This is a genomic window from Streptomyces sp. RLA012 (genome assembly GCF_056270325.1).
This window is the reverse complement of sequence record NZ_JBWDPA010000002.1, coordinates 10762566-10819315: the sequence shown is the minus strand read 5'-3', so window position 1 is coordinate 10819315 and position 56750 is coordinate 10762566. Positions and strand designations below refer to the sequence as shown.

Below are 56750 nucleotides of genomic sequence, written 5' to 3'. Positions count from 1 at the left end.
CACCGGCCTCGACGAGCCCTCCGACGCCGAATCACCGGGCGCCCGCGCTCCTTCGCTGTCCGCGCTGCGGCCCCGTGCCGATCACCCCGAGTGGGACACCGCGGTCTGGCTGGACGTCCTGACCCTGCCGGGCACGCCCGACGCGCCGGCGTTCTACCGGGAGTTGGAGCGATTCCTGCTCACGACCTACGACGGCGGGTACGCCCTCGCCCGCGTCGAATGGTCCAAGGGCTGGGCCTACACGGACGAGGCCGCGTGGTCCGATCAGGAGGTGCTCGGCACCGCCGTGCCGGCCTCCTTCGACGACGGCGAAGGCCCGGGCTGGGAGCAGACCACGGAGGTGCTGGACCGACTCGATCCGCACCGGGTCTTCGTCAACGCGTTCCTCAGACGGTTGTTCCCGTGACTCCTGGCGCCTGCTGGTCGGGCCTCTTCGGACTCCGGAGCAGCAGGCGCGCGGGAACCGCCAGGAGCCACCAGTACTTGGCGGCCCCGGGCGAGGCGAAGGCCACCGGAATCGAGGTGGCGAAGACGCCCAGCAGCAACAGGCCGCGCCTGAGGGCATCCTCGACACGCCCCGGCTCCGCGTCCGTCGCAACGAGGGACGGCCGCGCCAGCATGCGGGCGGACATCGCGGCGAGCAGCGCGATGGCCAGGGCGATCGTCGCGGCGTAGAACACGGTCGCCACGGTGGTTTCGCCGTACTCGCTGATGAGCCGCGTGGGGAACGGAAGCACGGCGACCACGGCGAGCAGTGCGAGATAGAGGTTGAGCAACCAGCGGTCCAGCGTCGCGACCAGGCGGAACACCGCGTGCTGGGCCAGCCAGAGCGAGCCGATCACGGCAAAGCTCAGCAGGTACGCGCCCATCTTGGGCACGGCGTCCCGCAGCGCCGCACCGACCTCGGAGCCGGCGAGCCCCTCGGGAACGGTGACGTCAAGGGCCAGCAGCGTGATGGCGATCGCGAACACCGCGTCACCGAAGAAGAGCAGGCGTTCCGTGCCGATCACGGTTTCGCGGCTTGGGAATCGGAGCGTGCGGTTGTTCATGGGCAGCACCACTGAGAGTCGTCGGCGAATGGTTGAGCAGACACGAGCGGGAAGGTATCGAACGGGAGCGCAAGGTGAGCTCGGTGAGGCCATGAGGTATCACGGGCGGCTGTGAATCGTTCAATTCCTTGCGCAAGTACTCCTATTCAAGGCCTCTCTCACTTCACATCTTGACGTGTCTGGTTCAGACCTTTAGGTTCACCGATCACCAGCGCTCCATGAACTCACCCAAAGTTCACAGACATGAACACGCGTGATTCCGTGTGCCCCCCACCAGCCACCTGTGAAGGGTTGTGATCCCTCTGATGGCCAGACATTCCCTCGCGCGCTCCACCGCACTGCGCGGCACGCTCACCACCGCGGTGCTCGCTCTCTCGGCCACTGCCCTCAGCATGTCGCCCGCCACGGCCGCCACCGGCACGATCACCGGACTCGGCGGCAAGTGCCTCGACATCGCCGGTGCCAGCTCCGCGAACGGCACGGCCGTACAGCTCTACGACTGCAACGGCACCGCCGCCCAGCAGTGGACGGTCGGCTCCGACGGAACGATACGAGCCCTCGGCAAGTGTCTTGACGTCACCGGCAATTCGACCGCCGACGGGGCCAAGCTCCAGCTGTGGGACTGTGCGGGCGGCGCAAATCAGAAGTGGACCGTCTCCTCGGCCCGCGACCTCGTCAATCCGCAGGCCAACAAGTGCGCCGACGTCACGGGCAACACCTCGGCCAACGGCACCCGGATACAGATCTGGACCTGCAGCGGCACGGCCAACCAGAAGTGGACCGCGCCCGCCGCCGACGGCGGCACGACCCCCTCCGCGCCGATGGCCGTCGCCCCGTACATCTACAACGGCTGGGGCAGCCCGCCGAGCCCCACCACCGTCATGAACGCCACCGGCGTGAAGTGGTTCACGCTGGCCTTCGTGCTCAGCAACGGCTACTGCAATCCTCAGTGGGACGGCAGCCGCGCACTGACCGGCGGCGTCGACCAGCAGACGGTCAACACCGTGCGGGCGAACGGCGGTGACATCATCCCGTCGTTCGGCGGGTACAGCGGCAACAAGCTGGAGAGCTCCTGCTCAAGCGCCGGTGAACTGGCGGCCGCGTACCAGAAGGTGATCAACGCCTACGGGCTCAAGGCGATCGACATCGACATCGAGGCCGACGCCTACAGCAACCCGACCGTGCAGCAGCGCACCGTGGACGCGCTCAAGACGGTCAAGGCCAACAACCCGGGCATCAAGGTGTACGTCACCATAGGCACCGGGCAGAGCGGCCCCGACACGAGCCTGATCAACCGGGCCGCGGCGTCCGGGCTGACCGTGGACAGCTGGACGATCATGCCGTTCGACTTCGGCGGGGCCGGCCAGAACATGGGGACGCTCACCCAGCGGGCGGCGGAGGGCCTGAAGACGGCGCTCAAGAACGCGTACGGCTACAGCGACGACCAGGCGTACCGGGACATGGGCATCTCCTCCATGAACGGGATCACCGACCAGAACGAGACGGTCACCGTCGCCGACTTCCAGACCATCCTCGGCTACGCGCAGCAGCACCACCTGGCGCGGCTGACGTTCTGGTCGGTCAACCGCGACCGGCCGTGCACGAGCGGTGTCGCCGACAGCTGCTCCGGAGTGAGCCAGCAGGACTGGGACTACACGCGCGTCCTCGCCAAGTACACCGGCTGACGGACGCGCTCCGCCCTTTCACCCCCACCCCCCACCGCAACAGGAGACATCCGTGTTCAGACGGAAACTGTCCGGCCGCCATCGGATACCGAGAGCGCTCACGGCGGTCGCGCTCGTGGCGACCACCGTGACCGGCATCGAGTTCGCCGCGCAGGGCTCGGCGAGTGCGCAGAGCGCGGCGGCCGCCGCGATACCGACCGGCTACACCACCGTGGTCAACAAGGGCAGCGGCAAGTGCGTCGACGCCCGTTCGGCCGCGAGTGCCGACGGCACCGCCGTCCAGCAGTACGCGTGCAACGGAAGCACCGCCCAGAACTGGCAGCTGGTGGCCACCAGCGACGGCTACTACCGCGTGAACAGCAACCTGGACGCCACAAAGGCATGGGACGTCACCGGCGTCTCCACCGCCGACTCCGCGCTCATCCAGCTGTGGACGTACTCCAGCGGCAACAACCAGCAGTGGCTGCCGTTCGCCGAAGCCGACGGCGCCTACCACTTCGTCAACCGCAACAGCGGGAAGTGCCTGGACGTCCCCAGCGCCTCCACCGCGGACAGCGTGCAACTGGCGCAGTACACCTGCAACGGCACCGCCGCGCAGTCCTTCACCCTGGGCGGCGGCACGACGAACCCGCCCGGCACCCCGGACTTCGGCCCCAACGTGACGGTGTTCGACCCGTCGATGTCCGCGTCCAGCATCCAGTCCAAGCTGGACTCGGTCTTCTCCCAGCAGCAGACCAACCAGTTCGGCTCGGCTCGCCAGGCCCTGCTGTTCAAGCCCGGTACCTACAGCGCCAACGCCAACGTCGGCTTCTACACGCAGGTCGCCGGCCTGGGCTTCTCGCCGGACGACGTGACCATCAACGGTTCCGTGCACGCGGAGGCCGACTGGTTCCAGGGCAACGCCACCCAGAACTTCTGGCGCGACGCCGAGAACCTGTCGGTCAACCCGACCGGTGGCACCGACCGTTGGGCCGTCTCGCAGGCCGCTCCGTACCGGCGCATGCACGTGCGCGGCAACCTCGCGCTGGACGACGGCGGCTGGTCCAGCGGCGGTTTCATCTCCGACACCAAGGTCGACGGGCAGATCCAGTCCGGCTCCCAGCAGCAGTTCCTCACCCGTAACTCGCAGATGGGCAGTTGGTCCGGCTCCAACTGGAACATGGTCTTCGTCGGCGACCAGGGCGCACCCGCCCAGTCCTTCCCGACGTACACCACCGTCGCCAGCTCGCCGACCATCCGCGAGAAGCCCTTCCTGTACGTCGACAGTGCGGGCGCCTACCAGGTGTTCGTGCCCGGGCTGCAGTCCAACGCCGTCGGCACCACGTGGAGCGGGAAGACCCCGGCGGGCAAGTCCCTGCCGATCGACCAGTTCTACATCGTCAAGCCCGGCGCCACCGCGGCCGACATGAACTCGGCGCTCGCGGCGGGCAAGAATCTGTTGGTCACCCCGGGCGTCTACCACCTCAACCAGACGCTCAACATCACGCGCCCCGACACGGTGGTGCTGGGCATGGGCCTGGCCACCTTCGTCCCGGACGGCGGGATCACCGCGATCAGCACCGCCGACGTGGACGGCATCGAGCTGGCGGGCCTGCTGATCGACGCGGGCACCACCAACTCCGCGACGCTGGTGCAGATCGGCCCGGCCGGTTCGTCTGCGACCCACGCCACCGACCCGACGCAGCTGTCCGACTTCTTCGTCCGGATCGGCGGCGCCACCGTCGGCAAGGCGACCAACTCGCTGGTGATCAACAGCGCCAACACGATCATCGACCACACCTGGATATGGCGGGCCGACCACGGCAACTCCGGCACGGTCGGCTGGACCACCAACACGGCGGACACCGGGCTGATCGTCAACGGCGCCAACGTGACGGCGTACGGCCTGTTCGTCGAGCACTTCCAGAAGACCCAGGTCATCTGGAACGGCAACGGCGGCAGAACGTACTTCTTCCAGAACGAGATGCCCTACGACCCGCCGAACCAGGCCTCCTGGATGAACGGCACCGGAAAGGGCTATCCCGCCTACAAGGTCGCCGCCTCCGTAACCAGCCACGAGGCATGGGGACTTGGCAGCTACTGCTACTTCAGCGCCAACTCGAGCGTGGTCGCCGATCGCGCCTTCGAGGTGCCGAGCGTGTCCGGGGTCAAGTTCCACGACATGGTGACCGTCTCGCTGGGCGGTGTCGGCACCATCAGCCACATCATCAACAGCACGGGAGGACCGTCCAACTCCAGTACCAACGTCGCCTACCTCACCAACTACCCGTAGACCGCACAGAAAGGATCGATCAGCAGATGCACACCATCAGATCCGGTTCCGTCCGCGCGGCCCTACGGATCCTCCTGCTCCTGGCAGCGCTGCTCGGCCTGGCGGCACCGCCCGCCGCGCAGGCGAGCACGGCGGCAACGCCGTTCAAGGTGCTGGCGCTCTACAGCGGCACCTACGACGCGGCGCACATCGACTTCGACAAGGAGGCCAACGTCTGGTTCCCGCAGCAGGCCGCGGCGAACGGCTTCACCTACACGGCCAGCACCAACTGGGACCTGCTCGCCAACGGCGGGGTCAACGCCTACCAAGTCGTGCTGTTCCTCGACGACTTGCCGCAAACGGCCGCCCAACGCACGGGTTTCGAGGCGTACATGCGGGGCGGCGGCGCCTGGATGGGCTTCCATGTCTCCGCCTTCACGACCGATGCCGCGAGCTGGTCCTGGTACCACAACCAGTTCCTCGGCTCCGGGAACTTCCAGTCGAACACCTGGGGTCCGACATCGGTGACCCTGAAGGTCGAGGACCGGACGCACGCGGCCACCAAGAACCTGCCGGCCACGTTCACCTCGTCGGTCAGCGAGTGGTACAGCTGGTCCAACGATCTGCGGCAGAACCCGAACATCAAGATCCTGGCCTCGATCGACCCCAGCAGCTTCCCGGTGGGAACTGATCCCAACCAGTCCTGGTACAGCGGCTATTACCCGATCCTGTGGACCAACACGCAGTACAAGATGCTGTACGCGAACTTCGGCCACAACGCGATGAACTACACGACCAACACGCGTCTGTCGTCGACGTTCGCGAGCGCGACACAGAATCAGTTCCTGCTGGACGGTCTGAAGTGGCTGGGAGGGGCCGACACCGGCACGCCCCCGGCCGACTCCCCCTCCGAGACCGCCTGGTACTCGCTGACGAATTCCGGTAACGGCACCTGTGTGGACGCCCGTTCGGCCGCCACGGCGAACGGGACCGCGATCCAGCAGTACGCCTGCAACGGCACTCAGGCACAGCAGTTCCAGTTCCGCTCGACCGACAGCGGTTACCGGCAGGCTGCCATCCGTGTCAATCCCCAGCAGGTCATCGACGTGACCGGCGTCTCGACGGCCGACAACGCGCCGCTGCAGCTGTGGAGTTACTCGGGCGGGCAGAACCAGCAGTGGCTGCCGGTGAAGGAGAGCACCGGCCGCTACCACTTCACGGCCCGGCACAGCGATAAGTGCCTGACCGCGGCCGGCGCATCGACGAACAGCGTCCAGCTCACCCAGCGCACCTGTGACGGCTCCTCGGCACAGAGCTTCACTCTCACCGCACAGCCCTGACCGATCAGCTCCAAGGGTGCCCCCGTCGCCGGCCGGCGACGGGGGCACCCGGCTGTCGTCGTCAGGAGCCGGCCAGGCGGGCGAGTTCGGTGCCGCCGAGCAGGAAGGCGCCGACGCCGAAGTTCGCGGTGCTGTCGTAGGTGACGGGCTGGCTGGACTCGGGGCGGTCGCCGACGTTCTGGACGTATCCGAGGAAGCCGTCGGGGTGTACGGCCGTGCTGACGAGGCCGTTCCAGGCGCGGGCCGCCACCGGGAGGCAGGCGGACCGGTCGACCAGTCCGGCGCGGATCGCGTAGGACGTGCCGTACAGGAAGAAGGACGTGCCGCTGGTCTCGGGGCCGGGCAGATGCGTGGCATCGGCGAGGTTCACATTCCAGAAGCCGTCCGTGCGCTGCACGCCGGCGACCGCCGTCACCAGGCGTATCAGGGTGTCGCGGTATTCGGCCGTGTGCCGCTCGGCGGACGGCAGCGCCTTGAGTGTCTTGGCGTGTCCGCCGGCGACCCATCCGTTGCCGCGCGACCACACCACGGGCCTGCCCGCGGGCGAGATGATCCCTCCGGGCAGGAAACGCTTGTCCCGGTACCAGAGACCCGTGGCCACGTCGTACAGACCGGGGCCGCCCTCGATGCGCTTGGTGTGGTGGTAGAGGGCGTACAGCTTCTCCCAGTACTGCGGGTCCCCGCGGAGGGCGCCGAGACGGGCGAAGGGAGGCATGGCCATGTGCAGGGCGTCGTCCCACCACCAGTCGTCGTTCTTGTCCGGCTGGTCGGTGTAGACCATGCGGTGCAAGGACGTCTCGATCGCGCTGAGCTTCTGTTCCTCGGGCTCGATCTCGTACAGATCGAGGTAGGCCTGACCGGCGCAGTGGTTGTCGGCATGGCGCGTGGTCACCCCGCCGTTGAGACCGTAGGCGTACTTCTCCGCCCAGCTCCGGGCGTACGCGAGGTAGCGGGGGCTGCCGGTCAGGCGCTGGAGGGCGAGCAGTCCGCTGAAGAAGGTGGCGTTGGCCCAGCCGTTGTCGCCGGGGTCGGTGTGTGCGGCGATCCACTGGTCGGCCACGCGCCGCAGAACGGCGACGATCGCGCTGCTCGACGGCAGCCGCCCCGCGAGCGGAGGGGCCGATGTCGCGGAGGTGGCTTGCGCGGTTCCCGTCAGCGCGGGCTGGAGCGAGGCGGCGGCCGCGAGGGCGGCTCCACCGGCGAGCAGGCGTCGTCTATACATATGAACAACTCCTACGGATGGGGACTCCCATCCTCAACGCCCGCCTCGGGCGCTGTCCATGGCTTGTCGTCAACTTGTCGTGAACCAGAGCGAGTTCAGAGTCTCGTACGATCCTCACGTGATAGAACCCCGGCCGGACGGTTCCCGGCCGCACCGGGCGATCTCGCCCACCGGATCCCGACTTCACGGTGCACATCCGCCGAGCTACCGTGTGTGGTCGTCCACCCCTGGGTCAGCACGGTCCGTGAGCTATGTTGAATCCTTGTGGGACATGAAGGAGGCGCATCGGTGCCATCGCCGCAGCAGGCACGCGCACAGGCGTCCGCGATCACCTCGGGGAAGGCGGCTCCGGAGGCGGGCGCTGCGCCCACGTCCCGGCTCAGGGAGTTGTTCGACGGTCCCCGGCTCTCTCCGGGGCAGCGCCGTATCGCCCAGTACCTGATCGAGCACATCACCGAGGCGGCGTTCCTGTCGATCACCGATCTCGCCGAGCGCGTCGGAGTGAGCCAGCCGTCAGTGACCCGCTTCGCCGCGGCGGTCGGCTTCAGCGGCTACCCCGCGCTACGGGAGAAGCTCCAGGCCATCGCCCTGAGTACGCTCGCCGGCACCCCGGGCGCACCCCCGGAGGAGAGCGGCAACGAGCTGCAGGCGGCGGTGGACGCCGAGATCGAGAACCTGGAGAACCTACGCCGCGACTTCGCCGATCCGGAGCGGGTGATCACCATCGGCCGCACGCTGTCGCAGTCCACTCCGCTGACCGTCCTCGGGCTGCGCATCTCCGTGTCGCTGGCCGAGTACTTCGCGTACGCCGCCCGCCGCATCCACCCCGACGTGCGGCTGGTGACACGCGGCGGCAGCGTCGCCTACGACGCCCTGCTCCAGTCGCGCGAGGCGGGCGGCACCTGGCTGCTGGCCTTCGGGATGCCGCGGCACGCCCAGGAGACACTGACCGCGGTGCGGGTCGCGCGCAGCGCGGGTCTGAAGGTGGCGCTGATCACCGATCTGACCCTCGGACCGCTGGCCGACGAGGCGGACGCCACCTTCACCGTCGGCACCGGGGCGCGCCTGGTCTTCGACTCCTACGCCGCGCCGGTCATGATGTCGGCGGCGCTGCTCCAGGCCATGTCCGACGCCGATCCGGAGCGGACACAGGCCCGCCTGGAGGAGTACGAGCAGATCGCCGAACAGCACCAGTTCTTCCTCAAGGACTGAGCCCGCAGCGGGCTCGGGACCTGCTTCCCACCACTCTCTGACCCCCTCCCCCGTACCGCCTGTCACCGCGGCATCACGGGATCATTCACCCCATATCGCGCATGAATTTTTTCATGTTCTTGCGTAACCGGCGGTATATATAAATACTTCTCGCGGATCGTGACCGGGAGCCTCCGGGCCACGTCCTGCGACCACCCTGGGCCGTCCGCTCCTACCCACATCGGGCCCCGGGTGTTCGGACGGGTCCCGCGCGAGCGGAGCCCGTGGTGGCGGCCCCGGTCAATCCCCTAGACCGGGGCCGCCCCCAGACCCGCTGACCACCCTGGCCGCCGACGTAACCCGGAAGCGATGAACATGGCCCTGACGACGTACTCACCGATCACCTCGGACTGGCCGTGCCAGGTCAAGACCCCCGGCAGCTTCGACTGGGAACGATCGGCGGCCAAGTGGCTGCGCGAACTGGTGCCGGCCCGCTACGCGAGCTACCCGACGCTGCTCAAGCACCCGGTGCTGCTCGCCCGCCACGCCCAGATCCAGGTGCAGCACGAGATACGGGTCGCGCGGACCGCCCTGCAGACCGCCCGGGCCGAGCTGCCCGCCCTCGGCCTGCACGAGTCGGTCATCGAGCACACCATCAAGATGTACGCCGCCGAGGTGCTGCAGCTCCATCACATCGCCCGGAGCATCCGCGCGGTCACCCAGGCGCTCGTCGACAGCAACGCCGCGAGAAACTGAGGTCCCGGGTCCAACTGGTGGTCCCGGCGGGACCATCACCGGGAGACACCGTGGACACGCACAGCGCGAGGGCCGTGGACGCCGACGGCGCGGCGGGACCCGCGAGCGCACCGCCGCTGGCCGTGCGGTGGATCCACGGATCACCGTCGGCCAAGCACAACACGGATCCCGACATCCAGATCCACTCGTACGACGCGCACACCGCGATCCTGCGGCAGAACAAGGCGATCGACTACGAGGCGCCCTTCCTCTACCTGCTGTTCGGCGAGGCCCGCGCCGTACTGATCGACACCGGTGCCACCGCCTCGGCCGCGTACTTCCCGCTGCGGCGCGTGGTGGACGAGCTGATCGCGAGCCGGCTCGCCGCCCGTCCCCGGGAGGGGTACGAACTGTTGGTGCTGCACACCCACCCCCATGGCGACCACATCGCGGGGGACGGGCAGTTCACCGACCGCCCCGGCACCCGGGTCGTGAACGCGGCCCGCGACAGCGCCTGGAGGTTCTTCGGCTTCGACGAGGCTCCCGACGGCGTCGCGCGCGTCGACCTCGGCGGCCGGGTCCTGGAATGCCTGGCCACTCCTGGCCACCACGAGGCGGCGGTGACGTACTTCGACCCCTGGACCGGCTTCCTCCTCACCGGCGACACGGTCTACCCCGGCCGTCTGTACATCGAGGACTGGGCCGCCTTCACCCGTACCGTCGACCGCCTGCTCGACTTCTGTGCCACCCGACCGGTCACCCATGTGCTGGGCTGCCACATCGAGATGACCCGACAGCCGGGCCAGGACTATCCCGTGCGCACCACCTACCAGCCCGACGAGCCGCCGCTGGAGATGACGACGGCCCAGCTGCGCGACATCCGCACGGCCATCGACGCGGTCGGCGACCGCCCGGGACGGCATGTCTTCGACGACTTCGTCATCTGCCACCGTGACGAGACCGAGGGCTCCTAGCCAGGATCTGACCGCCCGTCCAGAACCGATGGCACCTCCGAACGGGTGAGGGAGGAACGTTTTTCGCCCGTCGGTCGGGCGGCTCGGCGAATGCGGTGCGCGGCGTGGGGGCAGCGTCGTGGCGCAGCCCGCACCCGATGCCAAAGGAACAGCGTCCATGCGCCTTCGTCACACCGTCGCCGCCGCCCTCGGTGTCCTCATCCTCGTCATCGCGATGCCCACTTCGGCGCATGCCGCCACGGGCACGTTCACCTACATCTCGCCGGAGTCCGGCGAACTCGACATCCAAAATCCTCCGAACGGGGAGTGCCGCCTGCTGCTCCAAGGGGCGACGAGCGCGGTCAACGGCACGAACGCCACGGCCGACCTCTTCACGGACCGGGGGTGCGAGGAGGCGCAGCCCGGTTTGGCCCCCGGCGAGAGGCGGGCCTTCGGCGAACCCATTCCGCACAGCGTGAGGTTCCGGTAGAACCGCCTCGGGCAACGTGTGCCCCCTGGCGGCATGCCGCGCCGCACCCGGCCTGAGGCCGGGCCCGTCCAGGCCGGCCCCGTGCGGGCCGGCCTGGACGTCGTGATCAGATGAGGTCGAACCGGTCCAGGTTCATGACCTTGTCCCACGCGGCGACGAAGTCCGTCACGAACTTCGCCTTCGCGTCATCGCTCGCGTAGACCTCCGCGAGCGCACGCAGCTCGGAGTTCGAGCCAAAGACGAGGTCGGCACGGGTGCCGGTCCACTTGACCTCGCCGGTGGCCGCGTCGCGGCCCTCGAACGTGTTCTGGTCCTCGGACGTCGCCTTCCACGTCGTACCCAGGTCGAGCAGGTTGACGAAGAAGTCGTTGGTCAGGGACCCCGGGCTCGTTGTGAGGACGCCGTGCGAGGTGTCCTGGTGGTTCGCGCCCAGGACGCGGAGGCCACCGACGAGGACCGTCAGCTCGGGGGCGCTCAGGTTGAGCAGGTTCGCCCGGTCGATCAGCAGGTACTCGGCCGGCAGCCGGTTGCCCTTGCCGAGGTAGTTGCGGAAACCGTCGGCGGTCGGCTCCAGCGCGGCGAAGGACTCCACGTCGGTCTGCTCCTGCGACGCGTCCACGCGGCCCGGCGTGAAGGGGACCTCGACGTCGACGCCGCCGTCCTTGGCGGCCTGCTCGACGGCGGCAACGCCGGCGAGCACGATCAGGTCGGCGAGCGAGATCCGCTTGCCGCCGGCCTGCGCGGAGTTGAAGGACTCCTGGATGCCTTCCAGGGTGCGCAGCACCGTCGCCAGCTGGTCGGGGTCGTTGACCTCCCATCCGCTCTGCGGCTGGAGGCGCACGCGGGCGCCGTTGGCGCCGCCGCGCTTGTCGCTGCCGCGGAAGGACGAGGCCGACGCCCACGCGGCGGACACGAGCTGGGACACCGACAGGTCCGAGGCGAGGACCTGGCTCTTGAGGGAGGCGACGTCACCGGCGTCGACCAGCTCGTGCGTCACCGCGGGGAGCGGGTCCTGCCACAGCAGCACCTCGGACGGGACCTCGGAACCGAGGTAGCGCACGATCGGGCCCATGTCGCGGTGGGTCAGCTTGTACCAGGCGCGGGCGAAGGCGTCCGCGAACTCGGCCGGGTTCTCGAAGAAGCGGCGCGAGATCTGCTCGTAGGCCGGGTCGAACCGGAGCGAGAGGTCGGTCGTCAGCATGGTCGGGGCCAGGCTCTTCGACGCGTCGTGGGCGTGCGGGATGGTGCCCGCGCCTGCGCCGTCCTTCGCCACCCACTGGTGGGCGCCGGCGGGGCTGGTCGTCAGCTCCCACTCGTAGCCGAACAGGTTCTGGAAGAAGCCGTTGCTCCACTGGGTCGGCGTGCTGGTCCAGGTGACCTCGAGGCCGCTGGTGATCGCGTCGGCGCCCTTGCCGGTGCCGAAGGAGTTCTTCCAGCCCAGGCCCTGCTCCTCCAGCGGGGCGGCCTCGGGGTCGGCGCCGACGTTGTCCGCCGGGCCCGCGCCGTGGGTCTTGCCGAAGGTGTGACCGCCCGCGATGAGGGCGACGGTCTCCTCGTCGTTCATCGCCATCCGGCGGAAGGTCTCACGGATGTCGCGGGCCGCGGCCAGCGGGTCCGGGTTGCCGTTGGGGCCCTCCGGGTTGACGTAGATGAGGCCCATCTGGACCGCGCCGAGGGGGTTCTCCAGCTCACGGTCGCCGGTGTAGCGCTCGTCGCCGAGCCAGGTGGTCTCGGGACCCCAGTAGACGTCCTCGTCGGGCTCCCAGACGTCCGCGCGACCGCCGGCGAAGCCGAAGGTCTCGAAGCCCATCTGCTCCAGGGCGACGTTGCCGGTGAGGATCATGAGGTCGGCCCAGGAGAGGCTCTGGCCGTACTTCTTCTTGACCGGCCACAGCAGACGGCGGGCCTTGTCGAGGTTGCCGTTGTCCGGCCAGCTGTTCAGGGGGGCGAAGCGCTGCTGGCCGGCCCCGGCGCCGCCGCGGCCGTCGCTGATGCGGTAGGTGCCCGCGCTGTGCCACGCCATCCGGATCATGAACGGGCCGTAGTTGCCGAAGTCGGCCGGCCACCAGTCCTGCGAGGTCGTCAGCACCTCCGCGATGTCCTGCTTCACGGCCGCGAGGTCGAGGGTCTTGAACGCCTCGGCGTAGTCGAACTCCTCGCCGAGCGGGTTGGCGACGGCGGGGTTCTTGGCGAGGATCTTCAGGTTGAGCCGGTCCGGCCACCACTGGCGGTTTCCGCCGCCCTGGGTCGGGTGCGGGGCGCGCCCGTGCGCGACCGGGCAGCCACCTCCGCCCTCCGTTTTCGCGTCTGTGACGATCGCATCGTGGTTCTCAGACATGGGAATCCTTCCGGACTGGGCGGATCAAGGTGCTCAGGAACTGCAGGCGGTGGAACAGCCGGGGCACAGGCCGACGGCAGGTGACCTCGGCCTCGTCGGTCGAGAAGTCGTACGACCGGCACCCGACAAGACGGTGGTGGCAGACGGGTCCCTCGAACCGGGTCGGGCGGTCGTCCGGTTCGACGCGGTGCGCGAGTCCTGCCGCGGTGAGCGCGTGGAGGGCCTCGTACGCGGGCTGACGGGAGATACGGCCCGCGTGATGGCGCACCCGAAGGCGATCACCTCGACGCCGAGGCGGTCCCGTCACGTCTCTGTCTCCCTGCCGTACTGGAGTCTTCCTGTCCCTTGGCTATTGCCGGAACTGATCCTACGATGGACAGAGTCCAAGTCAATAAGCGCGCCAAACCCATATCCAATCGGGACCCGGATGTCCACCGGTAAACTTGGGGTATCCCACCGAACCTGAATAGGTGAACCGATATGAGTGACCTGCTGGAGCGACTGCGAGGGCGTGGCTGGCGGATGACCTCCCAGCGACGTGTCGTTGCGGAGGTCCTCGACGGCGAACACATGCATCTCACGGCCGACGAGGTGCACGCCCGCGCGGCACAGCGGCTGCCCGAGATCTCCCGGGCGACCGTCTACAACGCGCTGGGCGAGCTGGTCTCCCTGGGGGAGGTCATAGAGGTCTCCACCGACGGCCGTGCCAAGCGCTACGACCCGAACGCGCACCACCCGCACCAGCACCTGGTGTGTTCCCACTGCGGCACCATCCGCGATGTCCACCCGACCGGCAATCCGCTGGCCGACCTCCCGGCGGAGGAACGATTCGGCTTCACGGTGTCCGACGTCGAGGTCACCTACCGCGGACTGTGCCCGTCCTGCGCCTAGATCCATTTTCGACACACGCCCCGGGCAGCTTCCCCGCGTCCGGGACATGACCCGGGGCGGACGGGTTCGGGCTTCCTCTCCTCATCCGAGCGGGTGGGGGAGGGAACGATTCCGCTTGCTGCATCCGAGTGATCGCGGTACCGCCGTGCGCCGCGCGCGGGAGACGGTTGACAGGTCCGAACGCCACTTCGGGGAAACGGATCTCGCCCATGCGCCTTCGCCATTCCGTCGCCGCCGCCCTCGGCGCGCTCCCGCTCGCTGTCACCCTGCCCGCCTCGGCCCATGCCGCGACCGGCGCGTTCTCGTACCAGTACGTCGGACTGGACGGCCGGCCGCAGTCGGCCACGCTGCACGACCCGCCGAGCGGCGAGTGCGTCACGCTCGCCGAGGTCGCGGACCCGGGTGCCTCCGAGCCCGCCTTCGCCCCGCACAACGACACCGACGAATGGGCGCTGGTGTTCACCGAACCCGACTGCACGGGCGACTCCTGGCCCCTGCGCCCGCACGGCCGCCCGGCCTCCGAGCGCCTCGAACTCCGCTCGGTGCACTTCTCCCGCTGATCCCGTGCGAGGACCCCGGCACCGGCCCGCACGGGCCCTGCCGGGGTCTCGTCATGACGCCGTGGAGCAGTGCCCCGCACTTGGCGGAACCCGGGGCGGTACGAAGCCCGTGGGCGGGCACACGAAGGGGAGGAACTGGCCGACGAGAGACCTGGGCGGGCTCATGGATTCCACGGCATGGACGGTGGTCGTCATCGTCGCGATCCTGGGTGCTCTCGCGCTCGGGGTGGCGATCGCGCTCCTGGTGCGCCTCGTGCGTACGCGACGCGATCTGCGGCATGCCGGGCTCCCGACCGGATCCCGCTGGGTGTTCTGGGGGGCCGTCGCCTATCTCCTGCTGCCGACCGACCTGCTGCCCGACCCGATCTATCTGGACGACATCGGCGTACTCCTGTTCGCCCTGCGGTCGTTGCGCCGCCCCGAGATGATCGACGCCGGTGACGCCGGGAACCCTCGTGAGCGAACGGGACGTTGACGAAGTGAGCGGGCCGTCGTCGTGGACGCCCGTGTCGGAGGTCCGCAGGGATCATCACTTCGACGGGCGGCACCATGAGCGAGCTGGTTCCCGGGGGCAACGTACCCCTGCCGGGCGGCACCCTGACGATCCGGGTGCCGGGCCCCTTCGACGTGTCCGCGCTCATCACCGACGACAGCGGCAAGGTGCGCGGCGACGCCGACTTCGTCTTCTACAACCAGCCGACCGTGCCGGGGGCCCGTCTCGCCGGGGAGCACCTCACGATCGACCCGCCGCGTCTGCGGTCCGGAGCCAGCCGCGTCACCGTGGTGGTCAGTCCCACCGATCCCGGTACGCCACTGGACCGGCTGCCCGCTCCCACCCTGCACGTCACCGGTCCCGGCGGACACCCCCTCGCCCGGTTCACACCCCCGCGTCCGCAGCGGGAGACCGTGCTGCTGCTCGCCGAGATCTACCGGCGCGGCACCGCGTGGAAGCTGCGCGCCCTGGGCCAGGGATACACGGACGGGCTGGCCGGCATAGCGCGGGACTTCGGGGTCGACGTCGCTGAGGACGTCTCGGCGAACGGGGCGGCGCCGGTCACGGCTCCCGACCCGGACGGCTTCCTCGACCTGGTCAACTCCGTCCGCTCCGCGGCCGGTTCGCCGCCCGTCTCGCTCGACGCACGGCTCACGGCCGCGGCGCGGGCCCACGCCACCGACATGGCGGCCCGCGGGCTCCTCGGCTCCGAGAGTGCGAACGGAGTCTCCGTCCACCAGCGCATCACCTCCACCGGATACGCGTATCTCACCGTCGGCGAGCACCTCGTCTCCGGGCCCCGCACACCGGGCGAGTTCGTGGAGTACTGCCTGACCACCGAGCAGTCCCGCAGCACGCTGTACGACCCCGCATACACCCAGGCGGGCATGGCGTACGTCGCCGCCCCGCGCTCCGGCGAGATGTACTGGACGGCCCTGTGGGCGCGGCCCTTCAGCACAGCGGGCCTGCGGCAGACGGCCGGTGAGGTCGTCTCGCTGACCAATGCCGAGCGGGCCACCGCCGGTCTGCCGCCCCTGGCCGTCGACACCCTGCTCACCACCGCGGCCCAGGCCCACAGCGACGACATGGTGGCCCGCACCTTCTACTCCCACACCGACCCGGACGGCGGTCAGCCCTGGGACCGGGCGGCCGCGGCGGGCTCCCGGCGCCGCACCATCGGCGAGAACATCGCCTGCGGCCAGCGCTCCCCCGCCGAGGTGGTGCGCGGCTGGATGAACAGCCCCGGTCACCGCGCCAACATCCTCAAGCCCGACTTCACCCACATAGGCATCGGCCTCGCGGGCGGCGGCAAGGCGGGCACGTACTGGACGCAGCTCTTCGGCGGCTGACAAACCCTCCTCGACCGACACTTTCTGACGGACCTTCCAATTTCCTGCCCCGACATTGCAACCTGCGCGCGTTCCAGCGCGTAGAGAGTGTGTCGATGCCGCATCCGCGGCACGGTTCGTGCCGGGCCTCCGCACCAGCGGACGCGCCCGGCAGCAGAAACTCGGGAGAAGAATCAGATGGTCTCAGGATCGGTGGGCACGGGTACGGCGCTGGGCGCGGTGCTGTTGTCCCTCCTGGCAGTCCCCGCGCAGGCCGCGACCTCCGACGCCGTGAGCGCCGAGAGCGTCGCGACCGTCTCGGCCGCGGCGGGCTTGGCGGCGCCCGACGACGCGGGGCTGCAGTCCGTGCTGCACTCCGCGGTGACCCAGGGCGCCCCCGGCGCGATGGTGCGGGTCGACGACAACGGCACGGTCCACGAGCTGTCCGAAGGGGTCGCCGACCGGACCACCGGGCGCGCCATCACCACGAACGACCGGTTCCGGGTCGGCAGCGTCACCAAGAGCTTCTCCGCGGTGGTGCTGCTGCAGCTGGTCGACGAGGGCAAGCTGAACCTGGACGCCTCGGTGAACAGCTATCTGCCCGGGCTGCTGCCGGACGACCGGATCACCGTGCGCCATGTGATGAGCCACCGCAGCGGGCTGTACGACTACACCAACGACATGTTCGCGCAGACGGTCCCGGGCTTCGAGGCCGTCCGCAACAAGGTCTTCAGCTACCAGGACCTGGTGACCCTGTCCCTGAAGCACGCGCTCACCAACGCTCCGGGCGCGGCCTATTCGTACTCCAACACCAACTTCGTGGTCGCCGGCATGCTCATCGAGAAGCTCACGGGACACTCCGTGGCCACGGAGTACCAGAACCGCATCTTCACGCCGCTGAACCTGACCGACACCTTCTACGTGCACCCCGACACGGCCATCCCGGGCACGCACGCCAACGGCTATCTCCCGCCGGACGCCGGTGGCGCCCTGGTCGACTCCACCGAGCAGACGGTGTCCTGGGCGCAGAGCGCGGGCGCCATCATCTCCAGCACGCGGGACCTGGACACGTTCTTCTCCGCGGTGATGAGCGGGCAGCTCATGTCCGCCGCACAGCTCACGCAGATGCAGCAGTGGACGACGGTCAACAGCACCCAGGGCTACGGCCTCGGTCTGCGCCGCCGTGATCTGTCCTGCGGTGTCTCCGTGTACGGGCACACCGGCACCGTGCAGGGCTACTACACGTACGCGTTCACCTCGAAGGACGGCAAGCGCAGCGTGACCGCGCTCGCCAACACCTCGAACAACGCCACCGTGCTCAACACCATGGCCAACACCCTGGAATCCGCGTTCTGCGGCAAGCCGACGACGAAGGCGAGCCTGCGCAGCGCGACCGCCTCCACGGCCCCCGTGGAGCGGTACGAGGACATCGCGCCGGACATCGCCCGCGACTGACCCACCTGACGCACCGAGGTGCGGCCGGACCCTGGGGCCCGGCCGCAATCATCGACCTCGCACCGGTCCCGGCCCGTCACTTCTTCAGGTCACTTCTTCAGGTCACTTCTTCAGGTCGGCCCGATAGGTCCGGTAGAGGGCGCTGCCGTCGTCGCACCGCCTCGGGGGCGCACTGCACTTCTGGCAGGCGAGCAGGTGGTCGAAATACGCCCGGTAGCTGTGTGGAGCAAGCGTAGGGCTGTGCTGCGACATGACGTTCTCCCCGTGGACGCCGACGGCGGCGCCCGCTATTGACCAATATTCAACAGTCTGACGAGCATAGGCGGAATGACCGGTCCCGGACCCGAAGTCGACGGAGACCGGCCGAATTCCACTCTCTCGCCCTGATACTGGTGGCATGGGATTCGCTGTCTTCCTGACCCTGCCGGGACTGGTCGTCCTGCTGACCGTAGCGGCCTTCGCCGACCAGTTGTTGCTGCGCGCCGGACGGGCCGGCCTGCTGCCGTGGCGGAACGGGGTGCGGCAGGGGCAGATATCCGCGACCGGGTTCGAACAGCTGCACGCGAGTCTCTCGCCGGGCAAGCAGAACGAGCTCAAGGAGCGCCAGTCGGCCCTGGTGCTGCGGGACGACGAGGAGGACGGGGCGCCCCCGCACCGTACGACGATCGACCTGGACGGCGGGACGGCGGTCGTCCGCAGGCCCCGCTCATGACCTTCGACGACCTCGTGGAGCGGGCCGCGGCCCTCGTGCGTCCCGGGCGGCGCGCGATCCTCGGCATCGCCGGAAGCCCCGGCGCGGGCAAGACGACGCTGGCCGAGCGCCTGGTCCTGCGGCTGAACGGCGAGGGGCCCGCATGGGTCGCGCACGTGCCCATGGACGGCTTCCATCTGGCGGACGTCGAGCTCGACCGCCTGGGCCGCCGTGACCGCAAGGGCGCTCCCGACACCTTCGACGCGGCGGGTTACGCGGCCCTGCTGCGCAGGCTGCGCGACAAGGAAGAGGGGCAGGGGGAGGACGACATCGTCTACGCGCCGGGCTTCGAGCGGACTCTGGAGCAGCCGATCGCGGGCGCCGTCCCGGTCCCCCGCACCGCCCGCCTGGTCGTCACCGAGGGCAACTACCTCCTGTTGAAAAGCGGGGCGTGGGCGCGTGTACGGCCCCAGTTGGACGAGGTGTGGTTCTGCGAGCTCGACGAGGCCGTGCGGGTACGCCGTCTGGTGGCCCGCCACGAGGAGTTCGGCAAGGACCACGACACGGCGGTGGCCTGGGTGCTCGGCAGCGACCAGCGCAACGCGGAGCTCGTCGCCGCCACCCGCGACCGTGCCGACCTGGTCGTGGGTGCGGCGATCACCGCCTCCGGAGCTCCAGCTCGGTCTCCCCTCGCGCATCGCCCGCGGGATCCCCGACCCGCGCGGTGAACGCCTCGGTATGGATCGTCAGGCCCGCCGCTCCGAGCTCGAAGGTGGGGGTGAAGGGGCCGGCCGGGCCGTAGCGGACCGCGAAGACGCTCAGGCCCTCGGGGGCGCCGGGCGCCGGGTCGGCCTCGACGGCGCTGGAGGCGACGAGGTGGCGCCAGCCCTCGTCGGGGTTGCCGTAGCCGCGTGGATCGGCGGCCAGGGCGAACGCGGCCCGCTCCTGGGTCGTCTCCGCGCGGGTGTCGAAGTGGTCCGCGCCCTGCGCCCGCGGGTGCGTCAGCCGAAGCGGGCCGGCCGACGTCACGGCGGCCTCCGCGGTCCTGCGCACCCGGTCGCCGTCGTCGGCGGCGTAGGGAAGTCCGGCGAGCAGGTACGGCGTCCCGTCGAGCCGTTCGACGGCGACCGTCGTCCACAGGCTCGTGCCGTCCGTGACGTACAGCGAGCGGACGTGGCGCAGGACGTGGTCGCGGCCGACGACCGGCTTGGTGACCAGCTTGGCGGTCAGTCCGTCGCTGTCGAGGTCGCGCACCCGTACCTCGCCCAGGGGGCGGCTCAGCAGGAAGCCGTCGACGACCGGGCCGAAGCCGTGCTGGCGGTCGACCGCGGCGGGCAGGTAGTACGTGCCCGCCGCCTCGACCAGCGAGGGGGTCATCCGGTTGTCGAAGGCCACCGAGACCGTGCCCGCGCGCAGTTGGTGCCGTGCGGGGTCCTTCGAGGGGGTGCGGTGCCAGCGTGTGGTGTCCTGGATCTGCCACACCAGCATGAAGGCGAAGTGGCCGTCGACACCGCCGTCCGGTCCGACCGCGTGCCGGCCCCAGCGGGTGTCGCCCCGGTAGCGGCCGAGGTCGGCGCCGATCCGACGGCCGAAGTGGCGCAGGCCGAGCACGGCCTCGAAGCCGGAGTGCTGTTCGCTGTAGCGCGGGCCGCCGCAGTCGAAGCCGCCCACGGTCAGGCGTGCGTCGAGATAGCGGGCGAGCGCGTCGCCGTCCTCGGCGAAGACCGGCTCCCCGCCGACCTTGTGGGCCTGGGCGAGGAAGGAGAGGGAGATCGGCCCGTAGTTGTTGTCGTACGCGCCGCCGTGCTCCGGCGGCAGCAGGGCGCCCCGGTCGCGGACGCGGCGGGCGCGGATCTCGTCGGCGTACAGGCTCATCGCCCGCGCACGGACCGACTCCCGTTCTTCCGTGGGGAGATGACGTGCGAGCATCAGTCCGCCGACGACACAGCCGATGGCCTGGTTGCCGGCCTCCTGCGGATTGAAGAAGGTCGCCTCGGTCAGCCAGAGCCAGTAGCCCCGCGCCAACTCGACCAGCTCGTCACGGTCTTCGTCGGGGACGATCGGGTCGGCCGTGTCGAGGAGGTTGACCACCTGGAGCAGCGCCCACACCGTGCTCGGCCAGTCGCCGATGGGGTGCGCGCCCGGCTCCAGCACGTAACGGGCGTACGGCAGACCGGAGCCGCGTGTCCTCAGGTTCGGGTAGCCGGGGTTGTCCTCCGTGAAGACCCGCTCGCGCAGATGGAAGCGCAGACTGCGGCACACGGCCTCCGGCAGGCGTGGGTCCCTCGTGCGCTGCCAGGCGAGTGCCAGCAGTGAGGTGATGCCGAGGGAGGTGTCACCGACGTCGTCCACGGCGCGCGGGTGTTCGAGGTTGCCCTCCGGGGTGAGGCGGGCGAGGGCCTCCTCGGCGACGGCCGCGAGGACGGTGTCGTACGCGGCCGGATCGTCCGGAAGATCGTGCAACGGGCCGCGCTGATGAGGGAGGTGCACCGGAGGTCAGCCCTTCATGCCGGAGGTCGCCAGTCCCTCCACCAGCCTCTTCTGGAAGATGAGGAAGCAGATGAGCGTGGGCAGGAGGGCGAGTGTCGACATGGCGAACATCGCGCCGTACGAGGAGCCGCTGGTCTTGTCCAGGAACAGGGTCAGACCGAGGGGCACGGTGAAGCGGTCGTTCTGCTGGAGGTAGACGAGCTGGCTGAAGAAGTCGTCGTAGGTCCAGATGAAGGTGAAGATGGTGGTGGTGACCAGCGCCGGACGCATCAGCGGCAGGATGATCTTCCAGTAGATCTGGAAGGGGTTGGCGCCGTCCATCATGGCGGCCTGGTCGAGTTCGCGCGGGATGGAGCGGATGAACTGGACCATCAGGAAGATGAAGAAGGCGTCCACCGCGAGGAACTTCGGGACGATCAGCGGCAGGAACGTGTTGATCCAGGTCAGGTTGTAGAACAGCGTGTACTGCGGGATCAGCGTGGCCTGCATCGGCAGCATCAGCGTGCCGATCATCAGGCCGAACCAGATCTTCTTGCCGCGGAACTCGAAGCGGGCGAAGGCGTAGGCCGCGAGCGAGCAGGAGACGACGTTCCCGATCACCGCGCCGATCGTGACGATCAGCGAGTTGGTGATGTAGAGCGAGAAGGAGTTGCCGGAGCCGCTCCAGCCCTCCGAGTAGTTCTGGGTGTGCAGCTTGTTCGGGATCAGCCCGGGGTGGGTGAAGATCTCGGTGTCGGGCTTCACCGAGCTGCTCAGCATCCACAGCAGCGGATACAGCATGACCAGGGCCACGCCGATGAGCAGGGTGTGGGTCAGGATCCGGCGGGGGCCGGTGAGGGCGCGCAGCCGCTTGAGCGGTGACACGGCCGGGGTGATGGCAGACATGGGTACTTAACTCCTCACCGACGCTCAGGCGTCGTATTGGACTCTGACGACGTCAGTCGTCGTAATGAACCCAGTAACGGCTGGCGATGAAGTTGACGGCCGTGAAGCCGGCGATGACCAGGAACAGCACCCAGGCCAGCGCCGAGGCGTAACCCATCTGGAGATCGGTGAAGCCCTTCTTGTAGAGGTAGAGCGAGTACAGCATGGTCGAGTTGAGCGGTCCGCCGGTGCCGTTGCTGACCACGTAGGCGGGGGTGAAGCTCTTGAACGCGTCGATGATCTGCAGGACCACGTTGAAGAAGACGATCGGGGTGAGCAGCGGCAGGGTGATCTTGAAGAGCCGGGTCACGGTTCCCGCGCCGTCGATCGCCGCCGCCTCGTACACGTCCTTGGGCAGTTGTTTCAGTCCGGCGAGGAAGATGACCATCGGGGTGCCGAACTGCCACACGGCCAGCAGGACCAGCGTGTAGATGGAAGTGTCGGGGCTGGAGATCCAGTCCTGGCCCTTGATCCCGAACCAGCCGAGGAAGTCGTTGAAGAGGCCGTCGCCGCCGAAGATCTGCCGCCACATGATGGCGATGGCCACCGCCCCGCCGAGCAGCGAGGGCAGGTAGAAGGCGGCGCGGTAGAAGCCGATGCCGCGCAGCGGGCGGTTGAGGAGCATCGCGACGGACAGCGCGAGGGCCAGCTTCAGCGGCACCGAGACCGCCACGTAGACGAGGGTGGCGTGCACCGAGTCCCAGAAGTTCGGGTCGTCGGTGAACATCCGGGTGTAGTTGTCCGCGCCGACCCACTTGGCGGGCGTCAGCAGGTCGAAGTCGGTGAAGGACAGATAGAGCGAGTCGAGCATCGGGTAGATCGTCAGCCCGAACAGGCCGACGAACCAGGGGGCCAGGAAGAGGTACGGCCACCAGCCTCCACCGCGCCGTCTGGCGGCGCGTCGACGCATACGTTCACGCTCGCGCTGGTCGGCCGGGGTCGCGGGAGCCGTCGGCTCCTTGACGACCTCGTCGGTCTCAGTGGTGGTCATGCTCATCTCCCTGGCCCTTTCCCGGTCCTGCTGTGCACTGCGGCCTACGGCCCGCGGCCCGCCGGTGTCCTACTGCGAGAGGATCGACTGCGCCTGGTCGAAGAACGCGCCGAGCTGTGCCTTGATCGTCTTCTTGCCGAAGGCGATGGCGAGGTTGGACTGGAACAGCAGGTCCCAGATCTGGTCGGCGCCGTTCGGCGGCGGCTCGGGGGCCGGCAGTGCGTTGGTCGCCTTGGCGACCCGCTTGGAGATGTAGTCGGCGATGTCCATGGACTTCTTGTCGGTGTCCGACAGGCCGGCGGAGATGAGGGAGCGGGCCTTCTCGGTCGGCGGGATGCCGCGCAGCAGCTGCATGTCCTTGATCGCCGTCGTGTCCTGGGCGAAGAAGCTCATGATCTTCACCGAGTCGGCGATGTGCTTGCTCGCCTTGGTGGCGCTGAGCAGGACGCCGCCGTTGACGAAGTTGCCCTCGCGGGCGCCGGACCAGTCGCCGTTCGGGGTGGGCAGGAAGTCCAGGACCGCGTCGGTGATCGCGCCGCCCGCGCCGTAGACGCCGGAGTCGAAGGTGAACAGCGTCTTGCCGATGACCACGCCGTTCTTGGTGAGGTCGTTGTGCGCGGCCGAGGTGATCGCGGCGGCCGGGGAGGCCTTGTCCTTGCGCATCTCCGCCCAGAACTCCCACCACTCCTGGAGGGTGTCCGTGGTGAAGCCGAGCTTCTTGCCGTCCGTGGAGAAGAAGGTCTGGCCCTTTTCACGGGCGAAGATCTCGAAGGCCTGGAGCGTGCCGCCACCGCCGTCGTCGACGCCGAACTGCGCGCCGCCGCTCTTCTTGTTGACCTCGACCGCGATCTTCTTCAGGTCGGCCCAGGTCCACTCGCGGTCCGGCAGCTCCAGACCCAGCTTCTTCAGGCCGGTGACGTTGACCGTGAGGATGTTCACGCCGATGCCGGACGGCACTCCGTACAGCTTGCCGTCGACCGTGCCGGCCGCGAGCAGCGTCTTGGAGAAGCCGGTCAGGTCCAGGGACTTGCCGACGTACTCGTCGATCGGGGCGATGACACCCTTGCGGGCGTACTGCGCGACCAGCGCGGTGTCCATCTGCAGCAGGTCGGGGGCGCTGCCGCCGGCGACCTGGGTGTTGAACTTGTCGAAGTAGCCGTCGTAGCCGGAGTAGCGCTCTTCGATCTTGATCTTCGGGTTGCTCTTCTGGAAGGTCGCGAGGGCCTTCTTGTAGGCATTGTGACGGTCGTCGCTGCCCCACCACGTCATGGTGAGCTTGCCGCTGGTGGTGCCTGCGCCGGTGCCTCCGCCGCAGGCGCTCAGCGAGCCGCCTATCGCGGCCGCCGCGGCGATACCCGCTCGCGGTGCGGAACAGGGTTCTGCGCGAGATCTGGTGACCCACCGGGTCCTCCCCTGGATTTGCGTGACGGATCCCCCGGCCGGTCGAGGCGGCGCGGGTCTGTTCCCTGGAGTCGCTCCCGGCGTACGGCCTCGCCCGGCCGCATCGCCCTGTCGGGTGGGAGTCCCCGGCCGTCGCTCCGGCCGGTACCGCACGAGCACGCCCTCGTCGGCTGCCGTACGGATCGCGTACGGCGGGACGCCTCATCCGGAGTCGGGTTCCCGCCAACTCAGAAAGCGCTTGTCCGGACATTGGCACAAGCGGATGGAGTCCGTCAACGCTCGGTCCGGACACCGCCGGTCACGGTTTGAATTCCGCGCGCCACCGCCAGCCGGGCCGCTCCCGTGACGGTGCCGCTGTCGCCGACCTCACTGCTGATCACCTCGGTGGGCCAGCTGAGCCGGGCGAGCTCGGCCCTGACCCCGGGCAGCAGCTGCGGGTTGGCGCCGATGCCGCCGCCGAGGACAATCAGGCCGGGGTCGAGGACCGCGGTGGCCGCGGCGGCGAGCCGGCCCACCTCGCGGGCGTGCCCCTCGACGAAGCGGCGGGCCTTGGCATGGCCCACGGCTGCCAGGGCGAAGAGCTGGGCCGCGTCGCACGGCTCGGGGCCGTCCTCGCGGGCGAGCCAGGCCCCGGCGACGCGGCGCAGGAGGGCGCCCGCGCCGGCGTACCGCTCCATGCCCTCGCGCACGGACTCCTCGCCCTCCGTCCACGGGTAGGGCAGCCGCGCTATCTCTCCCGCGGCACCGTTGCTGCCGCGCAGCACCTGGCCGCCGACCACGATGCCGAGGCCTATGCCGTAGCCGACCTGGAGGTAGCCGAAGGTGTGACGGCCCCGGGCGGCACCCTCGTGGAGTTCGGCGAGGGCGGCGCAGTTGACGTTGTTCTCGATGTGGACGGGGATACCGGGCGGGAGAGAAAGCGCTTCAACCGCCGCCGCCACGGCGGGAGTTCCGGGACGGGGCCCGGCGCCGTCGTGATCGGTGGCCACATCGGGGACGGCGACCACGGCGGCCCGCAGCGAGCCTGCGGGCAGTTCGTCGAGTACGTCGCGCAGGGCGTCGGCGGGTCTGGTGCGGGCATCGGTGGCGCGGGCGGCGAGGAGGGTGCCGTCCAGGGCGCAGCCGCGGATCTCGGTGTGGGTGGAACCGAGGTCGACGGCGAGCACGGAGCCGGCGGCCGGACCGAGGCGGTAGACGGCGGCCGAGCGGCCGGTCGCGCCGTGGGCGGTGCCGGAGCGCGTGGCGAGCGAGGCCGTCTCCAGTTCGGCGACGGCGGCGGACACCGTCGGTTTGGACAGGCCCGCGAGCGCGGCGAGCCGCGGTCGCGTGGCGCTGCCCGCCGCGGCCAGCACGGCGAACACGGCGCCCGCGCTCTCGCTCAGCCGCGGCCCGTCCTCCAGGTCGTGTGCCAACAGTTCCCCCACAGTTCGACGGACCGCGTCCTACCTCTTGACGCACCCTACTTCGTTAGTTAATTTCCTAACGAACTTCACGGTACTCGCCTGCCGTGATCCGTCAGAGGCCCGTCCCGGGGCTTCCCGACATCTTCAACTCCTGTTGGTCCAGGCACGGTTCGCCCGCCGTTCGCAGGTCAGTACTTCGCATCCCGGTACAACGATCTCAGTACAGCGACGAAAGAGGTTCCGTGCAGGACTCCACCCCCCTCGTGGTCGGTATCGACGTGGGCGGCACCAAGACGCATCTCCGTGCCCGCGCGGGACGGGGTTCCGTCGCCGATCACGTCCGTACCAGCGGCGGATGGCGGCCGCACGACGCGGCGGCCGCCGCCGCGTGGCTCGCCGAGCTGCTGCGCGAAGCTCTCCCGCCCGGCCCGCCCCCGGCCGCCGTGGCCGTGGGCGGGCACGCGTGCGAGACGCCCCGGCAGTGCGCGGACATCCGCTCGGCGCTGGAGGCGCTCCTCAGGGTGCCCTGCCTCGTCGTGGGCGACGCCGAACTGCTGGTCCCCGCCGCCGGCCTGGACAAGGGCGTCGGTCTCGTCGCCGGTACCGGTTCGGTGGCGGTGGGGCGGCTGGCCGACGGCAGCACCGTTCAGGTCGGCGGCTGGGGTGCGGTGCTCGGCGACGAGGGTGCCGCCGCCGGTCTCGTACGGGAGGCGGCACGTGCCGTGTGGGCCGCGCACGACCGGGGTGAAGCCCCGGACGAGCTGGCGCAGCGGCTCGTCGACGCGTTCGGCGTGCATGAGGTCCCGGCCCTGGGCGCGGCCCTGGAGAACGCCTCCGATGTGTCGGCCGAGTGGGGCCGGCACGCGCCCGTGGTGTTCACGGCCGCCGAGCGGGGTTCCCGGATCGCCGCGGAGGTGATCGCCGACGGAGGCCGCTCCCTCACCGCGCTCGTCGTACGGCTCGCCGAGCGCGGGGTCGCCGTCGACGACATCGTGGTCGCCGGGAGCACCGTCCTCGCCCAACCCGCCCTGTACACCGCCTTCACGACCTCACTCGCCGAGTCCCTGCCCGGGGCCCGGCCCAGGCCGCTGCGCTCGCCACCGGTCGAGGGCGCCTTGGCGCTGGCACGTTCACTCGTATAAGCAAGGGGAGCGGGACGGGCCCTGACCGCACGCGGGCACGGCCGCGCGGGCAAAGGGTGCCTGGCGGGGGCGCGTTCGGCCTCACAGCGGGCGCACAGGGGTGGCGCATTCGCACGTACGCCACCTCGTCGCCTCCCGCGCTTCGCGAGCGTGACATGAATCAGCCGTACATCTTCGCTCGTATGCCGCGTCCTCACCACAGGGGCACCGTCGCTTCACGACGTCACCCGGCTGCGGAGGACCCCATTTCACTCAGGAGAGGCACATCCATGCCGTCACCAGCCGGGCAGCAGTCCGCCCCGTCGGCCCCCGCCCGTGAACACGCCCTGAACCGGCGGGGGTTCCTCAGGAACTCGCTCGGCGCGTCCGCGGGCCTGCTGGCCGCTCCGACCGTCGTCACCTGGCTCACCGCCGCGGACGCCAAGGCCGCGACCGGCGCCGCCGCCTTCGTCGACGACTACACCACCAACGTCCTCACCAACCTGACGCCCGAGACCAACGCGGTCGTCCGGATCCTCGGCGGCATGAGCAAGGTGTGGAAGACCGGCGCCGCCTGGAACACCGGCACTCCGCTGCTGCCCGAGGTGCTGCGCGCCAACATGCGCTACTGCGCCCGCATCACCGCCGTCCGCACCGACGCGCAGGCGAAGGAGGCGTTCATCTACGACCGGCAGCACCAGAGTTACGCGATGATCGCCGGACTGGGCCCGCTGGCCGACCTGTACAAGACCGGCGCCAAGGCGGTCACCTCCATCACCAGCGCTCCCGACGGCACCCCGCCCGGCAAGATCAACGACGCGGTGCCGGCCGACGCTCCGGCGGGCTCCGCGCAGGGCGCCGGCGCGTACGACTCGGCGCTCGGCAAGGTGGCCCAGCTGGTGGACACGGTGCGCGGCCCGTACGCGTCGGGCAACCCGGCCAAGTACGCCTTCCAGTACCCGCGTCCGTGGCGCATGAACGAGAACAGCGAGGTCGTCGACACGGGCAAGGTCGACGCGCTCGGCTTCCCCGTGTACGACTCCGCCGTGGTCGTCGCCCCGCAGCTGCTCTGGCAGCGCAGCACCGCCCCGGTCGACGACGGCGGCTTCCCCAGCGGACACACCAACGCCTTCCACCTGGCGGGCCTGGCGTACGCGTACGCCGTGCCCGAGCGCTTCCAGGAGCTGGTGGCCCGCGCCTACGAACTCAGCCACACCCGGATCGTGGCGGGCATGCACTCCACCGTCGACGTCATCGGTGGCCGCATCATGGCCACGGCCCTGGCCGCCGCCACCCTGGCCGACCCGGCCAACGCCGCCCTGAAGGCCGCGGCGCGCGCCCAGGCCGCCGCGTACTTCCAGCAGCAGACCGGTACGACGGCGGACACCCTGTACGCCTACGCACACTCGGCGGGCGTCGCCACCGACCCGTACGCCGACCGGAGCGCCAACGCCCGCGCGCTCACGCCCCGGCTGACCTATGTCCTGACCCGGCACGGCCGCTCCGAGGGCATGACCGTGCCCAAGGGCGCCGAGGTCCTGCTGGAGACGCGGCTCCCCTACCTGAGCGCCGCGCAGCGCCGCGAGGTGCTCCGTACGACCGCCCTGCCCTCCGGGTATGTCCTGCTCGACGGCTTCGAGCAGTGGGGCCGGCTCAACCTCTTCGCCGCCGCCGACGGGTACGGCGCCTTCGACCGCGAGGTCGACGTCACCATGAACGCGGCCGACGGCGGGTTCGGCGCGGCCGACACCTGGCGCAACGACATCTCCGGGTGCGGCCGGCTGGTCAAGCGCGGCACCGGTGCGCTGGCCCTGACCGGCGCCAACGCCCACACCGGCGGCACCGTCCTGGAGGCGGGCGTCCTGACCGCGGGTTCCACGGGCGCGCTCGGGCACGGTGACGTCCAGGTGAAGGGCGGCACGCTGCGGGTGGCCCCGGCGACGGCGGCCCACGTCCGCGGCGCCTACGCGCAGGAGTCCGGGGCGACCCTGGAGGTCACGCTCCGTGCCGGTCACGTACCCGCGCTGGTGGTGGAGCGGCGGGTGCTGCTCGGCCGGGACAGCGCGCTCTCGCTGCGGCTGGACACCGAGCGGCCGCCGGCCGCGGGCAGCACGATCCCGGTGATCGGGACGCGGGCGCTGCGGGGCCAGTTCGGTCGTGTCACCGTGCAGGCGGACGGGTACCGGGCGGTGCCCGTGTACACGCGCGAGGGGCTCTCCGTACGGCTGATCAAGCGGTAGCCCTGGCGGGCGCGGAAAAGGAAGGGGAAGGGCCGACGGCCGATGCCGTCGGCCCTTCCCGTGTCCACCGGCAGGCAGGTGTCCGAATCCCGCCGGACGAAGCGCTCGGCGAGCGGCAAAATTGCAGGTGAAGCGATACCCATACCTGCACCCGTTCCTGCTCCTGTACCTGTACCTGTACCTGTACCTGTATCGCTTGAGGTTCTCTCGAAAGGACACCTGTGATGACGGTCTACACGACCCTCGACAGCCCCCTGGGCGAGTTGCTGCTGGTGGGCGAGGAGTCGGCCACCGCGAAGGGCGGCACGGCGCTCGCCTCGCTGTCCATGCCCGGCCAGAAGTCCGGCGTCGTCGTCCAGGACGGCTGGACCAGGGACCCGGACGCGTTCACCGAGATCGTCGGGCAGCTGCGCTCCTACTTCGACGGCGGGCTGACCGGTTTCGACATCTCCTACGCGAGCGGCGGCGGCACCGACTTCCAGCAGCGGGTCTGGAAGGCACTTGAGACCATCCCGTACGGCACGACCGTCAGTTACGGCGAGATCGCCGCGCGGATCGGGGCGTCGAGGGCGGCCGTGCGCGCGGTGGGCACCGCGATCGGCGCGAACCCGCTGCTGGTCGTGCGCCCCTGCCACCGGGTGATCGGCGCCAGCGGTGCCCTCACCGGGTACGCGGCCGGTCTGGAGCGCAAACGGCAGCTCCTGGACCTGGAGAACACGCACCCGGCCGCGTGATCGCCATGTCCGACACCACACATGCGGCGAGCCGCGTCGCCGACCGGGTCGAGGGCGGCGACTGGGAGGCGCTGGCCGAGGAACTCGACGAGCACGGGCACGCGCTCACCGCTCCGCTGCTGACCCCCGAGGAGTGCCACGGGATCACCGCCCTCTACGAGGAGGCCGACCGCTTCCGCACCACCGTCGACATGGCCCGCCACCGCTTCGGCTCCGGCCAGTACCGCTACTTCACCCACGAACTGCCGGACCTGGTCGGGGAATTGCGCGAGGCCTTCTATCCGCGGCTGCTGCCCGTCGCCCGGAACTGGGCGGCCAGGCTCCGGCAGCCCGCGCCCTGGCCCGACGAACTGGAGGAGTGGGTGGCGATGTGCCACGCGGCCGGGCAGGCCAGGTCCGCGCAGATCCTGCTGCGGTACGGGCCCGGCGACTGGAACGCCCTGCACCGCGATGTGTTCGGCGCGATGCTCTTCCCGCTCCAGGTCGTCATCGGGCTCGACGCCCCCGGAGTCGACTTCACCGGCGGTGAATTCATCATGACCGAGCAGCGCCCCCGTGCGCAGTCGCGGGGCTCGTGCACGACGCTGCCCCAGGGCCACGGGCTCATCTTCACCACCCGCGATCGGCCCGTCGCCTCCCGGCGCGGCTGGTCGACGGCACCGATGCGGCACGGCGTCAGCACCGTGCGCTCGGGGCGGCGCCACACGCTGGGGCTGGTCTTCCACGACGCCGCGTGAGGTGCGCGGTCGATCGTGATCATCTTTCCTGGTCGGTGTGTTCGGCGGTCATGCCGGACCCGGCGGTGGTGTCGTCCGCCGCGGCCGCGCCCAGGGGGCGGTAGGAGAAGCGCCTCACCACCTGCACGCCCGCCAAGGACTCGACGCCTATGACACGGCCGGTGAAGCCTCCGGCCACCTCCGTCGAGAAGTAGCGTCCGTCGACCTCGGCCAGCGGTCGGAAGCCGCCGTGGTCGTGGTGTCCCAGCTGGACCTGATCGGGTCCGCCCGTGTGCGGCGTACCCGGCCGCGGCTTCACCGCGCGGAGGGCCAGGGTGACTCCGCCGCTCCCGGGCCGGGGTATCTCCGCGAGCGTGTGGTCGAGTCCGCCGATGACGACGCGTGCGACGAGCGACTCTCCGCGCGCCTCGACTCCCGCCCAGTGCGCGTCGTCGAGGCGCAGTACGAGACGGGTGTCGCGGCCTTCGGCGACCGCGCTCGCCTCCCATTCCTCGTCCCTGGCCCGCACTCCAAGGAGTCGGCGCGCACCGGTCGGCGACGAGGCGGCCGTGAGTGCCACACCGCCACCCGCGGCGGGCGCGGCGAAGTGTGCCGGGTGGACGCCGGGCGAGATCCACCGCGGATGCAGCACGGGTTTCGTGAACTCCTCGTCGAATCCGGTGTCGTCATCGGGAGCCGGGTAGTGCTCCTCGTCGAACACCGGCCAGTCGTCCTCCCAGCGGATGGCGGCGAGGAACGTCTCACGCCCGTTGACGTGGAACCCCGGGCTGGATCCACGCGGTCGCACCCCCAGGTGGACCGCGGCCCAGTCCCCGGACGGGAGTTCGACGAGGTCCGCGTGGCCGGTGTTCTGCACCACGTGGGTCGTACTGCGGTGGGAGAGGATCGGGTTGGCCGGATGGCCCTCGTAGGGGCCGGTGACGGAGCGGGACCGTGCCACCGACACCGCGTGCCCCCGCTCCGTACCGCCCTCGGCGATGAGGAGGTACCACCACGCGTTCCGGTGATAGAGGTGAGGGGCTTCCGGATAGGCCAGACCCGTCCCGCTCCAGAGTGCTCGGGGCTCGGAGAGCAGCGTCCCGGTGTCCGGGTCGACCACGGCCTGCGAGATGGGGGTCTCGGGCCGGTCGGACGACCAGGTGAGATAGCAGGTTCCCTCGGTGTCCCAGGTGAGATCGGGATCGATGCCCGTCGCCCCGGTGGTGTACACGGGCGCGCTCCACGGCCCTGCCGGATCCTCCGCGGACACGATGAGCTGACCTCGGGCGTATGCGGCGACGTTCGTCGTGATCATCCAGAACCGTCCACCGTGGTGGCGCAGGGTCGGGGCGTAGATCCCCGTACTCCCCTGCCCGTCGGGGAGCGTGAACTGGTCGTCGCGGTCGAGTACGTTGCCGATCTGCTCCCAGTGCAGGAGATCGCGGCTGTGGAAGATCGGCACTCCGGGGAGGTATTCGAACGACGAGGTGACGAGGTAGAAGTCCTCCCCCACCCGGCAGATCGAGGGGTCCGGATGAAACCCGGAAAGAATGGGCCGGTGACTCATTGAGCTCCCTTTCGTCTTCGTCTTCGTCTTCGTCGAACGTCCAGCTGCCAGGACCAGCCGTATGTGCCGGCGCGTACGCGGTACCGCGGGAGTGTGCCCGGGGCCCAGGGCACCGGTGCCGGGACCTTGGCGGACGGGGTCCGCGTGGACGAACGTCTCGGAGCGGGGCTTGAGTTCCCGTTGTGTTGCGCGGCTTCCAGGTCGGCCGTGCGGACGTGCGAGACATTCAGCTGGGTGGGCCGGTCGGTGGTGACCGTGACATGGAGCGTGCGGGTGGACGCCCGTCGGGTTCGCCTCCGGCGGGTGCGGCGGCGAAGAGTCGAAGGGGATGACGACGTTCGTGGACTGCGGGAGGTCCTCGGTCCCCTGCATCATCCACTGCATCGTCCACAGGCCCGGGACCCGATCGGCCGCCGTTCCTTGCCACGCGCCACGAGCGGGCCGGGCAAGGGCTGGAAGTCCCGTACCCCGTCGAGTACGAGACGGTCGGAACGTCGAGCCGGGCATTGACGTAGTGCGGTAGAGGTAGGCATGGCTGAGTGCTCCTACTCGACCGTGACGGTGAGTTCGACGGGCTCGCAGTCCGGGGCGGTGGCGATGAGCCGGATCCTGCCCGCGCCGGTCGGGCGCAGGACCGCGAGCGCACGGCCTTCGTAGGTGCGCCGCTCATTCGCGTCGAATCCCTCCTCGGTCGACGGATCCACGCTGCCGAACCCCAGCAGGGTGCCCTCTCCCGAGACCTCGACGCTCACCGGCCGGTCGGCCCCGGCGCGCAGGACCACCGGGCCGGCTGGCCCCGGCGCGCAGGACCACCGGGCCGGCTGCGGAACGCACCAGGTGACGCCCGGTCTCGACGCCCTCCTGGTAGGCGATCGCGAGGAGTTCGCCCGGTTCGTGGACCGTGTCGAACTCGGAGCGGAAACGATGCTGCTCGCCGGTCGGCCGCCGTCCCAGGGCGCGGCCGTTGACGAGGAGTTCCACCTCGTCGGCGGCGCCGTAGACCTCGACGGTGACCGGCGCCGCCTCGAAGCCGGGACAGGTCCAGCTGGAGAGCGAGTCGCTCCACGCCCAGGGAGTGCCCGCGGGCGTCTGTCCGTGGTGCTGCGGCCGCCGGACCGCCACGTAGGGCTGGGTGCGCAGGCCGAAGACGATCTCACGGTAGTAGGAGACCGGGCGGCGGTGGCCGGCGATGTCGATGTCCCCGCAGCCCGCCAGCACGACCGAGCGGCGCTCCGCGCCGGCCCAACCCCCCGTACCCCTCCTTGCCGATTCGGCAAAGAGGCTTGGCCCCTGCCCCGCCGACCACTGCATGATCGCAGGTAGCGCCGACAGACGGGCGGCCGGGCGAACGTGGTCCGGCGGCCCACCCGTCGAAGCGGCCCCACGCCGAACGCCCCGGAGGATCCGTGCCGCAGCAGACCACAGCAGACCGCACCCACCGTCTCGTCTCCTCGCCCGCCGGGCGGACCCATCTCGTGGAGCAGGGAACGGGCCCACTGGTACTGCTCGTTCACGGCTTCCCGGAATCCTGGTACTCCTGGCGCCACCAGTTGCCGGCGCTCGCCGCGGCCGGTTACCGGGCGGTCGCCATCGACGTACGGGGCTACGGCCGTTCCTCCAGACCCGAGGCGGTGACCGCGTACCGGATGCTCGACCTGGTGGAGGACGGCGTGGCCGTGGTGGACGCGTTGGGTGAGCGCTCCGCGATCGTCGTGGGGCACGACTGGGGCGCGAGCATCGCCGCCGTCTCCGCCCTCGTCCGCCCCGACGTGTTCCGCGCGGTCGGGCTGCTCAGCGTGCCCTACGCCCCACCGGGGGGACCGCGTCCCAGCGAGGTCTTCGCGCAGATGGGCGGGGACCAGGAGTTCTACGTCTCCTACTTCCAGGAGCCCGGCCGGGCCGAGGCCGAGATCGAACCCGATGTCCGCGGCTGGCTCGCGGGCCAGTACGCGGCGCTGTCCGGCGACACCATGCCGGCAGCCGACGCGCCGGATCCGCACTTCGTGGGCCCCGGCGGCACATTGCGCGACCGGTTTCCCGCCGGGCGGCTCCCGCACTGGCTCGGCGAGCACGATCTCGACGTCTACGCCGGGGAGTTCGAGCGGACCGGAATGAGCGGGGCCCTGAACCGCTACCGGAACATGGACCGGGACTGGGAGGACCTGACCGGCCACGCCGGCGCGCCCCTCACTCAGCCCTCGCTGTTCATCGGTGGCGCTCTGGACGCCTCGACCACCTGGATGGCCGACGCGATCGCGGCCTACCCCACCACCCTGCCCGGCCTGGTCTCCTCCCATCTCCTCGACGGCTGCGGCCACTGGATCCAGCAGGAACGGCCCGAGGACGTGAACCGCATCCTGATCGACTGGCTCTCCTCCCTCTCCACCCCCGCGCAGAACGGCCGGGAAGCGTAGCCCGGCCTCCCGGCCACATGCCTCAGCGTGCGCCCCTGAACCGGTTCAGCTTCCTCACCGGCACCACCGGCACCACCGGGAAAGCCGCGGACACGGGCTCTGCTGGTCCTGGCCCACCTGCGGAAGAACGAGACGTTTGCCCAGGTGGGGGTCGGGTTCTGAGTGTCGGAGGCTACGGCGTGGCGGTACGTGGACGAGACACTCGAGGTCCTGGCCGCCTGGGCGCCAGGACTGCACGAGGCACTGGTGGGCCTGGGCGAGGGCGACTTCGTCATCGTCGACGGAACACTGATTCCCACCGACCGCATCCGGGCCGACGAGCCGTACTACTCGCAGAAACACAAGAAGCACGGCATGAACGTCCAGGTCATCGCGACGCCGGACGGTACGCCGCCGTGGTTCTCACGGGCAACGCCGGGGCGGACCCACGACCTGACCGCCGCCCGCGCCCACGGCATCGTCCAAGCCTGCCTGACCCGGCAGATCCTCATCCTGGCCAACCGCGCCTACACCACGACGGTGATCCGCCTGCTCGCCGTCCGAGCACCGGGCCGGCCTGCTCAAGGTCCTGCGTGAGAGCGCCCCGGACTCCGTGTTGCCGGACGGCACCCTCGCCGAGTACGACCGGCTGGGCGACGGACGCGCCAACCACTCTGCCAAGCACCGCCGACACGGGGTGAACGTCCAGGTTGTCGCCGACCCGACCGGGTACGTCCTGTGGATTCGCCGACCCTGCCCGGCCGGACCCACGACCCGATCGCAACCCGCACCCACCGCATCATCCAGATCTGCGAACGCCAGGGCGTTCCCGTGCTCGCCGGCCGCGCCTACCGGGGTGCCGGACCCTGAGTGACTACCGAACCCAAGCGCCCCGCCCGGCGATGAACTCGGCCCGACCCAGCGCACGGTCAACCGCGCACCGGCCCAGGCCCGGGCACCCGTCGTAGGCGCGATGGCACCGCTGAAGTCCTGGCGAATCCTCCGCAGGTCACGCTGCGGACCCGACCGGATGACATCAATCGCAGCAGCCATCCTCACGCTCGGGAAGCAACACTGAAAAGGTTCGATCAACACGCTCCACGCTCCGCACCGGCAGTCGTTCAAAGAGCATGAGCGCCTCTTCCCGCCAGGGGGACGGCCAGTTGACAGGTTCGGCAGACAGCGGCTCCGCGTAGTGCCACATCCCCCCGCAGCTTCTGCGGGACGCTGTGGCGACGCGCAACGTCGCCGACAGCAGCGATGGTCTCCGGAGTGCAGGCATCATCGCCGAGTGCGGACTCCGCCATGGCCCTCTCCGATTCGGCGGCCGCGACCAGGATGGCTCGGACGGTGTAATTGCGCCGCCCATCCTTGTTGTCGGTCTCCTTCGGCTTGCCCATGGCCTTCGCGTCGTCGACGGGGTGCGGCATCGTCCAGGCCCTCGGCAGCCTAGGTGGACACCGACCGGACGGCCTCGTAGAGCAGAGCGTGCCGAACTGACCCTCGTATCCGCCGAGACCGAGCTGGATCTCCTCGGGACAGACAACGCCATCGGCCGCGGAGAAGTCTCCTTCACAGGTGGGGACGCACGCGCACCCGCGTAGCGAATCTGCACGGGCTCGTGACTCGTCCACCAGCTGAAGGGGGTGGCTTCCCGCTTGGCCTGTTGTGTTGCGCGATGTGCCCGCCGGACCCACAGATTGTTGACCGCTCCCGCGGTATCGACGCTCGCGGCGTGACCGCTGGCGACAGCAGGGGCCGAAGTGGGCGCGGGCCGACCGCGGATGCCTGGCCGACAGGCCTTGCGCGGGACCTTGTTCAGCTGCCCACCGGCATCCAGCCGGAATACCTGCCGCGAGGAACTTCGAGTCGGGCATGACGTCGAGGCGGTGTCTGGCGCCCTGGAAAGGTCCGGTGTTCGGGGCCGACTGCCCCACCAGTGTCTTGCTCAGGCTGCGTTCTCGCAGGCGCCTCGTGCCGGAGAAACCGCAGGCCGGTATGAAGGCCGAAGGAATTCCAGGAGCTGGTCCTGTTCTGATGCTGCGCCGGGGCTGGTGAACCAGGCCCTCCGCCAGGCGCGTTCGGACGGGCACTCTGCGCCCGTCCGAATCCGATCCGGCGAGTCACTCTCCGTATACCTGCTGGAAGATGTACTCCGCCGCCATGATGGCCGTCAGGTTCGTAGCGGTGGACGGGACCTCCGGGAAGATCGAGGCATCCACCACCCGCAGGTTACTGACCCCACGGACCGCGCCCAGGCTGTCCACAACACCCCATTGGTCATCGTCGCCGCCCATGGGCACCGTCGAGGTCGGGTGCTCGTACGAGCCCAGGTTCTCGAGGATGACCTGCTCGAGCGTCGCATCGTCCTGCACGGTGTCACCCGGCAGAAGTTCTGACTGGGCCATCTCGGCGAACAGTTCGTTGCCTCCGATGCGCCGGCTGAGCTTGACCGCTTCCACCATTCGACGCCGGTCACGAGGCTCGGCGAGGAATCGGTAGTCGATGTCCGGCGCATCCTTGGGATCACGGCTACGGAGCCGGAGGGAACCGATCGAGTCTGGGCGAACGATCGACACGGCAAGCACGATGGCACCCCCGGTCGGGCTGAAGGCCGGATCGATGAGGTGAGTCGCCGAGATGTGGATGTCGAGCTCGTCCTTGCCCGCCTCGCTGGATCCGGTCCAGACCAGCGCTCCTCCGGGCGGTGTCATGGCGAGCTTGCCGGGGCGCAGGGCGTACACGTTGAAGTAGAAAGGCTGGTTCTGCAGGCGCAGGCCCACCGGCAGGTCGGATACGACTGGGATGTCCAGCGACCGCAAATGATCGGCCGGCCCGACCCCAGAGCGCATCAGGACGGCAGGGCTGCCGAAGGCTCCGGCGGAGAGGATCACCTCGCCTGCGGTGAACACCGTGCCATCAGTCGTCACGACTCCCCGAGCGGCCCCCCTGTCGACGAGCACTCGGTCGATCTCCGTGTCGCCAAGGACAGTCAGGTTCCGGCGGCGGCGAACCTCATCGGTCAGGTAGGCCATTCCAGTGTTGTGGCGTACTCCCGCCAGTACGTTGAGCTGGTAGGCCGTGACGCCGTCCTGCTCGACGCCATTCACGTCCTTCAGGCGCTTGAACCCCTCACTCGCGGCGGCGTCGATGAATGCCTGGAGTGACGGAGTCAGTTCCTCATATCCCATTTGATGGATGGGAAGTGGCCCCGAGCGACCGCGCCGACTGTCTTCGCCGGCGGAGGTGGTCTCCAGCCGCTTGTAGGCCTCCAGCACCTCGGGATCCGTCCAGCCATTGAGGCCGTGGGCACGCCAGCGCGCGAAGTCGGAAGCACGGGCGCGGAGAGCGACACCGGCGTTGACACCGGAGCTGCCACCGAGCACCTTGCCTCGCGGCGCCGCGATTCGGTTGTCCCCCTGGCCTGTTGCGGCGGAGTAACCCCAGTCGTGGTCCTCGTCTCCGCCGACACGACCGCTGTTGCGTATCACGTCAGGGTACTCATTGGGGGCATATGCCCGCCCCGCCTCGAGGAGAAGCACCTTCCGGGAGGTGTCCCCGCTCAGCCGATTCGCGAGGACTGCTCCTGCGGAGCCGCCTCCCACCACGATGACGTCATAGCCCTGCTCACTCACTGCAAACACACTCCCCTGTCTGGGCCGCGCGTGAACCGCGCGGTGGATGTTCAGGCTTCATCCATCACCATAGGTCGCGTATGTCGAATTTTCAACGCTAACGTCGAATTGGAGCGCGCGGTTGACGGTTCGCCGGGTTGGCGTGAGGTCGAGGCCCGGCGGGCGTCCGAGGGGTGTCGTCACCCACGGGCCGGCTCCCCTGTAGGCGCGGTGGGCGAGGACGGGGACGCCCTGGCGTTCACAGATCCGGATGACCCGGATGATCCGGTGTGTGCGGGCTGCGGTGAGGTCCTGGGACCGGCCGGGCAGCGCGGGCGGGATCCACCGCAGTCGCCCCTCCGGGTCAGTCACGACCTGCACGTTCACTCCATGCCAGCGGTGCTCGTACGAGTAGTCGGCCCGGCCGTCGTCGACCCGGCCGCACTCCGCCAAAGCGCCGTCGATCAGGACGTAGTCCAGGTCGGCTTCGATCAGGACGTAGTCAGGTCGGCTTCGCGCAGGGCACGCAGCAGGCCGGGGGCGCGGTCGGCGAGCAGGTCGACAACGGCTGCCACGTAGGCGTGAGCGGTGCCGACACAGGTGCCGAGGCCGGCCGCGAACTGGGCGAGGGTGTCGTGCCTGTGCAGTTACACCAGGGCGACCAGCGCACGCCGGCGCGGCGGGAGTGTGCAGCGACGGTCACTTTCACGGGTGACGATGAGTACGGTGACCCACTCGACCAAGGCGTGGGGCAGGTCGAGTGCGGCAGGATACGGAACCAACGCGGCCCCTGTGCCTGTGCGTTGAGACTTCGACCGCCACCCCCGACGGCACGGGAGCCTCGTGCGTTGCGCACCCCATCGGCGTCACCCGATCAGTGGCCATATCGAAAAGACTCAATGTCGCCGCTGGCCCCACACAGCGTGTGTACCAGCCACCCGCAAAACGGCCGATGCTTTACACGGTGTAGGGCTCTACAAGCCGACAGCAACACGGCGGTCCGGACCCCCAACTTGCAGGTCCGATTTACGGTGGGGTGAGTCAGCAACGCCGGTATGCCTACCTGACCCGCAGCCGGCTCCATCAGCCGGAGCTACCCCACTTCCCCGCCTTCGGCTTGTCCGCAACTGGAGATAACCGGGACGACGACGATCACGGCGGGAGAGGGGATGAAATCGACAACCTCCCCCGCCGTCCCGCTCGCTATGCTGCGGCGATGGTCCCGCCTCCGGCCAGCTCGCCCCCATCGACAATGAACTCACCACCAGTGGCAAAGCTCGATTCATCACCGGCCAGGTAGACGATGAGCCCAGAGATCTCCGCCGGGTCGGCGACTCTCTTCATCGGGTTCAGCTGGGCAACGTCCAGCCCCTCGGTCATCACGGTCGCGACAGCGCCGGGGTGTACCGAATTGACCCGGATCCGGAACTCGGCGAGTTCCAGAGCCAGAGACTTGGTCAGCCCTCGCAGAGCGAACTTCGATGCGTAGTAGCCGTGCAGTCCGGCAAAGCCTCGAAAACCCGCTACGGACGATACATTGATGATGGATGCGGGAGCGGAGCGAATCAGACTCGCGCGAGCTGCCTTTGCACCCAGGAACTGCCCGGTCAGATTGACCGAGATGATCTTTTCCCAGCTTTCGACGCTATACTCCTCCAGAGACCCGAAGTTCATGATCCCTGCGTTGTTCACCAGGGTACTGAGGGATCCAAAGGTGTCTTCCGCGGTCTGTACGGCTGCTTCCCAAGAGGCGTAACTCGTGACGTCCAGGTGCGTGTACACGGCGTCACCTGACCCGATCTCCTTAGCCAGCGCCTGACCTTCGGTGGCGAGCAGGTCTCCCATCACGACCTTGCCACCCTCGGCAACAACCGCACGCGCGTGTGCCGCTCCCATTCCGCGCGCCCCTCCGCTGATGAGGACAACTTTCCCTTCAAGCCTCTTCATGATTCCTTGTTCCCTTCTTTGGATTTCTTACAGGTCGCGGCCCGTCAGAGTGACGCCTGCCATCAATGGCAGACACGGAGTTTTACACCGTGCTGGAGTGGCGCTTGGCATCCCTAGCAGCGGGCAACTTCTCAGCGCCAGGAAGATATGTAAGTTGCGCCGTAACGAAAGGGGAGAATCATCGGCCATGGTCACCGCGGCGGCAATCGCCATCTCAGGTTTCCGAGGCGGACTCCTGGCCCATTTGGCAGCGTCCGCAGCCCGCTTTGCGACAAACACTCCCGTGACACCGGGTTGGCTCCTCGGCCAAACCCGACGTGATCACGACGACGCGCTCTGGAAGTCTGAAGGGGCTCCAGTCGCCTGATGACCGATCAGCCGCCAAATCCCGTTCTCCTGACGCCAGATCACGATGTAGACAGCTACGATCCGCCTTTCGGCACCACCGACCTGAACCTGCAGTTCGAGGACGCCGGAGGCTTGGAAGGCTTGCTCCCCCAGTGCAGCAACCGAGTCCACGCGGGCATTGACGGAGCGAAAGACGAACGTGCCGTTTCGGAACTTCTCGATGAAGGATTTCTTGCCGTCAAGCAGCCCGGACGAGTGGGCGTAGTAAAGATGTTCCGACAGGAGACCAGCCAACCCGTCCGCGTCTCCCGAGACCAGCAGATCAGCTCGCCTCATCTCAAGTTCCATCGCCAAGCGGTGTAGGTCCGCATCTCCCGACATCGGTACTCCCTCCAAGCCAATCGGCCACACGTCCTCGCCCACATCAGCCTCCGGACTCGCCCGCGGCACAACCACCACCCGGGCACAGCAACTCGCCGCGAGCGATGACACAGCACCAGCCGGCCCGACCGGACAGGACGGATGAGAGGCGCCGACGGAATCAACGATCACACGATCAGTCACCAATGTCAAATTATCGACGCATGTGACTAAACCGGCCCTGCGTCACGGTCTGACACAGGACACCCGCCCCGCTCGTCGAGGTGCGCGCACAGAGAGTGACGCCCGGCCATTTCCACCTGAACGCCCGGCAAGACCCAATTCCTCGGCCTTGCACATCGCGAACCAGTCAAGGGTGGTACCTCACACAGGGGCCGGTACCTGAGGACGCAGTGGTTCCGTCGAGTCGTCGACACACGGCCTCACACGTAAGAGAGCCTCACGAAACGCGCAGCGGCTGCAGTGTCGATGCGCCACGATCAAGGCTGCAAGCAGTCGCGCGCCGTTGCCACTGCCGGTGCCGCGCGTACCCCGATCGGATGGGTCACGAACGCGAACCACCAGCACCCTGACGCAGCGTCAGCCGCTGGACTTGAAATAGGCACACTGACCAGGACAACTGAAGCAGCACAACTGGAGTACTAGGAGAACGCGGGCAGCACCTCGCGCTCGAAGAGGCGCAGGCTCGACCACGCCAACTCCATCGGCATCCCCCCGCACAGCGGATGGAACTGGGTGAAGGGAACCGGCGCGACCTTCAGCTCCGCGACGAACTGCTCGGGCGTCACAACCCGGTACTGACCGGCCTCCCGTAGCTCGTCGATGTCGGCGACGGAGTGGAACGGCGCCGCGAGGTTGTCCTGGGCCTGCCAGATCCCGTAGGCGTTCGTCTCGTGGAGGAAGAACGGCGCCATCTGCCGCCAGCCCTTCTCGGGGTCTTCGGCGAGCGCCACGACCTGGTTCTTGCTGATGGGGCTGGGTCCGGGGTCGGGCCGGCCGAGCTTTTGGACTTCGTCCCGGTAGAACTCCCACACCTCGGGCACCGAGGGGATGAACCCGTCGGCGATACGGGCGGCCCGCCGGGCAGCCGGTTCGGTGCTGCCGCCGAGCGAGATGTCCGGGCCGCCCGGCCGGAACGGTGCGGGCGTGATGCGTACGGTGCGGCCCCGATAGGTGAACTCCTCGCCGGTGAACGCCGCCTTCAAGGTGGTGACCACCTCGGTCACGCGCCTGGCCCGTTCCTTCATCGGCACGTCGAACATCGCGAACTCTTCGTGTACGTAACCGTTGGCGACGATCAGATCGACCCGACCCCTGCTCAGGTTGTCGAGCACGATCATTTCCTCGGCGAGGAGCAGCGGATCGTGGAACGGGGCGATCAGCGCGGCGATGAGGAAGCCCACGTTCGTCGTCCGGGCCGCCATCGCGGCGAGCATCGGGACCGGTGAGGGAAGGTATCCGTCCGGCGAACCGTGGTGCTCGGAGACGGTGATCCTCGCGCAGCCGAGCCGGTCGGCCCACTCGGCCATGTCCAGGGCGGCCGCATATCGGTCGGCCATGGCCGTCCCGGCGAGGTCCGGATTGCGGAAGTCGAAGCGAAGGGCGAACACCACGCCGGGGCTGGTCATCGGGATGTGTGCTTCCTCTCGGCTCATGCGCCTGAATCAGCCCCGGAAGAATATCGTTCTGATCTTTGAGAATGCAATACTCGCTGCACCGAAATGAGATTCTGTCACCTGGGCGCGCCGGAGCCGCCGCACGCCGGTGCGGAGGCTCGGTTTCCGGTCAGGCGACGGCCGCGGCCATCCGCCGAACCGCCTCGGCGACCAGCTCCGGCGAGGTCGCCAGGTTCATCCGTACGAAGCCGGTGCCGCCGGTGCCGAAGCGCGCCCCTGAGGTCAGAGCGACGCGGCCGCGTTCCAGGAAGACGCTGGCCGGGTCGTCCGCCAGGTCGAGGGCCCGGCAGTCCAGCCAGGCCAGATAGGTGCCCTGGGCGGGGTCGTAGTCCACCGCGGGCAGCTGCTCGGCGAGCAGCTCGGCCAGCAGTCGGCGGTTGTCGTCCAGGCCGGCCAGCAGGGCGTCGAGCCAGTCGCCGCCGTCCCTCAGCGCGGCGGTGTGGGTGATGACGCCGACGTGGCTCGGGCCGTGACTGACCTCTTCCGGGAGCCGGGCCAGGTCGACGGTCGCTTCGGACCCCGCGACGGCCAGGGCGGCCTTGAGGCCGGCCAGGTTCCATGCCTTGGACGCCGACATCAGCGAGAGGCCGTTCTCCGCGCCGGGCACGCTCAGGTACGGCACGAAGGCCGCGCCCGCGGCGACGATCGGGGCGTGGATCTCGTCCGCGACGACACGTACGCCGTACGTCCGGGCCAGCCGCGCGACCTCCGCGAGCTCGGCCGCCGTGTGCACGGTACCGGTCGGGTTGTGCGGACTGCACAGCAAGTACGCCGCCCGCTCCGCGCCCCCGCCGACGCGCTCGAACACGTCCTCCAGCACCGCGAAGTCGATCCGCCCGCGCGGGCTCAGCGGCGCCTCCACGATCCGTCTGTCCATGTTCTCGACGAACTGGTAGAAGGGCGGGTACACGGGACAGTTGACGACGACCGGAGCCCCCGGCCGGGAGACCAGTTTCAGCATCTCGACGACCCCCAGCATCACATCGGGCACGATCGCCGTACGCTCCACGGCCACGCCGTCCCAGCCCCACCGCTTGCGGGCGAACTCGGCCAGCGCCTCGGCGTACGCCGTCCCGGCCGGGTAGCCCGTGTCGCCGAGCGCCGCCACGTCGACGATCGCCCGAGCGACCGGCTCGGCCAACGGTACGTCCATCTCGGCCACCCACAGAGGCAGTACGTCCTCCGGGTAGGTGCGCCACTTCATGCTCGTACGCCGTCGGAGCTGGTCCAGGGAGAGCCTGCGCAGCGGATTGGCGTCGTCGGGGGCCGGGAGGTCGCGAGGCGTACTGTTCATGGGCCAAAAGTAGGCGAGACGACCCGGGAATCGTCCGCCTCTTTCGCGCCTCCCCTCGAATGACCGGGAAGTACGCGCGCATGGATCCGATTCACGGCGAGACCGGCTGTCGCCGCGCGGAGCCCCCGGCCCGGTTGCCGGGCATCCGGCGCGTCGGGTCGAGCCCTGGTCCTCCTGGCAGTCAGGACGGCCGTCGGCGGCGGGAGGCCGCTCGCAGCGCCGGGTACTGAAGGAAATGGTCGATGCCCGGCAGGTCGATTCCAGGGGGTACGGCCTTGTCGATGGCGTCCAGTGTGTCCTCGTCGAGGACGACGTCCGCCGCCGACAGGGCGTCCTCCAGGTGCTTCATGGTGCGCGGCCCGATGATGGTCGAGGTGATCGCGGGGTGGCTGCCGACGAACGCCAGGGCGAGCGCGGTCAGGGAAAGCCCTGCCGCGTCGGCGATGCCCCGCAGGGCGTCGAGAGCGTCGAAACGGGCCGGGGCGGCGAGGTCTTCGGCGCTGCTGACGGTGCCCTGCATGAAACGGCCGTCGGGGTCGAACCGTGAACCGGTCGGCGGTTCCTCGTCCCGCCGGTACTTGCCGGTCAGCCAGCCGCCGGCGAGCGGGCTCCACGAGATCACCGCCATCCGATGCCGCTGACAGGCCGGCAGCACGGACTGTTCCATGGAACGCGCGAAGATCGAGTACTGCGGTTGTTCGCACACGAAGCGCTCGCTGCCGCGCCGGGCGGCCGCCCACTGGGCTTCGACGATCACGTCCGCCGGGAAGGACGACGACCCCAGGTAGAGCACCTTGCCCTGGCGCACGAGGTCGCTCAGCGCGCTGAGGGTCTCCTCCAGGTCGGTGTCCCAGTCCAGCTTGTGCACCTGATACAGGTCGATGTGGTCGGTGCCGAGCCGACGGAGACTGTCCTCGACCGCCCGCATGATCCAACGACGGGAGCCCCCGCGCCGGTTGCGGTCGACACCCATCGGGAAGAAGCACTTGGTCGCGAGCAGTACGTCGTCGCGGCGTGCCGCCACCGCCCGTCCGACGATTTCCTCGCTCTCACCGCGGGAGTACACGTCCGCCGTGTCGATGAAGTTGATCCCGGCGTCCAGGGCACGGTTGATGATCCGTGAGCAGTCGGCCGGATCGGGGTTCCCGAAGGGGCCGAACATCATCGCGCCGAGGCACTGACTGCTCACTTCGACACCGGTCGTTCCGAACTTGCGGTAGTCCATCTGTCTCCTTCCATCTGTCTCCTTCCATCGCGGCGCCCACGTCACCACCGACGACGAGGCGACTCCCGTACGATCACCGCACACTTCGAAATGCGATTCTATCCACAGAAGAATGACATTCTCAGTCGGTCCGGAACAGAGGAGCGCAGCCCGACGACGGCTGATGATCCATCAACGCTCTCGCTACACTCACCGACATGGACGCGACACCACGCTGGCTCAACCCGGAGGAACAGGCCGCCTGGACGGGCTTCATCCGGATGCAGGAGAAGCTCATCGGCCGGCTGTCCCGTCGCGTGCAGAGCGAGTCCAGCCTCTCCGCCTCCGACTACACGGTCCTGGTCAACCTCACCGACGCACCTGACGGCCGACTGCGGTTCCTCGACCTGGCAAAGGCGGTGGAGTGGGAGAAGAGTCGTATGTCCCATCACGTCTCCCGGATGGCGAAGCGGGGACTGGTGGCCCGCGAGGAGTGCGCCGAGGACGGACGCGGAGCGTTCATCGTCGTCACCCAGGCGGGCCGCGACGCGATCGCCGCCGCCGCCCCCAAGCACGTCGAGAACGTCCGTCGTCTCTTCATCGACGCCCTCACCCAGGAAGAGCTCGGGGCGATCACTCTCATCTCCCAGCGGGTCCTGGACCAGTTGGAGAAGGAACCGTACTGATCGGCCGCGGGGCACGGACCACGGCGTACTCTGCCGAGAGTGACCGGTGAGAGTGATCTGCGGAAACTGCTGAGCGGCATGCGCCCGCAACTGAACCCGGGACGCTTTGTGTTCACCACCGTCCGGGGTGAGGTTCCCACCGGCGTCAACCCCGTCGTCACCGTCGCCGAACACGAAGGCCTCACGCTGGTCGTCCCCCAGGAGGAGGCCGACGCGGCGGGGCTCACGTACGACTACGTGGCGGGCTGGATCACCCTGCGCGTCCACTCGGCGCTGGACGCGGTCGGTCTCACCGCCGCCTTCGCCCGGGAGCTCGCCGAACTCGGTCTGAGCTGCAACGTGGTCGCGGGCTTCCACCACGACCACCTCTTCGTACCGCACGAGCAGACCGCCCGGGCGATCACCGCGCTGGAGGACCTGGCCCGACGCTCCGCCTGACACCGCACCCACACCGCACCCGGGGCAGTGCGGCAGATGCTGGCCACGCCCGCTCCCACCGGGCGGCGGCAAGATCCACCCGGAGCAGCTCCTCGCCCCCGGATACACCGCCGGCTTGCACAACGGGCTCTGCCTGATCGCCATCGGGCTTTCCGTGGGTGTAGGCGCGCACGCCCGACGCGAGCGATCGGCGTGCCGACATCAGCACGCTGCACCGCCCCCACCGCCGACCCGGGCCCCGCCGCTCCCGCCAGAAGCGGCGGGGCCCGTTCCGACGACACCACGAGGCCGGTGTCGGTGGAACGGACGGCAGGGTTACCTGCTGTGACCGTCGGAGCGCTTGCGGTGGAGTGTGAACTTCTCGAACACCGACAGGTCGCCGTTCGGCTTGTTCACGTTGTAGTAGGTGACGTGCATGCGGGTGGTGTCACCGGCATGCCGTCCGGGGTCGACGGTGAAGGAGGCGAAGCCGTAGGGGTGTTCGGTGTCCCTGACTCCGGTCCAGACCGCCTCCTCCTTGGTGTAGGTGGAGGTGCGCTTGCCGTTGGAGCCGGGGGTCGCCGACACCGCGGTGATCACCTTGCCGGTGCCGTCCTTGAAGAAGCTCTGGTTCGTGGTCCCCGAGACGCCTCCACCGCCGAGGATCATGTGTACGGTGCCGAGTCCGGTGTCGATGGAGTCGGTGGCCATGGAGACCGGGTTGGGGGTCAGCGTCTCGCTGCCGCTGACGACTCCGCGGACGGCCAGCGAGCGCTCGTAGTTGTGCTCGTGGCCGCACAGCACCAGGTCCACGCCGTAGCGGTCGAACAGGGGGCCGTACTTCTGGCGCAGGCCCAGGTCGGCGCCGTTCGCGTCCGTGGAGCTGACCATGACCTGGTGCATGGCGACGACCACCCAGTCGATGTCGCGCGAGGAGCGTGCCGCCTTCAACTCCTTTTCCAGGAACGCGAGTTGGCGTCCGCCGGAGTAGCCGTTGATGTAGACGTCGCCGCCGTCCTGAAGGCAGTTGTCGTCGTTCTGCAGCACGATCACCCGGACGGATCCGGCCGTGAAGGCGTACCACAGGCCCGCGAGTTCGGCGTCGGTCTCGGTGGAGGGGAGGTCGAAGTAGGTCTGGTAGGCGCCGAGTCCGATCGGGCCGTTGGCCTTCTCGATCTCGTGATTGCCGGCCGCCGGCATCCAGGGGCGGAAGCGCGCCGAACGGGTGTTGTTGGTGAAGAAGTTGTTCCAGGTACGCACCCGGTCGACGTCCAGGTTGGCGTAGCACAGGTCGCCGTTGAGCAGGTGGAACAGCGGGGCGACCTGCTCGATGCCGGTGACGATGTCCTTCGTCGCGGCGGTGGAGTTCGCGTCGAGCGCCACCGTGCCGTTGGCCGCCCAGGTCACCTGCGGGGCCGACTGGTCGCCGAAGCTGGTGAAGGTGACGGGCCTGCGGCCGCGCGGGGCGGTGCGGAAGGTGCCGCTGTCGGGCGTCGCGCCCTCGTGGGTGGCGAGGTAGAGGTAGTCGGTGTCCGGGGTGAGCCGGTTCAGCGCGGCGTGGTGGACGTAGACGGTACGGCTGGAGGTGCCGTCCACGTAGGTGACGGTCCGGGCGGCCGCGCTGGATCCGAAGCCGTGCTCCAGGGTGCCGTAGCGCACGGCCGGTTTGGTCACCGGTCTGTCGGTGATCCACGACACCGTCATCTGGGTGCGCGGGTCCGCCCCGAAGGTCAGGTGCAGCCCCTGGACCGGGGGCGCGCCGGACGAGTCCGCGGTGAGGTGAAGGGCCGGGGCGTCGAGCGGGGCGGCCTGTGCCGTACCCGCTCCGAGCAACGGGGTGACGGCCGCGCCGGCTCCGGCCGTACCGAGGAGGCCCAGCGCGTGACGACGGCTGACCCCCTCGGAAGGCTTCGTCGACCCTTCCGATGTCCCTGTTTGTGTGGTCATGGTGCCCTCTCTGAGGAGCAGTTGAGCAGACAACCACCGCACCCTGGCGTGCCCCAGCGGCCCCTGAGTGAACGGTGCGTTGCCAGACGGTCATTGCGCCGCGAGTGGCGTGCCACGGAGGCGATTCTTGCCCCTGCCTTTGCCAGTGGCCGCCCCGCCGTTGACGCGACCGCCCCGCGCAACCGCTCAACGGCCGATGCGGAGGCTTCACGACATGACCGGGCGCCGGACGCCCTCCTCGAACGCGAACAGCGGCGCACGCAACCGCCGAAGGGCCGGCGCGGCGGCGCGGCGCCCGTCGAGTGGCCCCATGGCGGCAGACCACCGCGTCAGAGTCCGCCGAGCACATGGTCGGCCGCCCCCCAAAGGGCCGGGCCACCGCATTTGTGTCAGCCGTCGTTGGACCGGTTGCCCCTACCAGGCCAGGCAGGGCCGACAGGAGCTCATGGGTCGGGGTGAATGCCCTTGAAGCCGGGCCCGAGTCCGCGCCGTCGTGGAGGCCGTGGTGGCATGCGCGGCGCGGACACACCCGCGGCGGCCCCAGTCGCTTCGTCGGCGGGCGGTGCGAGCAGCCGACGCACGTCGTTGACGGCCGCCGTCACCGGGGCGAGGGCCCGGGCCGCCTCGGGCCCCAGCACGGACAACGCCGCGGCGAGCGTGTCGATCGCCTCCAGCGCGTCGTCGACGGCCGCCGCGCTCCAACCGCCGGGCCCCGCTGTGGCGGCCCGGATCCCGGCGGTCGCGGCAAGACGGCACGCGTTCTCGACGGCGTGCTCGGCGTACCGGTCCACTCCGGGTGCGGCCCGGGACGACAGTTCCATGTTCAGCCCAACGACATTCCCCCGGGAAAGGTCGCAGCCGAGTGTCACACGGTGGCCGAGATGGGCGGCTCCGGGGACCGAACGGCGAATTTCTACCAAGAGCTCCGAGGCGACTCGGCTCACTGCGTTGGCCGTTGCCGCCCCCAACTCACCTGCGGAGAAGTACCGCTCAGCGATGGACGGCGCTGCGTCCGGCGCGCAGATCCGCCAGGGCATCCGCGTGCTGCTGGTTGGTCAGGGCCTGAGGCGTGTCGTCAAGAAGGAAGCAGCGCACGTCCAGCCTCTCGGCGTCGAGCGGCGCCCCGGCACGGTCGGCACGGTCGGAACCTTGCAGATCTCCGCCGATCGGCGTTCCACGGAAGAACACCGCACGGCAGCACCGCCGGGGAATCCCCAGGCGCCGTCCCGTCCCCGCCGCGTCATCGTCAGTTCTTTTCCATCCGGTCGTCGTGAAGCGGTGAACGGAGACTCGAACGCATGCCTGTCCAGCGTGAGCGTCCTGCCGAGACCATGGACTTCCAAGATCGGTTTCGCTTGAAAGGCGTCTCGCAGATCTTGGCGAAGAGCAGCGCTCCCAGCACCGAAGCAGGAAGTCCCAGCATCACTGTAAAACAGAATTCGGGTAGGCCGGGCGATACGAACTGCGGGGCGATTTTTCGAGCGATAACCATGACGATCGGCAAGTGGATGAGGTAGAGACTGTACGAAGAATTGCCGAGACTGCGGATGGGGCGCGTAGCCAGAAGCCGCATGAGGAAGACGGGCCTGCCCGTGGCAACCGCGGCAAGGAGCATCGTCATGGCGGGCACGACGGCGAGATCCACCCAGAAATAGTGGTCCACCGTCCAGACCGATCCCTTGGCAACAACCAGCGACAGAACGGGCAGGGCGGCCAGGGCGGCGAGCCAGTGCCACGGCAGACGCCGGACCTTCTCCGGCGCGACAATGATTCCCGCGCCGACCAGGCCGGCCACAAATACGGGGGCGAGATTCGGTGTCAGCCAGTTCATGCCTTCCACCGGGGACGCGTCTGCCGCCAACAAGCCACGCACGACCACCAGGAGCGTCACACCCGCAACCAGGACTACCGCCCCCAGCCGCCGCCGGATCAGAAGGAAGAGCGGAAAGAGGAGATAGAGCTCCGCCTCCACGCCGATCGACCAGAACGCCCCATTCGGAGTGGGGGCCGTGAATATGTCCTGGACCACGAGGCCGTACACCAGAATCGATTTGCCGGTCGGCGGTCCAAAATGCGAGGCGGGCACCACCAGCCAAGCGACCATCAAGCTCAACGCGAGTGCCGCCCAGTATGGAGGCAGGATGCGCCAGGCGCGCCGACGCAGGAACCGGGAAACACCGCCGAGCTGCCAACCGTTGCGCGCCGGTGAGATGGCCAAGGAGAAACCGGACAGCACCAGAAAGAAGACGACAGCGAGACGCCCGTACATCAGCCAGCTCAGCCAGGAGGGACCGGAGTTGCCGGGAAATCCTGGAAAGGTCAGCAGCCAGCAGTGAAACAAGAGCACATACAGTGCGGCCAAGCCGCGGAGCCCATCAAGGCCCAGCAGCTGGTTGCGACCGTGCACTTCAAGCCGCTCCAGCGGCGGAGAGACGGCGAGAGAGGATTCCATACCCATTCTCACGTGCCTTCCCTCGCCGATGTTCAGCTACACGGCGATCATCCTCCGGTACGCCCTGGAGTCGACGAACTGGAGCGGGAGGAGCCGGACGCTCATCGTATCGACATGCGTCGAGTCGGTGTTCGCCCCAGTCCACCCCCACCGAAACCCATCCCTACGGAGTGGCCGGTTCGGAGTGTCGGTCGGCTCGGGCTGCATAAAGTACCCGGCCGTGACTGTCTCTTCGAATGAGGCGCCGCTGTGGCGCGACCGGCGATTCGTCCTGCTCACCTCCGCGCGGGTCGTCTCCGTGCTGGGCAACGGCTTCGCGCGGGTGGCGCTCGCGTTCGCGGTGCTCGCGCTGCCGGGAGCCGGTCCGGGTCGGCTGTCGCTGGTGCTGGCCTGCCAGGCCCTGCCGCAGCTGGTGTTCATCCTGCTCGGCGGGGTGGTCGCGGATCGGATGTCGCGGTCCCGGCTGATGGCTGTGGCCGATGTGCTGGGGGCCGGGGCGTATGCGGGGCTGGCCGCGATGGTACTGACCGGTCATGCGCCGCTGGTGGCGATGTGTGTGCTGGCGGCCGTGGCGGGAACGGCGACGGCCCTGTTCGCTCCGGCGATGGACGGCATAGTGCCGCTCGTGGTGCCCGCGGACAGGTTGCAGCAGGCCAACGGTCTGCTGCGCGTCGGCACCAACAGCTCGCTCCTCCTGGGTCTGGCGCTGTCGGGGGTGACCGTGGCGCTGGCCGGCGCAGGCTGGGCGCTGGCGCTGAACGCCGCGTCCTTCGTGGTCAGTGCGATGTTGACGGCCCGGCTACGGACGACGGCGCGGCCGCCGAAGAGGTCGTCCGGCTGGGCCGACCTGCGCGAGGGCTGGCACGAGTTCTCCTCCCGGCAGTGGCTGTGGGTCGTGGTCGCCCAGTACGCGATCGTGATCGCCGCGCTCAACGCCAACGTCGGGGTCCTGGGGCCGCTGAGGGCCGAGCACGATCTGGGCGGGGCGCGGGCGTGGTCGGTCATCGTGGCCGCGCAGGCGCTGGGCACCGTCGCCGGTGCGGGTCTCGCCGCCCGGGTGCGGGTGAAGCGGCCGATTCTGGTCGCCGTGACGGCCACGTTCCCGGCGGCTGTTCCGATCGCGCTGCTCAGCGTCCGGGCTCCGGTGTGGCTGATCGCAGCGGCCATGTTCTGCGCCGGAGTCACCGGGGACATCTTCGGGGTGCTGTGGGCCACCACGATCCAGCGCGAGATTCCCGAGGAAGTCCTCTCCCGTATCAGTTCCTACGACTGGTTCGGCTCACTCGCCTTCGCCCCGCTCGGGCTGCTCGTCGCCGGGCCGGTGGCCGCCGCCATCGGCGTCGGCCGGGCGCTGGCCGGATGCGCGGCCCTGGTCGTCCTGGCCACGGCAGCGGCCCTCCTCTCACCCCAAGTACGCACTCTTCGCGCCGCTGCCATGCCGTCCGACACAGGGGACTCGATTCCAGCGAAGGCGGTCGACCACCCGGTGGGCGAGGGGACGGAAGCCTGAAGCGCCATGCCCGCCCGCAGAGAGCCGGCGAGGACGGTCGCATCGCCCGACGACTGCCGTCGGCCAAGGCGTTGGACACCTCGTCTCCGATCTGGCTGGTTTGATCTTCCGCCCTCAGACCGCGCTCAGTAGGCTCCCCATGCCCAGGCACCACCGACCCGGGCACCACCCAAGCACGGTCGAGAAACGGGGAACTATGAGACGCCACGCTGTTGGAGCGACGGTGATCGCGGCCTTGACCGCCACCATCACGGCAGTCGCGGGCCTCGCACACGCGGATACGAGTGATGAACTCCTGCCGCATCCGGGCCCTGAAGGAGTGCTGTGGATACCTTCCATGACCGGCGACAACGCGGCGGTGTCGAGCGGCCTCGACGGACGCAAGCCGACCACGGTGACCGTAGCCTGCCTGGGCGGAGGTGAACTGACGGTGACGGTGGAACCGGCCAGTGTGTCCTTCCCGGTGACCTGCCCGGCGGACACGGTGACCACGGAAGCCCGGACAATCGACGCCGGAATGAGCGGCTCCTTCTCCGTGGCCATCGACACCTCGGCACCGACCATCCGCTGGGGCCTCACGGTGACCCAGCCCGACTGACCTCCGGCCGGGTCCCGAGCCGCTCCTCGTCTTCGACCGCCATACGGCAGGATGGGGCCATGAGCGTAGTCAAGATCAACGTACTGGCCGTTCCCGCCGAGCAGCGGGAGACCCTGGAGAAGCGCTTCGCCTCCCGTGCTCACGCCGTGGAGAACTCCGACGGGTTCGAGTGGTTCGAACTCCTCCGTCCCGTCGAGGGCACCGACAGCTACCTCGTCTACACCCGGTGGCGTGACGAGGAGTCCTTCCAGGCCTGGATGGAGGGCCCCATGAAAGCGGCCCACCAGGGTGGTGACGCGCAGAGCGGCGAGCGTCCCAAGCCCGCCGCGAGCGGGTCCACGCTGTGGTCCTTCGAGGTCGTGCAGCAGGCGGCGCCGACAGGCGCGTAGCCGGGGCGGCGGGACGGTGCGCGACGCGGGCCGACCGCGACTCCCTCCGCACACCGCTCGTCAGCGGACCGTTGCCGGGCCTGCGCGGGTTCAACGCGCAGGCCCGGCCCGGTCGGACGGGACCCGGTGCGGCCTGGAGATCCGAGAACGCTCAGGAAGCGCCGGGCCGTCGTGAGGCACCCGCCCCTCCGTAAGCCGACCCGCCAGAATCCCGCGGGCCTGGGGCGTGTGTCGAAAGTGGTTGCTCAGGATCCGTGCCGTGCAGGGCAGGGCTCGGAAGCGCGCGGGCGATTCTGACCGACGTCGGTTCACATCAGGGGACGCCGAAGTGCGACCGGTGTGACTCAACGGGCGACGTCCATGCGCTGTGTGCCGATGACCGACAGCAGCCGTAGCGCCTCCTCGGAGGGCGAACCCGGGACCGCGGTGTAGATCACGACCTGCTGGTCGCGGTCGGTGATGTCGAGGACGTCGCAGTTGACGGTGACCGGGCCGACCAGCGGGTGCTGGAAGGTCTTGCGCAGGGTGGGCTCGGCGGACACGTCGTGGGACTCCCACAGGCGGGTGAACTCCTCGCTTGCGTCGAGGAGTTCGGCCACCAGCTCGGCCAGCTCCGGATCGTCGGGGTAGCGGGCGGCTGCGGCGCGCAGCCGCTGCGTCGAGGTGCGGGCGAACGCCTCCGCGTCCGACACTCCGTACAGCCGCTGCCCCTGCGTGTGCGGCCCGAGAAAGACACGGCGCACAAGATTGCGGTCGCGTCGCGACAGGGTGGAGAAGTCCTCCATCAGGGCTGCCGCCAGATCGTTCCAGGCGAGTACCTCGACAGTCGCGGACATGACGGTTGCCGCGGCCTGCGGCAGTCGGTGCAGCAGGTCGAGGATGCTCTGCCGTACCTCGCGCGAGGGCCCGGCCGACGGGAGCGGAGGTGCACCGGCGAGGTGGTGGAGATGGTCACGCTCGGCGTCCGACAGGCGCAGGGCCCGAGCCAGTCCGGCCAGCACCTCGTGCGACGGGTGCGGCGCCCGGGCCTGCTCAAGCCGCGTGTAGTACTCGGTCGAGATGAACGCCAGCTGTGCCACCTCTTCGCGGCGCAGTCCCGGGGTGCGGCGGCGCGGGCCGGCGGGTATCCCCACGTCGGCAGGGGTGATCCGCTCGCGTCGCCTGCGCAGGAAGTTCGCCAGTTCTCTTCGATCCACATTCCCAGTGTGTACGGGCGGCGGCCGGCCGATCCAGGTACCGCCGGTGCCTGGATCGGCTTCGCGGACGGGCGCAGGCTCGCTGCCATGGACAACACACCTGTCACCGACACATCCACCGCCCCTGCCGCCCTGGGCCTGCTGGCCGGCAAGGTCGCCTTCATCACCGGTGCCGGACGCGGCATCGGAGCCGCCGCGGCCCGGCTCTTCGCCCGCGAGGGCGCCCGAGTGCTTCTCGCGGCCCGGACGGAGGCCCAGCTGAAGACGGTGGCCGAGGAGGTTCGGGCGGCGGGCGGCACCGCGGAGTACGTGGTGTGCGACCTGGCCGACGCGACCAGCGTGCGCGCCGCCGTGGACCGCGTCGTGAACCTGTACGGCCGGCTCGACATCGCCTTCAACAACGGCGCGACGATCCAGCAGCCCGGCCCGATGGACCAGTTGCCGGAGGCCGACTTCGACCACATCTACGACGTGAACCTCAAGGGCGTCTGGCTGGCCATGGTCGCCGAGATCGCCGCCATCCGCACCACCGCCGGAACGGGAGCCATCGTCAACAACTCGTCCGTCGGCAGCCTGATGGGCAACCCCGAGCTGCCCGCGTACGGCGCGATGAAACGGGCGGTCAACAGCCTCACCGAGTCGGCCGCCGTCACCTACGGCCCGGAAGGCATCCGCGTCAACGCCATCGCCCCCGGCGCCACGCCGACCGAGATGATACGCACCTGGGAAAAGGGGTCACCCGGTCTCCGAGAGCGACTCACCGCGCACATCCCGCTGCGCCGCGCGGCCGACCCCGACGAAATCGCCCAGGCCGCCGCCTGGCTCCTCAGCGACCGCTCCTCCTACGTGACCGGCGCGGTCCTACGGGTCGACGGCGGCGCGCGGGCCTGAGCCGGGGATGGCCTCCGTCCTCGTCATCGGGTCGGTCACACAGGTGCCTACAGAGTGATCCAGTAGCGGCGCTTGACACCCGCGTCGGTGGTGCGCACGTCTTCCAGGACACCACCGTTGCGCTCGATGCTGCGTGCCGATCCGATGTTGTCGTCGTCGCAGGTGACGAGGACCCGGCCCAGTCCGAGCGCACGGGCCTCGGGGAGAACCGCCCCGAGGGCCCACGTCGCCAGGCCGCGTCTCCGGGATGAGGGCCGGATGCTGTAGCCGATGTGTCCGCCCACATCGAGCAGAAAGGCGTTCAGATAGTGCCGCACATCGATGGCTCCCAGATAGCTGTCGTCCTCCACGATCCACCAGTGGGTGGCGTGGACGCGCTCTTCTCCCACGGCAACCGACCTGTCCGACTGCTGCCGCAGTAGCTCGACCCACGCCGAGAAAACCTCGGGGCTGTCGAGGTCGGCATCAGTCGCGAGACGCAAGCCGGTCCCGTCCTGGTGGGCGCCCGGAGACCATTCGTCACGTGCCGCGAGCCATGAGGAATGCAGCTGGTCCGTGGGGACTATCAGTTCAGGCATACGGGCGACGCTAGCACTCGTGCGTCACTCCGTGAGCAGGTGTTTTGCACTGTCCGGATGCACGGCTGGCAGCCCGTCACACCCGCATTGGGCCTGATCACACACAGCGCTGATCGCTTTCGCAACAGACCCTGGGGGGCGAGCGGTGGCTGCCTGGCGCCTGGACGACGTCCGCGTCCAAATGTCCGCGCCCAGGTCTGCCGCCGCCGTCATGCGGCGAGACCGGGGTTGTGGGGTGAGAAGTTCACGGCCTGGGCGCGCAGGGGTGTCCGGCCGGTGCGCACCCACTGGGGATGGAACCGGACGCGGCGGCCGGTGCCACCGTCGTCGCCGGAGGAGCCGGGGGTGACCCACTCCAGTTGGGCCGTACCCGAGAGCTGTAGCAGGGTGCCGTTGGTGAAATCGACGAAGAGCAGGGCGGCTTGTGGGTCGACGGCCATGTTGCCCAGGCTGTTGAAGAGGTTGTTGCCCGCGTAGTCCGGCCACCAGATGGCACCGTCCTCGACCCGGACGAATCCGGGGTTGCCGCCCTTGTGCGAGGTGTCGGTTCCCCGGGTGGGGTGGGTGGTGCCGAGGAAGAACGTGTCGGCCTGCCGGATCATGCGCTCATGCCCGGCGGTCAGAAGCCCGTCCGCCGCCGCTTCTCCCCTCGCTCCGGCCTTGTCTGCTATATCGGCCTTTTCGGCCGGGGCCGGGGTGAGGGTGCGCTGCTGGATGTAGGACGGGCAGTTCCCGAATGCCTGGTCGGCGTCGATGCGCAGGGCGTGGCGTCCACCGGCGGTGAGGGTTCCGTTGACGCGCACTCTTCGCCGGATGGCGAAGTCGATGGTGAGCAGGCCGACTTCCTGCCCGGCAGGCATGTCCTGGAGCGGATCGCCTCCCTGCGGGGCCGCGTGAACCGTGAGGGTGGTGCCGTGTGCGTCCAGGAATCCTGCCTCGCCCTGCAACGGGGAGGTCCAGAGGCGGCCCG

52 protein-coding genes and 3 pseudogenes (2 of these 55 cut by a window edge) are annotated in these 56750 nt (G+C 69.3%); 28 read left to right on the top strand and 27 right to left on the bottom strand.

Annotated features, from left to right (window positions below; all coding sequences use genetic code 11):
- Positions 1-406 (top strand): annotated as a pseudogene (locus tag RV986_RS49345) (cholesterol oxidase substrate-binding domain-containing protein); it begins 1230 nt to the left of the window's first position.
- Here the strand turns inward: RV986_RS49345 and RV986_RS49340 are convergent.
- A complete protein-coding gene (locus tag RV986_RS49340) occupies positions 387-1049 on the bottom strand; it encodes a TMEM175 family protein (protein ID WP_475923636.1) in 663 nt (220 codons plus the stop codon). The pseudogene RV986_RS49345 and the gene RV986_RS49340 sit on opposite strands and share 20 nt — an antisense overlap.
- A gap of 305 nt (positions 1050-1354) precedes the next feature.
- Here RV986_RS49340 and RV986_RS49335 point away from each other — a divergent pair, with 305 nt between their 5' ends.
- The 3 genes from RV986_RS49335 to RV986_RS49325 are packed head-to-tail and all read left to right on the top strand — an operon-like array spanning position 1355 to position 6325.
- Positions 1355-2734, top strand: a complete 1380-nt coding sequence (locus RV986_RS49335) for a ricin-type beta-trefoil lectin domain protein (protein ID WP_475923635.1) — start codon at positions 1355-1357, stop codon at positions 2732-2734.
- Between the two features lie 52 nt (positions 2735-2786).
- Positions 2787-5006 (top strand): RICIN domain-containing protein, encoded by a 2220-nt coding sequence (locus RV986_RS49330; RefSeq protein ID WP_475923634.1) that lies wholly within the window; start codon positions 2787-2789, stop codon positions 5004-5006.
- Between the two features lie 26 nt (positions 5007-5032).
- Positions 5033-6325, top strand: coding sequence for a ThuA domain-containing protein (locus tag RV986_RS49325; RefSeq protein ID WP_475923633.1), 1293 nt, complete (start codon positions 5033-5035; stop codon positions 6323-6325).
- A 61-nt stretch (positions 6326-6386) separates the two neighbouring features.
- Here the strand turns inward: RV986_RS49325 and RV986_RS49320 are convergent, their stop codons facing one another.
- Complete coding sequence (locus tag RV986_RS49320) at positions 6387-7547, bottom strand: glycoside hydrolase family 88 protein (RefSeq protein WP_475923632.1); 1161 nt, start codon at positions 7545-7547, stop codon at positions 6387-6389.
- A 288-nt stretch (positions 7548-7835) separates the two neighbouring features.
- On the opposite strand from RV986_RS49320, the gene RV986_RS49315 reads away from it, so the two are divergent.
- The 4 genes from RV986_RS49315 to RV986_RS49300 all read left to right on the top strand — a co-directional run bounded on the left by RV986_RS49315 (position 7836) and on the right by RV986_RS49300 (position 10916).
- Positions 7836-8759 carry a MurR/RpiR family transcriptional regulator gene (locus RV986_RS49315; RefSeq protein ID WP_475923631.1) on the top strand — a complete coding sequence of 308 codons (924 nt, stop codon included), beginning with the start codon at positions 7836-7838 and terminating at the stop codon, positions 8757-8759.
- A 354-nt stretch (positions 8760-9113) separates the two neighbouring features.
- Positions 9114-9494, top strand: coding sequence for a hypothetical protein (locus RV986_RS49310; RefSeq protein ID WP_475924692.1), 381 nt, complete (start codon positions 9114-9116; stop codon positions 9492-9494).
- Positions 9495-9544: 50 nt separating this feature from the next.
- The gene (locus RV986_RS49305; RefSeq protein ID WP_475923630.1) at positions 9545-10447 is read left to right on the top strand and encodes an MBL fold metallo-hydrolase; all 903 of its coding nucleotides are present in this window, start codon (positions 9545-9547) and stop codon (positions 10445-10447) included.
- Positions 10448-10604: 157 nt separating this feature from the next.
- The gene (locus RV986_RS49300) at positions 10605-10916 is read left to right on the top strand and encodes a hypothetical protein (RefSeq protein WP_475923629.1); all 312 of its coding nucleotides are present in this window, start codon (positions 10605-10607) and stop codon (positions 10914-10916) included.
- Between the two features lie 106 nt (positions 10917-11022).
- Here the strand turns inward: RV986_RS49300 and katG are convergent, their stop codons facing one another.
- Complete coding sequence (gene katG / locus RV986_RS49295; protein WP_475923628.1) at positions 11023-13254, bottom strand: catalase/peroxidase HPI; 2232 nt, start codon at positions 13252-13254, stop codon at positions 11023-11025.
- Positions 13247-13522: a hypothetical protein gene (locus RV986_RS49290; RefSeq protein ID WP_475923627.1), complete on the bottom strand. Its 276-nt coding sequence runs from the start codon at positions 13520-13522 to the stop codon at positions 13247-13249. Before RV986_RS49290 ends, katG begins: the two co-directional genes overlap by 8 nt.
- Positions 13523-13734: 212 nt before the next feature.
- Between RV986_RS49290 and RV986_RS49285 the strand changes: the two genes are divergently transcribed.
- The 5 genes from RV986_RS49285 (at position 13735) to RV986_RS49265 (ending at position 17981) form a co-directional block, all read left to right on the top strand.
- Entirely contained in the window at positions 13735-14145 is a 411-nt protein-coding gene (locus tag RV986_RS49285) for a Fur family transcriptional regulator (RefSeq protein ID WP_475923626.1), read from the top strand.
- Positions 14146-14354: 209 nt separating this feature from the next.
- A complete protein-coding gene (locus RV986_RS49280) occupies positions 14355-14705 on the top strand; it encodes a hypothetical protein (protein ID WP_475923625.1) in 351 nt (116 codons plus the stop codon).
- A gap of 163 nt (positions 14706-14868) precedes the next feature.
- Complete coding sequence (locus RV986_RS49275; protein ID WP_475923624.1) at positions 14869-15180, top strand: DUF1232 domain-containing protein; 312 nt, start codon at positions 14869-14871, stop codon at positions 15178-15180.
- A 74-nt stretch (positions 15181-15254) separates the two neighbouring features.
- On the top strand, positions 15255-16547 hold the full coding sequence (locus tag RV986_RS49270) for a CAP domain-containing protein (RefSeq protein WP_475923623.1): 1293 nt from the start codon (positions 15255-15257) through the stop codon (positions 16545-16547).
- A gap of 177 nt (positions 16548-16724) precedes the next feature.
- Positions 16725-17981, top strand: coding sequence for a serine hydrolase domain-containing protein (locus RV986_RS49265; protein ID WP_475923622.1), 1257 nt, complete (start codon positions 16725-16727; stop codon positions 17979-17981).
- Positions 17982-18083: 102 nt separating this feature from the next.
- Here RV986_RS49265 and RV986_RS49260 read toward each other — a convergent pair whose 3' ends face one another.
- Positions 18084-18233, bottom strand: coding sequence for a hypothetical protein (locus RV986_RS49260; RefSeq protein ID WP_475923621.1), 150 nt, complete (start codon positions 18231-18233; stop codon positions 18084-18086).
- Between the two features lie 145 nt (positions 18234-18378).
- Between RV986_RS49260 and RV986_RS49255 the strand changes: the two genes are divergently transcribed.
- Both RV986_RS49255 and RV986_RS49250 read left to right on the top strand, forming a co-directional pair.
- On the top strand, positions 18379-18693 hold the full coding sequence (locus RV986_RS49255; protein ID WP_475923620.1) for a DUF6191 domain-containing protein: 315 nt from the start codon (positions 18379-18381) through the stop codon (positions 18691-18693).
- On the top strand, positions 18690-19400 hold the full coding sequence (locus RV986_RS49250) for a nucleoside/nucleotide kinase family protein (protein ID WP_475923619.1): 711 nt from the start codon (positions 18690-18692) through the stop codon (positions 19398-19400). Before RV986_RS49255 ends, RV986_RS49250 begins: the two co-directional genes overlap by 4 nt.
- Here the strand turns inward: RV986_RS49250 and RV986_RS49245 are convergent.
- From RV986_RS49245 to RV986_RS49225, 5 genes are all read right to left on the bottom strand, one after another.
- Positions 19330-21162 (bottom strand): hypothetical protein, encoded by a 1833-nt coding sequence (locus tag RV986_RS49245; protein ID WP_475923618.1) that lies wholly within the window; start codon positions 21160-21162, stop codon positions 19330-19332. The two genes, RV986_RS49250 and RV986_RS49245, sit on opposite strands and share 71 nt — an antisense overlap.
- A gap of 6 nt (positions 21163-21168) precedes the next feature.
- On the bottom strand, positions 21169-22047 hold the full coding sequence (locus RV986_RS49240; RefSeq protein WP_475923617.1) for a carbohydrate ABC transporter permease: 879 nt from the start codon (positions 22045-22047) through the stop codon (positions 21169-21171).
- 52 nt (positions 22048-22099) lie between these two features.
- Positions 22100-23077, bottom strand: coding sequence for a carbohydrate ABC transporter permease (locus RV986_RS49235; protein WP_475923616.1), 978 nt, complete (start codon positions 23075-23077; stop codon positions 22100-22102).
- A 69-nt stretch (positions 23078-23146) separates the two neighbouring features.
- A complete protein-coding gene (locus tag RV986_RS49230; RefSeq protein WP_475923615.1) occupies positions 23147-24346 on the bottom strand; it encodes an ABC transporter substrate-binding protein in 1200 nt (399 codons plus the stop codon).
- A 404-nt stretch (positions 24347-24750) separates the two neighbouring features.
- Positions 24751-25890, bottom strand: a complete 1140-nt coding sequence (locus tag RV986_RS49225) for an ROK family transcriptional regulator (RefSeq protein ID WP_475923614.1) — start codon at positions 25888-25890, stop codon at positions 24751-24753.
- 233 nt (positions 25891-26123) lie between these two features.
- Here RV986_RS49225 and RV986_RS49220 point away from each other — a divergent pair, with 233 nt between their 5' ends.
- From RV986_RS49220 to RV986_RS49205, 4 genes are all read left to right on the top strand, one after another.
- Complete coding sequence (locus RV986_RS49220; protein WP_475923613.1) at positions 26124-27023, top strand: N-acetylglucosamine kinase; 900 nt, start codon at positions 26124-26126, stop codon at positions 27021-27023.
- 269 nt (positions 27024-27292) lie between these two features.
- Positions 27293-29242, top strand: coding sequence for a phosphatase PAP2 family protein (locus tag RV986_RS49215; protein ID WP_475923612.1), 1950 nt, complete (start codon positions 27293-27295; stop codon positions 29240-29242).
- Between the two features lie 224 nt (positions 29243-29466).
- A complete protein-coding gene (locus RV986_RS49210) occupies positions 29467-29976 on the top strand; it encodes a methylated-DNA--[protein]-cysteine S-methyltransferase (protein WP_475923611.1) in 510 nt (169 codons plus the stop codon).
- A 5-nt stretch (positions 29977-29981) separates the two neighbouring features.
- The gene (locus RV986_RS49205; protein WP_475923610.1) at positions 29982-30713 is read left to right on the top strand and encodes a 2OG-Fe(II) oxygenase; all 732 of its coding nucleotides are present in this window, start codon (positions 29982-29984) and stop codon (positions 30711-30713) included.
- 19 nt (positions 30714-30732) lie between these two features.
- Here the strand turns inward: RV986_RS49205 and RV986_RS49200 are convergent, their stop codons facing one another.
- The 3 genes from RV986_RS49200 to RV986_RS49190 form a co-directional block, all read right to left on the bottom strand.
- Complete coding sequence (locus RV986_RS49200) at positions 30733-32259, bottom strand: glycoside hydrolase family 43 protein (protein WP_475923609.1); 1527 nt, start codon at positions 32257-32259, stop codon at positions 30733-30735.
- Between the two features lie 545 nt (positions 32260-32804).
- The gene (locus tag RV986_RS49195) at positions 32805-33011 is read right to left on the bottom strand and encodes a hypothetical protein (RefSeq protein WP_475923608.1); all 207 of its coding nucleotides are present in this window, start codon (positions 33009-33011) and stop codon (positions 32805-32807) included.
- Entirely contained in the window at positions 32926-33477 is a 552-nt protein-coding gene (locus RV986_RS49190) for a DUF4982 domain-containing protein (RefSeq protein WP_475923607.1), read from the bottom strand. Before RV986_RS49190 ends, RV986_RS49195 begins: the two co-directional genes overlap by 86 nt.
- Before the next feature lie 188 nt (positions 33478-33665).
- Here RV986_RS49190 and RV986_RS49185 point away from each other — a divergent pair, with 188 nt between their 5' ends.
- The 3 genes and pseudogenes from RV986_RS49185 to RV986_RS49175 all read left to right on the top strand — a co-directional run bounded on the left by RV986_RS49185 (position 33666) and on the right by RV986_RS49175 (position 35522).
- Positions 33666-34673, top strand: a complete 1008-nt coding sequence (locus RV986_RS49185; RefSeq protein WP_475923606.1) for an alpha/beta fold hydrolase — start codon at positions 33666-33668, stop codon at positions 34671-34673.
- 93 nt (positions 34674-34766) lie between these two features.
- Positions 34767-35183 (top strand): annotated as a pseudogene (locus tag RV986_RS49180) (transposase family protein); the annotation flags it as partial.
- 207 nt (positions 35184-35390) lie between these two features.
- Entirely contained in the window at positions 35391-35522 is a 132-nt protein-coding gene (locus RV986_RS49175) for a hypothetical protein (RefSeq protein ID WP_475923605.1), read from the top strand.
- A gap of 1253 nt (positions 35523-36775) precedes the next feature.
- Here the strand turns inward: RV986_RS49175 and RV986_RS49170 are convergent.
- From RV986_RS49170 to RV986_RS49140, 7 genes and pseudogenes are all read right to left on the bottom strand, one after another.
- Complete coding sequence (locus RV986_RS49170; RefSeq protein ID WP_475923604.1) at positions 36776-38287, bottom strand: GMC family oxidoreductase; 1512 nt, start codon at positions 38285-38287, stop codon at positions 36776-36778.
- A 111-nt stretch (positions 38288-38398) separates the two neighbouring features.
- Positions 38399-39048 (bottom strand): annotated as a pseudogene (locus RV986_RS49165) (transposase family protein); the annotation flags it as partial.
- 421 nt (positions 39049-39469) lie between these two features.
- Positions 39470-40213, bottom strand: coding sequence for an SDR family oxidoreductase (locus RV986_RS49160; protein ID WP_475923603.1), 744 nt, complete (start codon positions 40211-40213; stop codon positions 39470-39472).
- Between the two features lie 321 nt (positions 40214-40534).
- Positions 40535-40909, bottom strand: coding sequence for a nuclear transport factor 2 family protein (locus RV986_RS49155; protein ID WP_475923602.1), 375 nt, complete (start codon positions 40907-40909; stop codon positions 40535-40537).
- 674 nt (positions 40910-41583) lie between these two features.
- On the bottom strand, positions 41584-42570 hold the full coding sequence (locus tag RV986_RS49150; protein ID WP_475923601.1) for an LLM class flavin-dependent oxidoreductase: 987 nt from the start codon (positions 42568-42570) through the stop codon (positions 41584-41586).
- A gap of 157 nt (positions 42571-42727) precedes the next feature.
- Positions 42728-43912 (bottom strand): MalY/PatB family protein, encoded by a 1185-nt coding sequence (locus tag RV986_RS49145; protein WP_475923600.1) that lies wholly within the window; start codon positions 43910-43912, stop codon positions 42728-42730.
- Between the two features lie 181 nt (positions 43913-44093).
- Positions 44094-45137, bottom strand: coding sequence for an aldo/keto reductase (locus RV986_RS49140; protein ID WP_475923599.1), 1044 nt, complete (start codon positions 45135-45137; stop codon positions 44094-44096).
- 197 nt (positions 45138-45334) lie between these two features.
- Here RV986_RS49140 and RV986_RS49135 point away from each other — a divergent pair, with 197 nt between their 5' ends.
- Positions 45335-45802, top strand: a complete 468-nt coding sequence (locus RV986_RS49135) for a MarR family winged helix-turn-helix transcriptional regulator (protein ID WP_475923598.1) — start codon at positions 45335-45337, stop codon at positions 45800-45802.
- Positions 45803-45841: 39 nt separating this feature from the next.
- Complete coding sequence (locus RV986_RS49130; protein WP_475923597.1) at positions 45842-46240, top strand: ACT domain-containing protein; 399 nt, start codon at positions 45842-45844, stop codon at positions 46238-46240.
- A 315-nt stretch (positions 46241-46555) separates the two neighbouring features.
- On the opposite strand, the gene RV986_RS49125 is transcribed toward RV986_RS49130, so the two are convergent.
- The 4 genes from RV986_RS49125 to RV986_RS49110 form a co-directional block, all read right to left on the bottom strand.
- On the bottom strand, positions 46556-48166 hold the full coding sequence (locus RV986_RS49125; protein ID WP_475923596.1) for a purple acid phosphatase family protein: 1611 nt from the start codon (positions 48164-48166) through the stop codon (positions 46556-46558).
- A gap of 443 nt (positions 48167-48609) precedes the next feature.
- Positions 48610-48987, bottom strand: coding sequence for a hypothetical protein (locus RV986_RS49120; RefSeq protein WP_475923595.1), 378 nt, complete (start codon positions 48985-48987; stop codon positions 48610-48612).
- A gap of 169 nt (positions 48988-49156) precedes the next feature.
- A complete protein-coding gene (locus RV986_RS49115) occupies positions 49157-49354 on the bottom strand; it encodes a hypothetical protein (protein WP_475923594.1) in 198 nt (65 codons plus the stop codon).
- A 58-nt stretch (positions 49355-49412) separates the two neighbouring features.
- Entirely contained in the window at positions 49413-50624 is a 1212-nt protein-coding gene (locus RV986_RS49110) for an acyltransferase family protein (protein WP_475923593.1), read from the bottom strand.
- 214 nt (positions 50625-50838) lie between these two features.
- Between RV986_RS49110 and RV986_RS49105 the strand changes: the two genes are divergently transcribed.
- From RV986_RS49105 to RV986_RS49095, 3 genes are all read left to right on the top strand, one after another.
- Positions 50839-52128, top strand: coding sequence for an MFS transporter (locus RV986_RS49105; protein WP_475923592.1), 1290 nt, complete (start codon positions 50839-50841; stop codon positions 52126-52128).
- A 337-nt stretch (positions 52129-52465) separates the two neighbouring features.
- Positions 52466-52726 carry a hypothetical protein gene (locus RV986_RS49100; protein WP_475923591.1) on the top strand — a complete coding sequence of 87 codons (261 nt, stop codon included), beginning with the start codon at positions 52466-52468 and terminating at the stop codon, positions 52724-52726.
- A gap of 59 nt (positions 52727-52785) precedes the next feature.
- Positions 52786-53115: an antibiotic biosynthesis monooxygenase family protein gene (locus RV986_RS49095; protein ID WP_475923590.1), complete on the top strand. Its 330-nt coding sequence runs from the start codon at positions 52786-52788 to the stop codon at positions 53113-53115.
- Positions 53116-53459: 344 nt separating this feature from the next.
- Here RV986_RS49095 and RV986_RS49090 read toward each other — a convergent pair whose 3' ends face one another.
- Entirely contained in the window at positions 53460-54311 is an 852-nt protein-coding gene (locus RV986_RS49090; RefSeq protein ID WP_475923589.1) for a helix-turn-helix transcriptional regulator, read from the bottom strand.
- 87 nt (positions 54312-54398) lie between these two features.
- On the opposite strand from RV986_RS49090, the gene RV986_RS49085 reads away from it, so the two are divergent.
- A complete protein-coding gene (locus RV986_RS49085; RefSeq protein WP_475923588.1) occupies positions 54399-55202 on the top strand; it encodes an SDR family NAD(P)-dependent oxidoreductase in 804 nt (267 codons plus the stop codon).
- A 47-nt stretch (positions 55203-55249) separates the two neighbouring features.
- Here RV986_RS49085 and RV986_RS49080 read toward each other — a convergent pair whose 3' ends face one another.
- Together RV986_RS49080 and RV986_RS49075 are read right to left on the bottom strand one after the other, a co-directional pair.
- Positions 55250-55780 carry a GNAT family N-acetyltransferase gene (locus RV986_RS49080; RefSeq protein WP_475923587.1) on the bottom strand — a complete coding sequence of 177 codons (531 nt, stop codon included), beginning with the start codon at positions 55778-55780 and terminating at the stop codon, positions 55250-55252.
- 209 nt (positions 55781-55989) lie between these two features.
- Positions 55990-56750, bottom strand: partial view of a pyridoxamine 5'-phosphate oxidase family protein gene (locus RV986_RS49075; RefSeq protein ID WP_475923586.1) — the 3' portion only. It continues 169 nt past the right edge of the window; 761 of the gene's 930 nt are visible here — the last part of the coding sequence; its start codon lies beyond the right edge, outside the window; the stop codon is at positions 55990-55992.

Excerpts from the sequence above, each read along its gene's own strand:
- RV986_RS49300 (WP_475923629.1), top strand. The coding sequence starts at position 10,605 with ATGCGCCTTCGTCACACCGTCGCCGCCGCCCTCGGTGTCCTCATCCTC.
- RV986_RS49140 (WP_475923599.1), bottom strand. The coding sequence starts at position 45,137 with ATGGACTACCGCAAGTTCGGAACGACCGGTGTCGAAGTGAGCAGTCAG.
- RV986_RS49250 (WP_475923619.1), top strand. The coding sequence starts at position 18,690 with ATGACCTTCGACGACCTCGTGGAGCGGGCCGCGGCCCTCGTGCGTCCC.
- RV986_RS49150 (WP_475923601.1), bottom strand. The coding sequence starts at position 42,570 with ATGACCAGCCCCGGCGTGGTGTTCGCCCTTCGCTTCGACTTCCGCAAT.
- RV986_RS49285 (WP_475923626.1), top strand. The coding sequence starts at position 13,735 with ATGAGTGACCTGCTGGAGCGACTGCGAGGGCGTGGCTGGCGGATGACC.
- RV986_RS49230 (WP_475923615.1), bottom strand. The coding sequence starts at position 24,346 with ATGACGTGGTGGGGCAGCGACGACCGTCACAATGCCTACAAGAAGGCC.
- RV986_RS49280 (WP_475923625.1), top strand. The coding sequence starts at position 14,355 with ATGCGCCTTCGCCATTCCGTCGCCGCCGCCCTCGGCGCGCTCCCGCTC.
- RV986_RS49145 (WP_475923600.1), bottom strand. The coding sequence starts at position 43,912 with ATGAACAGTACGCCTCGCGACCTCCCGGCCCCCGACGACGCCAATCCG.
- katG (WP_475923628.1), bottom strand. The coding sequence starts at position 13,254 with ATGTCTGAGAACCACGATGCGATCGTCACAGACGCGAAAACGGAGGGC.
- RV986_RS49160 (WP_475923603.1), bottom strand. The coding sequence starts at position 40,213 with ATGAAGAGGCTTGAAGGGAAAGTTGTCCTCATCAGCGGAGGGGCGCGC.
- RV986_RS49260 (WP_475923621.1), bottom strand. The coding sequence starts at position 18,233 with ATGTCGCAGCACAGCCCTACGCTTGCTCCACACAGCTACCGGGCGTAT.
- RV986_RS49095 (WP_475923590.1), top strand. The coding sequence starts at position 52,786 with ATGAGCGTAGTCAAGATCAACGTACTGGCCGTTCCCGCCGAGCAGCGG.
- RV986_RS49335 (WP_475923635.1), top strand. The coding sequence starts at position 1,355 with ATGGCCAGACATTCCCTCGCGCGCTCCACCGCACTGCGCGGCACGCTC.
- RV986_RS49210 (WP_475923611.1), top strand. The coding sequence starts at position 29,467 with ATGACGGTCTACACGACCCTCGACAGCCCCCTGGGCGAGTTGCTGCTG.
- RV986_RS49255 (WP_475923620.1), top strand. The coding sequence starts at position 18,379 with ATGGGATTCGCTGTCTTCCTGACCCTGCCGGGACTGGTCGTCCTGCTG.
- RV986_RS49275 (WP_475923624.1), top strand. The coding sequence starts at position 14,869 with ATGGATTCCACGGCATGGACGGTGGTCGTCATCGTCGCGATCCTGGGT.
- RV986_RS49205 (WP_475923610.1), top strand. The coding sequence starts at position 29,982 with ATGTCCGACACCACACATGCGGCGAGCCGCGTCGCCGACCGGGTCGAG.
- RV986_RS49235 (WP_475923616.1), bottom strand. The coding sequence starts at position 23,077 with ATGACCACCACTGAGACCGACGAGGTCGTCAAGGAGCCGACGGCTCCC.
- RV986_RS49100 (WP_475923591.1), top strand. The coding sequence starts at position 52,466 with ATGACCGGCGACAACGCGGCGGTGTCGAGCGGCCTCGACGGACGCAAG.
- RV986_RS49325 (WP_475923633.1), top strand. The coding sequence starts at position 5,033 with ATGCACACCATCAGATCCGGTTCCGTCCGCGCGGCCCTACGGATCCTC.
- RV986_RS49085 (WP_475923588.1), top strand. The coding sequence starts at position 54,399 with ATGGACAACACACCTGTCACCGACACATCCACCGCCCCTGCCGCCCTG.
- RV986_RS49080 (WP_475923587.1), bottom strand. The coding sequence starts at position 55,780 with ATGCCTGAACTGATAGTCCCCACGGACCAGCTGCATTCCTCATGGCTC.
- RV986_RS49135 (WP_475923598.1), top strand. The coding sequence starts at position 45,335 with ATGGACGCGACACCACGCTGGCTCAACCCGGAGGAACAGGCCGCCTGG.
- RV986_RS49310 (WP_475924692.1), top strand. The coding sequence starts at position 9,114 with ATGGCCCTGACGACGTACTCACCGATCACCTCGGACTGGCCGTGCCAG.
- RV986_RS49110 (WP_475923593.1), bottom strand. The coding sequence starts at position 50,624 with ATGGGTATGGAATCCTCTCTCGCCGTCTCTCCGCCGCTGGAGCGGCTT.
- RV986_RS49265 (WP_475923622.1), top strand. The coding sequence starts at position 16,725 with ATGGTCTCAGGATCGGTGGGCACGGGTACGGCGCTGGGCGCGGTGCTG.
- RV986_RS49200 (WP_475923609.1), bottom strand. The coding sequence starts at position 32,259 with ATGAGTCACCGGCCCATTCTTTCCGGGTTTCATCCGGACCCCTCGATC.
- RV986_RS49120 (WP_475923595.1), bottom strand. The coding sequence starts at position 48,987 with ATGGAACTGTCGTCCCGGGCCGCACCCGGAGTGGACCGGTACGCCGAG.
- RV986_RS49320 (WP_475923632.1), bottom strand. The coding sequence starts at position 7,547 with ATGTATAGACGACGCCTGCTCGCCGGTGGAGCCGCCCTCGCGGCCGCC.
- RV986_RS49240 (WP_475923617.1), bottom strand. The coding sequence starts at position 22,047 with ATGTCTGCCATCACCCCGGCCGTGTCACCGCTCAAGCGGCTGCGCGCC.
- RV986_RS49155 (WP_475923602.1), bottom strand. The coding sequence starts at position 40,909 with ATGGAACTTGAGATGAGGCGAGCTGATCTGCTGGTCTCGGGAGACGCG.
- RV986_RS49270 (WP_475923623.1), top strand. The coding sequence starts at position 15,255 with ATGAGCGAGCTGGTTCCCGGGGGCAACGTACCCCTGCCGGGCGGCACC.
- RV986_RS49340 (WP_475923636.1), bottom strand. The coding sequence starts at position 1,049 with ATGAACAACCGCACGCTCCGATTCCCAAGCCGCGAAACCGTGATCGGC.
- RV986_RS49215 (WP_475923612.1), top strand. The coding sequence starts at position 27,293 with ATGCCGTCACCAGCCGGGCAGCAGTCCGCCCCGTCGGCCCCCGCCCGT.
- RV986_RS49125 (WP_475923596.1), bottom strand. The coding sequence starts at position 48,166 with ATGACCACACAAACAGGGACATCGGAAGGGTCGACGAAGCCTTCCGAG.